The organism is Janthinobacterium sp. GL_088, assembly GCF_057837845.1.
Genome location: NZ_CM174453.1, coordinates 2,618,309 through 2,675,138, shown reverse-complemented (window position 1 = coordinate 2,675,138; position 56,830 = coordinate 2,618,309). Strand labels below are relative to the sequence as shown.

51 protein-coding genes (2 of these 51 cut by a window edge) are annotated in these 56,830 nt (G+C 62.4%); 23 read left to right on the top strand and 28 right to left on the bottom strand.

Going from position 1 to position 56,830, the window contains the following annotated elements; genetic code table 11:
* Together AC3IQ7_RS12210 and AC3IQ7_RS12205 are read left to right on the top strand one after the other, a co-directional pair.
* A protein-coding gene (locus AC3IQ7_RS12210) for a LysR family transcriptional regulator ArgP (protein ID WP_099379669.1) crosses the window boundary here: on the top strand, positions 1 to 262 show its 3' end. Its footprint begins 629 nt before the window's first position; only the last 262 of its 891 coding nucleotides appear in the window; the start codon falls outside the window, past its left edge; its stop codon occupies positions 260 to 262.
* A gap of 105 nt (positions 263 to 367) precedes the next feature.
* Positions 368 to 1,402, top strand: coding sequence for an alpha/beta hydrolase (locus AC3IQ7_RS12205; RefSeq protein ID WP_489209794.1), 1,035 nt, complete (start codon positions 368 to 370; stop codon positions 1,400 to 1,402).
* Between the two features lie 118 nt (positions 1,403 to 1,520).
* Here the strand turns inward: AC3IQ7_RS12205 and AC3IQ7_RS12200 are convergent, their stop codons facing one another.
* The 6 genes from AC3IQ7_RS12200 to AC3IQ7_RS12175 form a co-directional block, all read right to left on the bottom strand.
* Entirely contained in the window at positions 1,521 to 2,159 is a 639-nt protein-coding gene (locus AC3IQ7_RS12200; RefSeq protein ID WP_099379670.1) for a phasin family protein, read from the bottom strand.
* Positions 2,160 to 2,439: 280 nt separating this feature from the next.
* On the bottom strand, positions 2,440 to 2,775 hold the full coding sequence (locus tag AC3IQ7_RS12195) for a hypothetical protein (protein WP_099379671.1): 336 nt from the start codon (positions 2,773 to 2,775) through the stop codon (positions 2,440 to 2,442).
* 26 nt (positions 2,776 to 2,801) lie between these two features.
* Complete coding sequence (locus AC3IQ7_RS12190) at positions 2,802 to 3,173, bottom strand: VOC family protein (protein ID WP_099379672.1); 372 nt, start codon at positions 3,171 to 3,173, stop codon at positions 2,802 to 2,804.
* A gap of 114 nt (positions 3,174 to 3,287) precedes the next feature.
* Positions 3,288 to 4,559, bottom strand: coding sequence for a YncE family protein (locus AC3IQ7_RS12185; RefSeq protein WP_489209792.1), 1,272 nt, complete (start codon positions 4,557 to 4,559; stop codon positions 3,288 to 3,290).
* A gap of 54 nt (positions 4,560 to 4,613) precedes the next feature.
* Positions 4,614 to 5,384 (bottom strand): creatininase family protein, encoded by a 771-nt coding sequence (locus AC3IQ7_RS12180; protein WP_489209790.1) that lies wholly within the window; start codon positions 5,382 to 5,384, stop codon positions 4,614 to 4,616.
* 272 nt (positions 5,385 to 5,656) lie between these two features.
* Entirely contained in the window at positions 5,657 to 6,121 is a 465-nt protein-coding gene (locus AC3IQ7_RS12175; protein WP_099379675.1) for an SRPBCC family protein, read from the bottom strand.
* A gap of 74 nt (positions 6,122 to 6,195) precedes the next feature.
* Here AC3IQ7_RS12175 and AC3IQ7_RS12170 point away from each other — a divergent pair, with 74 nt between their 5' ends.
* The 8 genes from AC3IQ7_RS12170 to AC3IQ7_RS12135 all read left to right on the top strand — a co-directional run bounded on the left by AC3IQ7_RS12170 (position 6,196) and on the right by AC3IQ7_RS12135 (position 14,350).
* Positions 6,196 to 6,612, top strand: a complete 417-nt coding sequence (locus tag AC3IQ7_RS12170; protein WP_489209788.1) for a hypothetical protein — start codon at positions 6,196 to 6,198, stop codon at positions 6,610 to 6,612.
* Positions 6,613 to 6,805: 193 nt separating this feature from the next.
* On the top strand, positions 6,806 to 8,257 hold the full coding sequence (locus tag AC3IQ7_RS12165; protein WP_489209786.1) for a serine hydrolase: 1,452 nt from the start codon (positions 6,806 to 6,808) through the stop codon (positions 8,255 to 8,257).
* A 751-nt stretch (positions 8,258 to 9,008) separates the two neighbouring features.
* Positions 9,009 to 9,743 (top strand): TetR/AcrR family transcriptional regulator, encoded by a 735-nt coding sequence (locus tag AC3IQ7_RS12160; RefSeq protein ID WP_322428581.1) that lies wholly within the window; start codon positions 9,009 to 9,011, stop codon positions 9,741 to 9,743.
* A complete protein-coding gene (locus AC3IQ7_RS12155) occupies positions 9,740 to 11,083 on the top strand; it encodes an ABC1 kinase family protein (RefSeq protein ID WP_489209784.1) in 1,344 nt (447 codons plus the stop codon). Before AC3IQ7_RS12160 ends, AC3IQ7_RS12155 begins: the two co-directional genes overlap by 4 nt.
* Before the next feature lie 164 nt (positions 11,084 to 11,247).
* A complete protein-coding gene (locus AC3IQ7_RS12150) occupies positions 11,248 to 11,637 on the top strand; it encodes a hypothetical protein (protein WP_099379679.1) in 390 nt (129 codons plus the stop codon).
* Between the two features lie 130 nt (positions 11,638 to 11,767).
* Positions 11,768 to 12,418: a DJ-1/PfpI family protein gene (locus AC3IQ7_RS12145; protein WP_322428584.1), complete on the top strand. Its 651-nt coding sequence runs from the start codon at positions 11,768 to 11,770 to the stop codon at positions 12,416 to 12,418.
* Between the two features lie 114 nt (positions 12,419 to 12,532).
* Positions 12,533 to 13,060, top strand: a complete 528-nt coding sequence (locus AC3IQ7_RS12140) for a DUF2867 domain-containing protein (protein WP_322428585.1) — start codon at positions 12,533 to 12,535, stop codon at positions 13,058 to 13,060.
* A gap of 321 nt (positions 13,061 to 13,381) precedes the next feature.
* Positions 13,382 to 14,350, top strand: coding sequence for an IS1595 family transposase (locus AC3IQ7_RS12135; RefSeq protein WP_489209781.1), 969 nt, complete (start codon positions 13,382 to 13,384; stop codon positions 14,348 to 14,350).
* Positions 14,351 to 14,389: 39 nt separating this feature from the next.
* On the opposite strand, the gene AC3IQ7_RS12130 is transcribed toward AC3IQ7_RS12135, so the two are convergent.
* From AC3IQ7_RS12130 to AC3IQ7_RS12120, 3 genes are all read right to left on the bottom strand, one after another.
* Entirely contained in the window at positions 14,390 to 16,036 is a 1,647-nt protein-coding gene (locus AC3IQ7_RS12130) for a methyl-accepting chemotaxis protein (RefSeq protein ID WP_489209779.1), read from the bottom strand.
* A gap of 88 nt (positions 16,037 to 16,124) precedes the next feature.
* Positions 16,125 to 17,246 (bottom strand): patatin-like phospholipase family protein, encoded by a 1,122-nt coding sequence (locus AC3IQ7_RS12125; RefSeq protein ID WP_489209777.1) that lies wholly within the window; start codon positions 17,244 to 17,246, stop codon positions 16,125 to 16,127.
* A gap of 312 nt (positions 17,247 to 17,558) precedes the next feature.
* Complete coding sequence (locus AC3IQ7_RS12120; RefSeq protein ID WP_322428588.1) at positions 17,559 to 18,473, bottom strand: LysR family transcriptional regulator; 915 nt, start codon at positions 18,471 to 18,473, stop codon at positions 17,559 to 17,561.
* Positions 18,474 to 18,606: 133 nt separating this feature from the next.
* Here AC3IQ7_RS12120 and AC3IQ7_RS12115 point away from each other — a divergent pair, with 133 nt between their 5' ends.
* The 11 genes from AC3IQ7_RS12115 to AC3IQ7_RS12065 all read left to right on the top strand — a co-directional run bounded on the left by AC3IQ7_RS12115 (position 18,607) and on the right by AC3IQ7_RS12065 (position 33,804).
* Entirely contained in the window at positions 18,607 to 20,133 is a 1,527-nt protein-coding gene (locus tag AC3IQ7_RS12115; RefSeq protein WP_489209775.1) for an MFS transporter, read from the top strand.
* Positions 20,134 to 20,354: 221 nt separating this feature from the next.
* Positions 20,355 to 21,575 carry a maltoporin gene (locus tag AC3IQ7_RS12110; RefSeq protein ID WP_099380242.1) on the top strand — a complete coding sequence of 407 codons (1,221 nt, stop codon included), beginning with the start codon at positions 20,355 to 20,357 and terminating at the stop codon, positions 21,573 to 21,575.
* Between the two features lie 415 nt (positions 21,576 to 21,990).
* Positions 21,991 to 23,001 carry a substrate-binding domain-containing protein gene (locus AC3IQ7_RS12105; RefSeq protein WP_322428590.1) on the top strand — a complete coding sequence of 337 codons (1,011 nt, stop codon included), beginning with the start codon at positions 21,991 to 21,993 and terminating at the stop codon, positions 22,999 to 23,001.
* Between the two features lie 240 nt (positions 23,002 to 23,241).
* Positions 23,242 to 24,879, top strand: a complete 1,638-nt coding sequence (locus AC3IQ7_RS12100; protein WP_489209772.1) for an alpha-amylase family glycosyl hydrolase — start codon at positions 23,242 to 23,244, stop codon at positions 24,877 to 24,879.
* Positions 24,880 to 24,963: 84 nt separating this feature from the next.
* Positions 24,964 to 26,049: an ABC transporter ATP-binding protein gene (locus AC3IQ7_RS12095; RefSeq protein WP_489209770.1), complete on the top strand. Its 1,086-nt coding sequence runs from the start codon at positions 24,964 to 24,966 to the stop codon at positions 26,047 to 26,049.
* Between the two features lie 109 nt (positions 26,050 to 26,158).
* Positions 26,159 to 27,379: a maltose/maltodextrin ABC transporter substrate-binding protein MalE gene (gene malE / locus AC3IQ7_RS12090; RefSeq protein WP_199534497.1), complete on the top strand. Its 1,221-nt coding sequence runs from the start codon at positions 26,159 to 26,161 to the stop codon at positions 27,377 to 27,379.
* Between the two features lie 93 nt (positions 27,380 to 27,472).
* Positions 27,473 to 28,984: a maltose ABC transporter permease MalF gene (malF, locus tag AC3IQ7_RS12085; protein WP_099380246.1), complete on the top strand. Its 1,512-nt coding sequence runs from the start codon at positions 27,473 to 27,475 to the stop codon at positions 28,982 to 28,984.
* 10 nt (positions 28,985 to 28,994) lie between these two features.
* Positions 28,995 to 29,885: a maltose ABC transporter permease MalG gene (malG, locus tag AC3IQ7_RS12080; protein ID WP_034783032.1), complete on the top strand. Its 891-nt coding sequence runs from the start codon at positions 28,995 to 28,997 to the stop codon at positions 29,883 to 29,885.
* 2 nt (positions 29,886 to 29,887) lie between these two features.
* Positions 29,888 to 31,516, top strand: coding sequence for an alpha-amylase family glycosyl hydrolase (locus tag AC3IQ7_RS12075; RefSeq protein WP_489209767.1), 1,629 nt, complete (start codon positions 29,888 to 29,890; stop codon positions 31,514 to 31,516).
* Positions 31,513 to 32,424 (top strand): carbohydrate kinase family protein, encoded by a 912-nt coding sequence (locus tag AC3IQ7_RS12070; RefSeq protein ID WP_489209765.1) that lies wholly within the window; start codon positions 31,513 to 31,515, stop codon positions 32,422 to 32,424. Before AC3IQ7_RS12075 ends, AC3IQ7_RS12070 begins: the two co-directional genes overlap by 4 nt.
* A 93-nt stretch (positions 32,425 to 32,517) precedes the next feature.
* Positions 32,518 to 33,804, top strand: coding sequence for an O-acetylhomoserine aminocarboxypropyltransferase/cysteine synthase family protein (locus tag AC3IQ7_RS12065; RefSeq protein ID WP_322428596.1), 1,287 nt, complete (start codon positions 32,518 to 32,520; stop codon positions 33,802 to 33,804).
* Here the strand turns inward: AC3IQ7_RS12065 and AC3IQ7_RS12060 are convergent.
* Entirely contained in the window at positions 33,801 to 34,610 is an 810-nt protein-coding gene (locus tag AC3IQ7_RS12060; RefSeq protein ID WP_489209763.1) for an SDR family NAD(P)-dependent oxidoreductase, read from the bottom strand. The genes AC3IQ7_RS12065 and AC3IQ7_RS12060 overlap by 4 nt on opposite strands.
* A gap of 165 nt (positions 34,611 to 34,775) precedes the next feature.
* Here AC3IQ7_RS12060 and AC3IQ7_RS12055 point away from each other — a divergent pair, with 165 nt between their 5' ends.
* The gene (locus tag AC3IQ7_RS12055) at positions 34,776 to 35,339 is read left to right on the top strand and encodes a TetR/AcrR family transcriptional regulator (RefSeq protein WP_489209761.1); all 564 of its coding nucleotides are present in this window, start codon (positions 34,776 to 34,778) and stop codon (positions 35,337 to 35,339) included.
* Here the strand turns inward: AC3IQ7_RS12055 and AC3IQ7_RS12050 are convergent.
* The 15 genes from AC3IQ7_RS12050 to AC3IQ7_RS11980 all read right to left on the bottom strand — a co-directional run bounded on the left by AC3IQ7_RS12050 (position 35,311) and on the right by AC3IQ7_RS11980 (position 54,410).
* Positions 35,311 to 36,339, bottom strand: coding sequence for an AAA family ATPase (locus tag AC3IQ7_RS12050; RefSeq protein WP_489209759.1), 1,029 nt, complete (start codon positions 36,337 to 36,339; stop codon positions 35,311 to 35,313). The two genes, AC3IQ7_RS12055 and AC3IQ7_RS12050, sit on opposite strands and share 29 nt — an antisense overlap.
* A complete protein-coding gene (locus tag AC3IQ7_RS12045; protein ID WP_489209757.1) occupies positions 36,336 to 37,715 on the bottom strand; it encodes an acyl-CoA synthetase family protein in 1,380 nt (459 codons plus the stop codon). The genes AC3IQ7_RS12050 and AC3IQ7_RS12045 overlap by 4 nt, the downstream gene beginning before the upstream one ends.
* Positions 37,712 to 38,305 carry a hypothetical protein gene (locus AC3IQ7_RS12040; RefSeq protein WP_322428601.1) on the bottom strand — a complete coding sequence of 198 codons (594 nt, stop codon included), beginning with the start codon at positions 38,303 to 38,305 and terminating at the stop codon, positions 37,712 to 37,714. Before AC3IQ7_RS12040 ends, AC3IQ7_RS12045 begins: the two co-directional genes overlap by 4 nt.
* A gap of 1 nt (position 38,306) precedes the next feature.
* A complete protein-coding gene (locus AC3IQ7_RS12035; RefSeq protein WP_489209755.1) occupies positions 38,307 to 40,070 on the bottom strand; it encodes a VWA domain-containing protein in 1,764 nt (587 codons plus the stop codon).
* Positions 40,067 to 41,044, bottom strand: coding sequence for a hypothetical protein (locus tag AC3IQ7_RS12030; RefSeq protein ID WP_489209753.1), 978 nt, complete (start codon positions 41,042 to 41,044; stop codon positions 40,067 to 40,069). Before AC3IQ7_RS12030 ends, AC3IQ7_RS12035 begins: the two co-directional genes overlap by 4 nt.
* A 9-nt stretch (positions 41,045 to 41,053) precedes the next feature.
* Positions 41,054 to 41,521, bottom strand: a complete 468-nt coding sequence (locus tag AC3IQ7_RS12025) for a hypothetical protein (RefSeq protein ID WP_489209751.1) — start codon at positions 41,519 to 41,521, stop codon at positions 41,054 to 41,056.
* The gene (locus AC3IQ7_RS12020; RefSeq protein WP_489209750.1) at positions 41,518 to 43,098 is read right to left on the bottom strand and encodes an AAA family ATPase; all 1,581 of its coding nucleotides are present in this window, start codon (positions 43,096 to 43,098) and stop codon (positions 41,518 to 41,520) included. The genes AC3IQ7_RS12025 and AC3IQ7_RS12020 overlap by 4 nt, the downstream gene beginning before the upstream one ends.
* 169 nt (positions 43,099 to 43,267) lie before the next feature.
* Positions 43,268 to 44,419 carry an ABC transporter permease gene (locus tag AC3IQ7_RS12015; protein ID WP_489209748.1) on the bottom strand — a complete coding sequence of 384 codons (1,152 nt, stop codon included), beginning with the start codon at positions 44,417 to 44,419 and terminating at the stop codon, positions 43,268 to 43,270.
* Complete coding sequence (locus AC3IQ7_RS12010; protein ID WP_489209747.1) at positions 44,416 to 45,597, bottom strand: ABC transporter permease; 1,182 nt, start codon at positions 45,595 to 45,597, stop codon at positions 44,416 to 44,418. Before AC3IQ7_RS12010 ends, AC3IQ7_RS12015 begins: the two co-directional genes overlap by 4 nt.
* A 6-nt stretch (positions 45,598 to 45,603) precedes the next feature.
* The gene (locus tag AC3IQ7_RS12005) at positions 45,604 to 46,578 is read right to left on the bottom strand and encodes an HlyD family secretion protein (protein WP_489209745.1); all 975 of its coding nucleotides are present in this window, start codon (positions 46,576 to 46,578) and stop codon (positions 45,604 to 45,606) included.
* Positions 46,579 to 46,580: 2 nt separating this feature from the next.
* Positions 46,581 to 47,996: a TolC family protein gene (locus tag AC3IQ7_RS12000; protein WP_489209743.1), complete on the bottom strand. Its 1,416-nt coding sequence runs from the start codon at positions 47,994 to 47,996 to the stop codon at positions 46,581 to 46,583.
* 187 nt (positions 47,997 to 48,183) lie between these two features.
* A complete protein-coding gene (locus tag AC3IQ7_RS11995) occupies positions 48,184 to 49,794 on the bottom strand; it encodes a bifunctional aspartate transaminase/aspartate 4-decarboxylase (protein ID WP_489209741.1) in 1,611 nt (536 codons plus the stop codon).
* Positions 49,795 to 49,851: 57 nt separating this feature from the next.
* A complete protein-coding gene (aspT, locus tag AC3IQ7_RS11990; RefSeq protein WP_099380264.1) occupies positions 49,852 to 51,540 on the bottom strand; it encodes an aspartate-alanine antiporter in 1,689 nt (562 codons plus the stop codon).
* Positions 51,541 to 51,596: 56 nt separating this feature from the next.
* Positions 51,597 to 53,279, bottom strand: a complete 1,683-nt coding sequence (gene aspT / locus AC3IQ7_RS11985) for an aspartate-alanine antiporter (RefSeq protein ID WP_322428612.1) — start codon at positions 53,277 to 53,279, stop codon at positions 51,597 to 51,599.
* 261 nt (positions 53,280 to 53,540) lie between these two features.
* On the bottom strand, positions 53,541 to 54,410 hold the full coding sequence (locus tag AC3IQ7_RS11980; RefSeq protein WP_489209739.1) for a substrate-binding periplasmic protein: 870 nt from the start codon (positions 54,408 to 54,410) through the stop codon (positions 53,541 to 53,543).
* A 248-nt stretch (positions 54,411 to 54,658) separates the two neighbouring features.
* Between AC3IQ7_RS11980 and AC3IQ7_RS11975 the strand changes: the two genes are divergently transcribed.
* Entirely contained in the window at positions 54,659 to 54,922 is a 264-nt protein-coding gene (locus tag AC3IQ7_RS11975) for a heavy-metal-associated domain-containing protein (protein WP_489209737.1), read from the top strand.
* Between the two features lie 21 nt (positions 54,923 to 54,943).
* Here the strand turns inward: AC3IQ7_RS11975 and ubiT are convergent, their stop codons facing one another.
* The 3 genes from ubiT to ubiU all read right to left on the bottom strand — a co-directional run.
* Positions 54,944 to 55,471: a ubiquinone anaerobic biosynthesis accessory factor UbiT gene (ubiT, locus tag AC3IQ7_RS11970; protein WP_489209735.1), complete on the bottom strand. Its 528-nt coding sequence runs from the start codon at positions 55,469 to 55,471 to the stop codon at positions 54,944 to 54,946.
* 20 nt (positions 55,472 to 55,491) lie between these two features.
* The gene (ubiV, locus tag AC3IQ7_RS11965) at positions 55,492 to 56,388 is read right to left on the bottom strand and encodes a ubiquinone anaerobic biosynthesis protein UbiV (RefSeq protein WP_099380267.1); all 897 of its coding nucleotides are present in this window, start codon (positions 56,386 to 56,388) and stop codon (positions 55,492 to 55,494) included.
* Between the two features lie 124 nt (positions 56,389 to 56,512).
* Positions 56,513 to 56,830: the 3' portion of a ubiquinone anaerobic biosynthesis protein UbiU gene (gene ubiU / locus AC3IQ7_RS11960; protein ID WP_416208778.1), read on the bottom strand. The gene runs 720 nt beyond the window's last position; only the last 318 of its 1,038 coding nucleotides appear in the window; its start codon lies beyond the right edge, outside the window — the gene reads right to left on this strand; its stop codon occupies positions 56,513 to 56,515.

Genomic DNA, 56,830 nt, shown 5'->3' with positions numbered 1-56,830 from the left:
CTACACGGGACGCTATCCGCACCACGTGCTCGGTTCGGCGCGCGACTTTGTGCGCTTCATCGAAGCGGGCTATGCGTATGGCATGGTGCCTTTGCTGCAGGCGGAAACGGCGCTGGCCGCCGGCAGACTGGTCGACGTGGCGGCCGGACAGGCACTCGACGTGCCCCTGACCTGGCATGCCTGGGATATCCAGACGCCGCTCACGCGCACCCTGTCGGACGCCGTCATCGCCACGGCGCGTAAATGGCTGTTACAGGATTGATTGACGCATGCAACATTTATCTATGCTATACAGCAACTTACCCGTGTGCGCCCTGCCCTGCCGGGCCTACACTGCAAGCATCAGCCATCACCATCAGGAGCAAGCATGACGATCCTGCGCACCACCCTGCTCGGCGTGCTGGCGGCCATCCCGCTGGCTGCCGGCCTGGCCGCCTGCTCGCCCTTGATGGCCATCAATGCCTTGTCGTCCGGCAGCGCTTCGCAAGTGACGCGCGGCCTGGCCTACGGCCCTCTGCCACGGCAAAAACTCGATGTCTACGCCCCCAAGACCCGCACGGGGCCCGTGCCCGTGGTGGTGTTCTTTTATGGCGGCAACTGGACGACGGGCGAGCGCGCCGACTATGCCTTCGTTGGCCATGCGCTCGCGGCGCGCGGCTATCTGGCCGTGATCGCCGACTACCGCCTGTATCCGGACGTGCACTACCCCGAGATCTTGCAGGATGCGGCCCGCTCCGTGGCCTGGGCCGCGATGGAGTCCAGCCGCCATGGCGGCGACCCGACGCGCTTGTTCGTCATGGGCCATAGCGCCGGCGCCTACAATGCGGCGATGGTGGCGCTCGACGCCAGCCTGCTGGCGCGCCACGGCATGCGCCCACACGACTTGCGGGGCTGGATAGGCCTGGCCGGCCCCTATGATTTTTTGCCGATCGAAAATACCACCACCCGGCCCGTTTTCTTTTACCCTGACACGCCCGCCGCTTCGCAGCCCATCCATCACGTGACGGCCGAGGCTCCGCCCGCCCTGCTGATCGCCCCCTTGCCCGGACAGGATAAACTGGTCGATCCGCAACGCAACACGGGCGGCCTGGCCAATGCCTTGCGGACGCTTGCCAGGCCCGTGACGGAAACCTATTTCGACCACGTGGGCCACGCCACCCTGATCGCCACGCTGGCCGCGCCCTTGCGCAGGCTGGCGCCCACCCTGGACGCCGTCAGCGCCTTCATCGATGCCAACAGCGGCACCGGTGACGCGGTCCCGTCCGCGCTCTTGTCCGCAAACTTGTCTGCAGTCTTGCCAGATACTACCTTGCCAGCAAGCATAACCTTGCCGTCCCGCTCAGCTGGCGCGGCCACGCCAGCCCCTGGACTGCACGCATACGACAAAACGCCCACCCCATAAAGGGAGGGCGCTCTGTCCAAGCCAGGACGCACGATGCTGCGTGCCGGCTGGCCGCATAGCTAGCCGCACCGCAAGGCTCGGCCCTCGCGATGCGGCTCAGCCGCAAGCAGCTTCGTGCTTACTCTTTACGGCTGGCGCTGCTGCTCTTGCTTTGTGCGGAACCCGCTTGCGATACGCTGCCGCTGGCCGAGCCTTCGCTGCCGGCCGACTGCTGGCTGCCCTGGTGGCTGGCGCTTTGCAGGCTTTGACCGTCACGGCTTTGCGCGCCGCGTTGCTGGTCGCGGTTGGCGCCGTTCTGATGATAGGCCTGGAACGGTTCGGCGATGCGCTGCATGGCTTCCTGCTGCTTGCGCACGTTTTTCTCCGTTTCTTCCGACGCCGTGCGGGCCACTTCTTCGGCCAGTGCCTTGGCGGTACGGCTCGTTTCATTCACATGACGCTCTGCCACGTTGGCCAGTTCGACCTGCGTATCGGCTGCCAGGCGCGACAGCTGTTGCTGGTACTTGCGTAATTGCTCGGCGGCTGGCTGGCCGGAAGCAGCAGCCACCTGGAACACATCTTCAGCGCGCTCGACCGTCAGCAGGTTCTGGCTGGTGACGGTGGTTTCTTCCAGCAAGCCTTGCGCCAGTTGCATGTTCAAGTCGCTGAAGTGCTGCACCGACTGGAACAGCGACTTCGACAATCCATTGAAAAAAGCCAGTTGCGCTTCCAGGTGGTTTTTGGCGGCGGGGGTAACACTACGGGAATATGGATACATGGAGTTCCTCATTAAATAGCGGTTGGGTGGACATAAACAGATGGCGACACCACCGGCTGTCGAACGGTAAGGCAGACGGCCGGGCTACGCCACGAAACGCGAAAAAACATATCCGATTGGTGGGAAGATGCTTTGCAACGCGAGTCCCAAGGCTACGTGAGCACCGCAGGTGAGGGATGATCTGGATCAAAGGTGCGCTAGGCTGCGCAGAAAGTTTTGGCTGGACGGCTTGCCCTTGGCAAACGTCAGTGACGGGATGGGAAATCTGTGGCAGGCAGGCTCAACAAGCGGCGCCCGCGCCCGGCGCGACGGGCTTGTAGCCATGGCTGCGCAGCGAAGCTTCCAGCCAGCGGTTGCCATACCAGCCACGCGCCAGCAAGTAACTGAGTTCCGCGGCGGCCATCAGCAGCATCATCGGGCCAATGCGCAGTTCGGTGGCCAGATGGCTGCCAAACCACAGGCACGCATCCATCGCCAGCATGAGCAGCAACAGCCACCAGCGGCGCTTGGCGACGGCCCAGAACGAACCCAGGAACAGGGCCGGCCAGGAAAAACCCGCTTTCACGTAGGCATAGCGGCCGGCATCGTCGGCAAACAGGGTGGCGCTGTGCTTCATGCTGCTCTCTTCAGGAAATAACGGTGTCAGGATTCGGGATGGTGGCAGACGGCTTCGACATTGTGACCATCGGGCCCCAGCACGAACGCGCCATAGTAATTCGGGTGATAGATGGCACGGATGCCCGGGGCGCCGTTATCCTTGCCGCCCGCTGCCAGCGCGGCCTGGTAAAAGGCATCCACCTGGGCACGGTTGTCCGCCGCGAAGGCAAGGTGCATGCCGGCATGCGGCGCGCCGCCCACGCCGAACCAGAAATCGGGCTTGCCATCCTTGCCCAGGCCGACCCAGCCTTGCTCTTCCATCACCACCGACACGCCCAAGGGCGCCAGGGCGGCCGAAAAGAAGGCCTTGCTGGCCTGTGCATCGCTGACATTCAAACCGATGTGATCAAGAATCATGATAGCGCTCCCTGGCGGTAGTGAAATAGGAAATACAGTATGCTCTAATATTGCCTTTTAGGCAAGCATAACTGCAGATCCCGCTCCGTTGCTCCAGGAAGCGCCATGCGCCTGCTAGCGCAGGTTGCCCGTATGACCGAGCGAATAACGGCCCGGCTGCGGCCATACGGTCAGGCCATGCGGTTCCTGGCCTACTTTGACCTTGGCAACGTCGCCGCTGTTCGTATCGATGCGATAAACCACGTCGTCGAAACGGCCGGACAGCCACAGGTACTTGCCATCGGCGCTCACATTGCCCATGTCGGGGCTGCCGCCGCCGGGAATCGGCCAGTTCGCCACGACTTTTTCGGTGGCGAAATCGATCACGCTGACGCTGCCCTTGCCCTTCGGCTTGCCGTGGATACGGTGCGTGCCGCGGTTGGCCACGTACAATTTCTTGCCGTCACGGCTAGGATACAGGCCGTGCGCGCCCACGCCTGTCTGGATGAAGCCGATTTCCTTCAAGGTGGCGCCATCGACGATGTGCACGCCGTCGGCATCCATGTCGGCGATAAAGAATTTCTTGCCGTCCGGCGAAATGCGTATGTCTTGCGGCATGCCCTTCTTGACGCTGCAGATTTCGTTCGCCGGGCCGCCCACGGGGCCTGACTCGGCAAAACGCTTGGCCGGCATCTGCAATTTCAGGTAGCCATCGACCTTGCGGCCCACCAGGTCGATCTTGGCGATGGTGCCGTCGAACTCGCAGGTGAACATGGCGTAGCGGCCGTCATTCGAAAAATCCGCATGGTTGATGCCGCCGCACTGGGGCGTGTCGATCGAATACTGCACGGCCATGGTCTTCGGATCGCGGAAATCGAGGCGGTGGCGCGCTTCGGCCACGACGATGGCAGACTTGCCGTCCGGCGTGTAATACATATTGTAGGGATCGTCCACGGGCACTTCCTTGCCCGGCTTGCCCGTCAAGGGGTCGATCGGCGTCAAACTGCCCTTGTCCGTGCGCTCGGCATTGTTCGCCACCCACAGGGTACGCAGGTCCCATGACGGCACCACGTGCTGCGGGCCGCTGCCGACCTTGAACTTGTCGACCACTTTCAGGCTGTCCTGGTCGATCACGTAGACGTCGTTCGAGCGCAGATTGGGCACGTAGACCCGGCGTAAATGATCCTTGACGACAGGACTCATATTGCTGCTGGCGATGCTGCCGTACACGTTTTTCGGGTCCACCAGCGGCGGCATGCCCGGCAGCGGCGAATAGGCGGCGGCTGGCGCGATGACGGCTGGAGCCGCCGTGCTGGCGCCGATGACCTGGCTGGCCACGCCCAGGCCGGCCAGTGCGGCAGCCAGGGCGGACAAGGTGACGATGGTGCGTCGTTGAGATTTTTTCATGTGATTTCGCGTCGTTTCGTTGCAAAAGCCGGAAGTTCAACACTTCCAGCGGAATTATTTATGACCTTGCAGCAGCTGCCTGATGGCGGCCACCGAGGTGTCCACCTGCAACTTGATACCGATCTGGCCCAGTTCAGCCGTGGCACGCGTGGCGTCGCCGCGCACGCCATCCGCCACACCGGGCTTGAGCCCGTGGGCCATGGCCTCGCTGCGCACCAATGACGGGTCCGTCGCCAGCATCAGCGCCGCGTCCGCCAAGCCGGCATGCAAGCCGATCTCGGCGCTGCTGTGGCCGCGTTTCTGCAACTCGGCGATATAGGCCGATTGCGTGATGTCATAGTAGTCGAGCAAGGCGTAAGCGCGCGCATCCTTGCCTGTGGAAGCTTTGCCCCAGGCACGGTTCAGTTTATTCGCCACGTTCTGCTCGTTTTTTTGATAGCCGCCATGGTCGCCGAGGAAAATGATGTCGCGGAAACCATGCTGGCGCAGGCTGGCGGCCGCCCCTTCCAGCACGGCTTCGAAGGCGGCCGGTGGAATTGAAATCGTGCCGGCAAAGCGCATGTGGCCGGCCGGCGGAGCAATCGCGCCTTCCGGCACGTAGGAAACAACGGGCGCGACGATGGTATTGCCCAGCTTTTGCGCAATCTGCCGCGCCAGCAGCCCGGCACGCACATTGTGCTTGCCCAGCGCGATATACGGCCCGCTCTGCTCGACGCCGCCAATCGGCACCAGCACGGTGGTGGCGCCATGATCGATACGGCTGCGCAACTCCGTGCTGGTCAACTCTTCCAGCATGACGCTGCTGCTGGCAGCCGCAGCCGCCATGACGGGCGCCGTAAGCAGCAGGCACGAAAACGTCAGGACGAACAGGGAAACGAGGGGGGTGCGTGAAAGGTGGAACGTGGATGGCGCGCAAGGCGCCGTTCGCGGGGGGAACTGCAGAGTCATAAGCCAACATCTTTCCAAGGTCAAAGGCGCCGCGCCCGGCCTTGCCAGGCAAGCTGGCTGCCACGCAAGAATTGTATTCCATCATGACGGGAACGGCACGTTAATTTGACGCGGCAGTTTGCAAGGAATTGACGAGGAGAAACTATCTGTCAGGCTGTCGTCGCGCTAGCCCTGCCCGCCTCGCCATCATGAAGCGTTTCCTTGCGCTTCTCGGCGTAAGCCTTGAGCGAGCGCATCGTCTTGGGTAGCCCCTGCCGGACTTGTTTGGCAACGCCTGGCCCGAACAGAAAGGCAAGCGCTCCCGTGAACCACACGCGGTGAACAACTTGCGATCCGCCATCTGCGGCAACAACCGTGTGCTCGAAATGGATGCGGAACCAAGGGATGTAGCCTTCCACGGTGAAAGAGCGGCCTGCCGTGCGCTCAGTGAGCAGCATCGCAATACCCATCCCCTTGCTGGGAACGATCCTGCCCTGCGTTCCCACCGCGAATGGTCCGTTAAGCCGGGCTTGCTTTGTATCCGGATCCCACAAGTGCCATCGGTCGACCTCGCTCCAAATTTGATCGATGACAACTGGCGGGACTGCAACGTGAATGCTTTCTTCGATTTGCATCAGTGGGGTTCTCCGTATGAATATCAATATAATTGCATGCTGGCTGTACTTGATTACCTTGGATCTGAGAGTCTATGAACGTAACACATTGGCGGGTTGAGGAGCTAAAACATTATTCAGCCGATATCGTTTGGCTTGATGCCGAGGGTGCTCGCCGTGCCTATGATTTGGTGGGCCTTCATGACTCGAAGACGCATCTCGGCTTGAACATTAACACCGTTGACTCCGTCGAGCGGCTCGCATTCGGCAATGATGCGGCCATCGCAACCAAATGGTTACGTGCCCATATGCCGGGAACTCAGCAGGTCGTCGTGGTGTTTGGAGAAGACGAATGCTTCGTCTGCAGCAGTGTATTCCTGGTCGAGAATTGGTCGGATATCTTTATCCCTTCGCGTGACGACGCGATGATGTATTCGAAGGACACGCCGCTTATCCTATTTTATTGCCACGAGAATCAATTCGAGGCGGGACTGCGGATTGTCTTTGATTAAAAGCAGCGAGTGGACAGAAACTGCCCCAAGCAATGGCGTAATTGGCCCACTTTCCATCCATCTGGCCAGTTTGCGTTCTGTACCTCTTTTCAAGCGGCCCGTCGCATGTCTGTTAAGCGGTGAAAAATCACAGCGTATTGTTAATACCTTTACCATGCGCGGCGGGTACCACGCTGCCAAATAAGGGGAAACAATGCAGAAACCGATAGGTCTGATATGTGCGGTCGTATTCGCCTTGAGCGCCGCTGTGAATGCCCAGGCAACCACGCTTGAGCAACTCGTTCGCGCTTATGCTGAACAGCGCGACTTTAGCGGCGTAGTGCTGGTCGCGCGCGATGGCCAGCCCATCTACCAGGCCGCTTTTGGCATGGCACAGCCGGCCTGGAAGGTAGCGGTCACCGACGATAGCGTATTTCGTATCGGCTCACTCAGCAAGCCCCTGACTGCGACTTTGGTCATGCGACTCGCGGAGATTGGCCGTCTCAACCTCGATGAAACCGTTGCCACCTACCTGCCAGCTGCATATGCAGGTACTGACGCGGGGAAAATAACGGTGCGACAACTGCTGGCGCATACGTCCGGCTTGGCCGATCTGCCATCCCGCTACACCGATCCATTCTGGAGCAAAGACGCACGCCGTCATTACACGCCCAAGGAATTCGCCAGCGAATGGATTCCTGGTGCACTGGCAAGCGAACCCGGAATCTGGCGCTACAACAACAACGGCTATTACTTGCTCGGAATGATAGTTGAAGCGGCCACCGGAAAAAGCTATGCCGAGAATATGAAACAATATATCTTTGCACCGGCGGGCATGCAAGACAGCGGTGTATTCGATGGCCGCACAATTATCGCGAAACTTGCACAGGGAACCGTCCAGGCCGACGATGGCACGCGCCTAATGCCCCCCTATATCGATCCATCCGTGTCTTATTCTGCGGCTGGCCTATATTCGACGGCACTCGACCTGGTGCGCTTCGACGCTGCGCTGGCCGGTGGCCGCCTGCTCAACCAGACGTCCCAGCGCGACATGTTTACCAATCGAGGCAAGGGCTATGGCTACGGCTGGGAGGTCGAGGACTGGGCCGTACGCAAAGATGCGCCACTTCCCGTTGTTCTGCATACCGGAAGCGTCCCTGGCTACCAGAGTATCTTTGTGCGCTCCTTATCCGATCATGTGGCTATCGTCATTCTTGACAATGCCTGGCAAGGAGCGACGGTGGTGGCGATGGCAAGAGACATTGCCGACCTTGTGCACGGCAAAGCGGTGGCCTTGCCGCGACGCAGCCTGCAGGCCGCCCTCGGACCGATCCTGTTTCGTGAGGGCCTGGACGCAATGCGTGCCGCCTACATCCGCCTAGGTGTACGCGAGTCCACCATGTACGATGTGAGCGAATCTGCGCTCAACGCTTTTGGCTATAGCCTGTTACGCAAGGGCCAGCCGGAAGCGGCTATCCAGGTCTTTCGCTGGAATGCAGAAGCCTACCCCCTGAGCCATAACGTCCACGATAGTCTGGCTGAAGCCCTGCTTGCATCGGGAGACCGCGAAGGCGCTCGCGCCGGCTATGCCAGGGTATTGGCCTTAGATCCAGGCAATCGCCATGCGACTGAAGAACTGGAAAAGCTCCTGCACACAAATCCCTGAGCAATGGCCGCCTCGGAGCCCAAGCGGACGGAGCCGATTAGCGCTCTGAGACGCTGCCAGTAGCTTGCTCTCCTGATCCATCGTTCTTGAACGATGAAAACCGATGGTTCGTGTCAGAGGCCTGGATTTCCTGCCAGGCACCTGGTGGGCGATCTCGTAGCTGCCTGATGCAACGACGAGATCGGGTTTGACCTGCCTGTCCCCTGCTCTGCAGAGACTCCTGCCACGCTCAAGCAAACGCTGCTTGAGCGTCGGCAGGTTGCCGGCACTACCAGCCGCCGCAACCACCTGTTCGCCAGCGCCGCCGTTATTTACTCGCTGCCCGGTGCCTGCATCGCCACGCGTCTGCTCGCCGCACTACGATTGATCGCCGGCCGCCGCCTGCCAGCACCGCCCTGGCATCATCAAAATCGAAGCCTCGGATCCCACGTCCGAAATCGCACAAATCAATGAATCAGAAGCCGTGCTGAGGCGCGACGCTGCTAAGTTCGGTGGATTCGCACCGACACTTGGCATGAATCCTTGCTTGTAATTCATATATCTTTTTATCAAATAAAAGAAATTGACTATGCAATAGAAGTACATTATATTGAGTCAATAGATAGCGCGTATCAAATAGTGACATCGCAATGTAGGGCATGAGGCAATCCCAGGGGGTGGGTCGGCCTGCCCGCCGCCGCACTTCTTACATGGATGGGCCAGACTTAGTTATTTTGAACCCCGACATTCCACTCTTCTTCAAATTTCAATCATGCGTACTTCCAAAGCCCAACAAGCCAAAAACCATCGGCTGATCATTCAGACCGCAGTGGACCTGATGACCCAGCATGGGTTTGAAGGCACCACGATGAAGCAGATCGCGCGTGCCGCCGACGTGGGTGATGCCACCATCTACAAATACTTCCCTACCAAGGAGAAACTGGTAACCGCCTACTTTCAGCAAGCAATTGCAGACGCAGTGGCGCAGGCCGAGAAGACGGAGGGACAGAACGAATTTTCGTTGCAGGAGCGTCTGCAACTGGTGATCGAGAGTCTGCTGGAAGGTTTGCTGGCCGACCGCGAATTTGTGGGCCTGGCGCGCGGCATGGTGGAGCGCGCTCCCACGCTGCTGTTGGGCGAGCAACTACCCGGCAAGCCTTTGCTCCGGCAAACCTTCCTGCAGATGCTGGAGCAGGCCGAGACGACCGGTGAAATCGTGCCTTGCGGCTTCAAGCCCAGCCTGGCCGGACTGTTGGCCGACTATGTGTACGGCGTCATTGCATACTGGCTACGCGACACCTCCGAGCATTTTTCCAACACCACGCAAATGGTCGATTTAAGTTTGGGCGTGCTGGTGTTAGCCTTGCGCAGCGGCCTGGTGGACAAGCTGCTCGAGCTGGGCGGCTTCATGGTGCGCAGCCAGCTGGCGCGCCTGCTGCAAGACGGCAATGGCTTGCTGGATCTGCTGCAATTGGCCCGCCGCGGCTTGGGCGGGGTACGCTCATGATGCCCACGACTAAGACGAACAAAGTTTCGCAGTTGCCGCGTACCGGGCGTCTTTCGCGTGGCGCGATTGTCGGCATGGCAGTGGCGCGGGCCGGGCTGACCCACCTGGGACATAAGGCCAAGTCGATGACGCGCGACGATGCGAAAACGGAACAGGCCCGCGTGGCACATGGGGCGGAACTCGGGCGCATCCTGTTTGCCGCGTTGAACCAGCTCAAGGGCACGGCACTCAAAGCCTCGCAGCTGCTCAGCATGGAACTGGGCTTTCTACCCGAGGGCATGCGCCAGGAACTAGCTCGCGCCCACTACCAGGTCACGCCGCTGAACCGCGCGTTGGTGATCAAAGTGATGCGCCAGGAGTTTGGCCAGGATCCGCAAGCCCTGTTCCCGCAATTCGATCCGATCGCCTTTGCTGCCGCCAGTCTGGGTCAGGTCCACGCCGCCATCATGACCGACGGCCTGGCAGTGGCCGTCAAGCTACAATACCCCGGCATGGCGGACTCCATTGGCAGCGACATGCATATGCTGCGCAGCCTGCTACAAGCCTTTGCGGAACGCTCGGATATGATGCCCAAAGCCGATATCATCGCGCGCATGATGGATGACATCGAACAAAAACTGGCCGAGGAGCTGGACTATTTGCACGAGGCACAGACCATGCAATGGTTTGCACAGCATCTCACGCTGCCGGGCCTGGTGATCCCCCAGCCGGTCATGGGCCGCACCACACGTCGCGTGCTGACCATGCAACGCCTGCCGGGACTGCATCTCAACGAATGGTTGCTGACCGAACCCGATCAAGCCGCACGTAATCAGGCTGGTCAGTTGCTGTTTGACGCCTTCTTTCATTGCACCTTTGTGCTGCGCCGCTTGCAAGCCGACCCGCATCCGGGCAACTATCTGTTCATGCCGGATGGCCGAGTGGGCCTGCTGGACTTTGGCTGCACCCGCACGCTGGACGCTGACTTTTGCAAAGCGCTCAGCGCGCTTTGGTCGGCACAGTTGCGCGACCCGGCGGACCACAGGGCCATGCAGCAGGCCTATCGGGACCTGGGCCTGATTGAGCCGAATCTGAATGAGCAGGACTTTTGCCAGCAATTGCTGCCGGCAATGGCCGAGCGGCATGCCTGGCAGAAGTTGCCGTTTACCGTGGCGGTATATGACTTTGCGCAACACCCGCCATACCCACGTCCGTCAGCCGAGCATCAGCGCCAGGCACTTCGGCACCTGCAGTCCTTGCCGGAGGAACTGCCCTACGTAGACCGGGCCTATCTAGGTCTGATCCAGCTTCTCAAAACCCTCGGTGCACGTGTGCGCACCACCAACCCCTGGATTCGTTAAATGCATACCACGTTTCTGCTTCCGGGATGCGCAGTCTTCATCATGCCTGGCAGCAGCCATGCCGCGCTCGCGCAATATCTGAGCACCACAGCTCAATCACCCAGCGTTGCACTTGATCCTTGAAACCATCAAGCCTATCGGCAACTCGCTCGAAAAGAAAAAACATGTCCCAGTCTGCGTATAGCGCCAAAGTATTCGCCATCTACTTGTTCGTCGTTGGGCCCATGTTGGTCGTCGCGCCGAACTTCTTGCTGTCGATCTTTCAAATTCCGCCAACCTCCGAGGTCTGGATTCATTTGCTTGGCGTTATCGTATCCATGATTGGCGTCTATGCGTGGGTCGCAGCCAAGCACGAAAACAAGCCGTTTCTGGTAGCGTCGGTATACACGCGCCTCTTCGTATTCGCGGCCTTCACGACCTTCGCCGCCATTGGCCTTGCCAGCCCAATGATCGTTTTTTTCGGAGTAGCAGATCTTCTTGGAGGAGTGTGGACCTACTTCGCACTGAAAGCCGACGCGCGGTCGGCAAGAACTGTCCTGGCGGGCCAGCACTGAGGCCCGTCCAATCAGGAAAAAAGTTCTTCACGAACAGATATTGGGTGGACTTATTCACAACTTCGGACTCAAAAAATGTGGTGCTCGTCCGTGGTCTAATTTTGAATCGACGCAAACGGCGGAGCGCAACATGAAGAAAATAGTCATCGTGATTTTTGATCATTTCACCGATTTGGATTTGTTCTTGATGTGGGACATCCTCGGCAGGAACAAGACGGACTGGCAAGTGAAGATATTGGGAACAAAGGAAGCGCACCCATCCGCAAACGGTCTGCTTATCAAGACCCACGGGTCCATCAGCGAAGCGAATGACGCAGACCTTGTATTGTTTTCCAGCGGTAAAGTTGGCGTGAAAGGCGCTATCGCCAACCAGGATTTCATGCGTGCATTTTCCCTGAATCCAGATACGCAGCTCATCGGATCGATCTGTGCCGGCTCGTTCATTCTTGCCAAGTTGGGTCTGCTGGCATCGGGGCCGGCCACGACTCATCCCGATGCCAAAGAGGAACTGCAAGCCCTGGGAATTGACGTTCTCGATTTGCCCTTGGTATGCCAGGGGAATGTTGCGACCGCAGGTGGCTGTTTGTCTGCCGTGTATCTGATCGGTTGGGCCGTTGAGGCCTTGTTCGGCCGGGACAAACGTAAAGAAACACTCAGGGAACTTATTCCGGCCGGCCAAAGCGCAATCTATGAGCGACTAATTGATACGAGTATCCGCGACGCCATTGCCCCGAAAGCAGGAGTTGGCGCAATATTAGATGGAGCATGCCGGCCCATGTGACCACGATGCAAGCATTCCGTCCGCCAGAGCACGTTTGCAGACTTTGAATGCGCGCTAATCAAAACAACCGCAGTCCAACCGTCACTCACTCACTTTACAGAGAGCGTTTTATTCATGACAAACGAAGCAAACAAAGTCTTCTTCATTTCCGCACCGGCAGCAGCCATGTCGGCGTCAGGATTGACGCGCATTGATTTCTCCGACGGCTATTCCGGTCAGGCGGATCGAACCTACGTTGACGCCGAACAAGCGGGGCGCGCCGTGTTCGCTGAACCGCATCGCATGCTCACCTGGCTCATTATTGTGCGCAACGCAATCGTCGCACCGTTGGGACTAAAGAAAAGTATTAGCTTTAGCGATCGCGGGCTGGGAAAGATTGGCATGTTTCCGATTATTTCCAGTACGGGCACTGAAGTCGTCGTCGGTGGCGACGACAGGCATCTGGATTTTCGGATCTGGATAAGCATTCAACCGAGTCTGAAGGGATCGGAAGTGACGATTTCAACCTTGGTTAAAATAAACAATCTCTTTGGAAGAGTTTATTTGTTTATCATCATGCCGTTTCATAAGCTCCTGACTCGCTCGCTGTTGGAGCGCGCGGTCAAGCGGCGCGACAAGGTGCACCGTATGCCAGAAAGGTGACCTCATTGTTGCCGCTAAGCCAATATTGACCATCTAAAGGCAGCGTAGGAGTTTCCAGCGCCCGGCTTGCGGGACAGCCTCCGCAAGCCCGGTGACCAACCCACACATCGGTGAGCGACTGGAAGAATTCGAACCACGCGAAATCCGGCGCATCCTGGCGGCCGTTACGAAGTGGGCCACAGGCGCAGCACGTCATCGCTGGCGCATTGGATGGTTCCGCCGCATAAAAAAGGCTCTGTCATCGACAAATAGGGGAACTACCGGAATCTTCCCTTGGCATTGCTGTCTGACTCTGCATACTTACCACACAGGGAGCAGATCATGCAGCCAGCCGAATGGATCCGTTTTATCGCCCAGTTTGCTCACCTGAGCCGACGCCAGCGGCAGACAGGCATGGCTCTGCTGTGTGGCAACGCACCGCAAGACGCGACCGTCGCATTGCTGGAAAGCGTGGCGCAGCCGCGATTGGTCTGTCCCGCCTGCCGCTCGCCTCACCTGCACCGGCATGGCCATGCGCACAGCTTGCAGCGCTACCGCTGCGTGCCCTGCGGGCGCACTTTCAATGCCTTGACGGGCACGCCGCTGGCCCGCTTGCGTCACAAGGCGCTATGGATCGCGTATGCCGATTGCCTGCTCGACTCCGCCTCGGTGCGCCAGGCCGCTCAGCAGCTGGGATTACACCGCAACACCACGTTTCGCTGGCGCCACCGTTTTCTCAGCGTGGCGAAGACGGACCGGCCGCATGGCCTGCATGGCATCGCCGAGGCCGATGAATTCTACGTGCTGGAATCGGAAAAGGGATCGAGGCAGATGACGCGTCCGGCCCGCCGTCGTGGCGGCCATGCCTTTAAACGTGGTATCTCGAATGAGCAAGTCTGCATCCTGGTGGCGCGCGACCGCACGGGCCAGACCCTCGATTTCGTCACGGGCAAAGGCGCGTTGACGAAGGCGCAGCTGCACCGATGTTTGTTGCCTGTCATCGACAAGGATGTTCTGCTGGTAACGGATGGTCATGCGGCCTACCGGGCGTTTGCGAGGGAAGCGGGTATCAGCCACGAGGCCGTCAACTTGCGCGCCGGCATCCGTGTGCAGGGCGCCGCGCATGTGCAGAACGTCAATGCGTATCACAGCCGCTTGCGGCAATGGCTGCGTCCGTTTCACGGCGTGGCCACGCGCTACCTGCCAAATTACCTGGGCTGGCGCTGGATACTCGACGCCGGACGCATCCGTTCACCAGAAACGTTATTGAAAGCAACGCTGGGCGCATTCCCACATCTGACGGTGACATAGCCTAAAAAAAACCCCGGCGTATCGGGGCAGTCACAAGGTTTAAGCGCGGGCACTGCGGCCAGGCAGCGCCAGGCGCCGGCTGGCGGCGGCCGTTGCCGGGGCCGGCAAGCCGCCCGCCGCTTTCAACGATTTTGCCTGGGCATCGCCGCGCAGGCGGAACACGGCCACCACATCGACCAGCTCGACGGCTCGGTCTTGCAGCGAGGATGCGGCGGCGGCGGCCTCTTCCACCAGGGCCGCGTTCTGCTGGGTGACCTGGTCCATTTGCGAAATGGCCTGGTTCACCTGCTCGATGCCGGCGCTTTGCTCGTGGCTGGCGTTGGCGATGTCGCCCATGATGTCCGTCACGCGGCGAATGCTGGCGACGATTTCTTCCATCGTCGCGCCGGCCTGGTCGACCAGCACGCTGCCCGTGTTGACTTTATCGACGGAATCCTCGATCAATCCCTTGATTTCCTTGGCGGCCGCCGCCGAGCGCTGCGCCAGGTTGCGCACCTCGGTGGCCACCACGGCGAAGCCACGGCCCTGCTCGCCCGCTCGGGCCGCTTCGACGGCCGCGTTCAGCGCCAAAATGTTGGTTTGGAAGGCAATGCCGTCGATCACGCCGATAATGTCGGCGATCTTCTTCGCCGATTCGTTGATGGAACCCATCGTGCCCACCACTTGCGCCACCACGGCGCCGCCTTTGCGAGCCACGTCCGAGGCCGACACGGCCAGCGCGTTCGCCTGGCGCGCATTGTCCGTGTTCTGGCGCACGGCCGAGGTCAGCTCCTCCAGGCTCGATGCCGTTTCTTCCAGGGAAGACGCCTGCTGCTCCGTGCGCACGGACAAGTCCGCATTGCCAGCGGAAATCTGCGCGGCCGCCACGCTGACCGTATCGGCCGAGGTGCGCACGGTGGCGATCACGCCGACGATACGCTCAAGGAATTTGTTGAAGGCCGTCGCCGTACGGCCCACTTCATCCATGCGTTCGACGGGCATGGCGGCGGACAGGTCCAGCGAGGCGCTGACCCTTTCCAGCGTGTGTTCGATATTGCCCAGTCCGCCGCTGATGGTGCGGTAGATGTGCCAGGCCAGCGCACCCGTCAGCAGCACGGCCACGCCCAGCACGGCCAGCATGGTGTTGAACGCCGTGTCGTAGGCGGCCAAGCTTTCCGCTTTGACATCGTCGACCAGCTTGTTGTTGTAGGCGATGTGGTCATCCATGCTCTTTTTCGCGGCGGCGGCCGTGATGGCCAGTGGCGTGCCAGCCAACAAGGTAGCGCGCACGCCATCCATGTCGCCCGCGTAGGCGGCGGCAAAGAATGGCGCCAGCGCGCGGCGGTAGGCTTCCATGGCGGCCTGGTCGGCGTCGAGCATCTTGCTGTCCGTCGCGTCGTACAGGCGCTCGGCGCGGTAGGTGGCAATGACCTTGTCGAAATTCGTATTGGCGTCGGCCACGGCCTTGTCCAGCGCCGTCTTGTCGGCCAGGTTAGAGAACACAGACAGGCGGTAACCGGCCAGGCGCGAGTCGGCCAGGAAACCCTTGGCCGCATTCAAGCCCTGGATGCTGGGAATGATGCGGTTTTGCACGGTGTCAAAACGCTCCTGGGCGCGCTGCAGCTGGATGGCGCCGCCAGCGCCCAGCAATAGCAGGGCCAGCAAGGCGATGGTGAGGGTCAGAATTAATTGCTTGGTGATATTCATGGTGTTTCACAGTAAAAAGTGTGGCCTGGCAAGGCCAGGCGGGATAAATAGCTGCCGATCAGGTGGCCGGGATCGCTTGCCAGCGGTACTAGGCCGCCAGCGGTGCTGCGTCAGGCGTGCGGCGCAGCAAGTCGCCATGCTGGCGGCAAAACGCCAGGCCCGCCTTGTGGCCCACGTCGAACAGCAGCTGCATGTTCGAGCTGGACCAGTCCAGGGTGTCGGGCCAGTGCTGCTCCGGGATGCCGCCCATCAGGTCGAGCTTGAGCAAGCGCCGCCTGGGCTGGCCCGTGCGCGCATCCGTGTTGTGCTCGAGTTCGAACAGGCGCAGCTCGCTTTTGGAAATTTTCACCAGCGGCGTGATGATGGAGCGCACCCACGCGTCGTACAGGTTGCGCGGCTTGCGCAGCAAGCGCTCGTCACCTAGGATGTCGAGGATGACCAGGGTGTCGGCATCAGCATGTTCGCCCTTGCCTTCGATAAACGGGTCGAAATTGAGCGTGTCGAGCGCCGCGCCTTCGATGTAATCATCGCCGGCGATGGTCGTGGGCGCATACAGGAAGGGAAACGACAGGGCAGCGCGCACGTGGATCGGCTCGATCTCATGCTTGCCCCAGATTTGCATGCGGTGCTCGCTGAGGTTGTAGGCATTGATGTAGAAATCGGGGCGCATGCGCGCCACGCCCGAAAAATCCACGGCTTTTTCCAGGAACGGCAAGTGCGCGCACAGGCCCAGGCTTTTCGCCGACAAGTCCGATGGCGACAGCGACGACACCATCAATTTTCCCCAGTCCGACCAGGCCGTGGGCACGCCCGCAAACGTTTGCTGGAACGCCTGAAAAAAAGGATTGTTGGCTGGCGGCTGGAAGGCGTCGCGGAACGTGCTCGCATGCATGCCCGGCTTCTGGAATACCTTGTAGTTAATCGGAATCATCTTGTAGATGCTGTCAGCCACGCCCGTGTCGGCCCAGCTTTGCAAGGCCTGGCGCGGCGTGGCTTCATGCGGCGTCGTGTAAAGCAAACCCATCAACACACCGGCGCCCGAGGCGGAAATGACGTCGAACTCGATGCCTTCGTCGAGGAAAGCGGCCAGGGCACCAGCGATCAAGGTGGAATTTGGTGCGCCGCCACCCAGCAGCAGACCCGTTTTGCGGGCCGGTTTCGCTGGCGCGGCTGGCGCCGGATCCGGCGGTGTCGTCGTGACTGTCTTCATGCACACTCCCTGAACGGAACGGGGTGATTACCCCTAATTGTTGGTTACTACACGCGTATGGCGCCTCATCATGCACTTATTTCCGCAACCATGAAGTTGATGCAATGTTGTGGAAACAGATATTAAATTAACATAAATAAATTCCTTATGGCAATTTAGTTAACGCATGATGGGTATTCAGAAAGGGTATAAGGTGACGGCGCGCGGCGTAGCGTGGTGCATTGCAGCAAATAAATGTTCCGCGATGCTAGGAAAAATCTCTGTAGGGTAGGAATATTCCTCAACCAGCCGCCATGGCGGCTGTCAGGCCATTCAGGGGATGGAAGGGAGCGAGGAAAAATGCAGGTGGGTACACAAATGGTCAACAAAGACGCGAATTTTGGGCGACAGGTGGCGGCTTGACGGCCACAGCACCCAGAACTTGCTCGAATGCAGTAAATAGCCGGCCAGCACGGCTTGCAATTCGCCCCGAGCGATGGCATCGCGCACGATAAAGTCAGGCAGGTAAGCGAGGCCGACGCCCTGCGTGGCGGCGCCGATCAAGGCTTCGATATTGTTGCAGGTCAAGGCGGTCGGCAAGCGCAACTCGCCGCCGCTGTCGCCCCCGGCGCGCTGCAACGCCCATTCCTGCAGTTTCCCAGTGGTGGGGAATTTATAGCGCACGCAAGCGTGCCCTTCCAGCGCGCGCGGCGTGGCCGGCACACCATGGCGGGCGAAATACGCGGGCGAACCGACGATGGCAAAGGCAAACGGTCCCAGTTCGCGCGCCATCAGCCGCGAATCCGTCAAGGTGCCGCTGCGCACGGCCACGTCGACGCCTTCGGCCACCACATCGACCAGGCGGTCGTTGAAATCGAGGTCGAGCTCGATCTCCGGGTACAGCCGGGTAAACTCGGCCAGCAGGGGCAGGATGATGCGGTAGCCGATCACGGGCAGGCTGACCTTGAGCTTGCCGCGCGGCGCCTCGGCCAGGTGCGACAGTTCCGCCTCGGCATCACCGAGGTCGGCCAGGATGCGCTGACAGCGCTCGTAAAACAGCGCGCCCTCGTTGCTCAGGCTGATGCGCCGCGTGCTGCGGTTGAGCAGGCGCACGCCCAGCTTTTCTTCCAGCCGCGCCACGCTCTTGCCCACGGCCGAGGCCGACACCCCAAGCAGCCGCCCGGCCGCCACATAACTGGAAGTTTCCGCCGCGCGCACGAAGGCGGCAATGCCGTTCAGATTATCCATGCCATCTCGCTATCTTTATTAGAGAATATTTGTCCGTTATGAGTGGATTTTCAGCCACTTTTCCATGGATTACGTCCATATTATCATCGGATTCCCTCTTTCTGGAATCATTCCCATGGATACGAATCACCGTATGAAGCCGGCCTCCCCGGCCAGGCGCGCCTTCGTGCTGGCCGCCGTCTGCCTGGCCGCGCTATGCATGCCGCTCAGTTTTACGGGGCCGGCCATCGCCATTCCCGCCATCGCCGCCGACCTGCACGGCACGCCGCTGGCGCTGGCGTGGATCACGAATGCCTTCATGCTCAGCTTTGGCGGTTGCCTGATGGTGGCCGGCGCGCTGGCCGACCGCTATGGCCGCAAGCGCGTGTTCTTGCTGGGCATGGGCGTGTTTTCCGCCGCCGCGCTGGCGCTGTCGGCCGCGCCCGGCATTGTGTGGCTCGACGTGCTGCGCGCCGTCCAGGGCCTGGGCTGCGCCATGGCCCTGTCGAGCGGACTGGCGGCCCTGGCACAGGAATTCGACGGCCCTGCCCGCGCGCGCGCCTTCAGCCTGATCGGCACGGCCTTCGGCGTGGGCCTGGCCTTCGGCCCCTTCCTGGCAGGCACCTTAATCACCCGCACGGGCTGGCGCGCCATTTTTGTCGCCACGGCCGCGGCCGGCCTGGCTGCCCTGCTGGCCGCCGCGCGCGCCATGCGCGAATCGCGCGACCCGCAAGCGCAAGGCGTGGACTGGCCCGGCGCCCTGACGTTTACGGGCGCCTTGTCATTGTTTACCTATGGCTTGCTGCAGGCGCCCGACAGTGGCTGGGGCAGTGCCGCCAGCCTGGGGCTGCTCGGTGGCGCGGCCTTGCTGCTGGCTGCATTCATCCGCGTGGAGCGGCGCGCGGTGCGGCCCATGCTGGATTTGTCGCTGTTCCGCCTGCCCGCCTTTGCCGGCGTGCAACTGCTGGCGGCCGCGCCCGCGTTTTCCTTCGTCGTGCTGCTGGTGTTGCTGCCGGCCCGCTTCATCGGCATCGAAGGCTACAGCGCGCTGGAAGCGGGACGCATGATGATTGCCCTGTCGGCGCCCATGCTGGTGCTGCCGGTTCTCGCCGGCCTGGCGGCGCAACGCATTGCCCCCGCGCACATTTGCGCCAGCGGCCTGCTGCTTGCGGCGGGCGGCTTGCTGTGGCTGTCGACGTGCGCGCCGGGCCAGTCGCCCTACACTTTGCTGGGGCCGCTGCTGCTGATCGGCTGCGGCATCAGCCTGCCCTGGGGTTTGATGGATGGCCTGGCCATCAGCGTCGTGCCCGTCGAGCGGGCCGGCATGGCGGCCGGCATCTTCAATACGACGCGTGTGGCGGGCGAAGGCCTGGCGCTGGCCATCGTCAGCGCGCTGCTGGGCACGCTTACTGTCGCGGCGCTGGCCGGCATCGGCGCACAACAGGCGGCGCACGCGGGGGCCTTCCTGGCCCTCGGCGAGCTGCGCCATGCAGCTACCCTGTTGCCGCAGGCCGGCGTCGCCGAACTGGCGCAAGCGTACGGCACGGCCTTCCGTCACTTGCTGTATGTGCTGGCCAGCATTACGACGGCCTCGGCACTGCTGATCCTGGCATTCCTGCGTCATCCGGCCCCTGCCGCAACGGACACTGCCGCCCTGCCCGCCTGCAAGGCACAGCAATAATTCACGACCATCATTCCGTCTGCCGTACACGGCGGCGCCCACGCGCCGCCGCCCTCCCTGATGTTTCTCCGCAACACCTAAAAAGTTTCAAGGATTAAAACTAGTTTACTGATCAAAGCGCTTTGAACTATACTCAAAGCGCTTTGAAACATAACTAAAGCGCTTTGGTTGTGCGAAGTTATGCGCACCGATCCCACACCTATAAAAACACTGGAGACGCAATGAACAAACATTTCTTGAAAACTTTGCCTGCCGCCGTGGCGTTGGCCTTGAGCGCTTCGGCCGCCCAGGCCGCCCTGCCGATCGATTTCGGCGGCTATATCCGCTCGGGCTTCGGCACCAGCAGCGAAGGCGGCAAGGAAGCGTGTTTCGGCCTGGCCGGCGCCTCGTCCAAGTATCGTCTGGGCAATGAGTGCGAAACCTACGGCGAGCTGAAATTCGGCGGTGAAGCCTTCAAGGCAGCCAACGGCACCACTTTCCGCATCAATACCCTGGTGGCGTTCTCCGTCAACCAGAACCAGGACTGGGAACAATCGGACCCGTCGTGGCGCGAAATGAACGTCGTTGCCGACAAGATCGGCACGGGCGCCTTCGCCGAAGCGCGCGCCTGGGTCGGCAAGCGCTACTACGACCGCCAGGACGTGCACATCACCGATTACTACTTCTGGAATAACAGCGGCCCTGGCGCCGGCCTGGAAAACATCGACCTGGGCGCCGCCAAACTGGCCTACGCCATCGTGCGCACGGCCGATGACGGCGACAGCAAGCGCATGGGCCTGTCCCACGACTTGCGCTTCTCCGGCATCAAGGTCAATCCGGACGGCGAACTAACCCTGGGCTTGCAATTCAATCAGAAACGCAACGCGCAAGGCGCGGCCCCCATCGCCAGCGGCCACTTGCTGACCATCATGCATACGCAAGGCAATTTGCTGGGCGGCTTCAACAAGGTGGCATTGCAGTACGGCAAAGGCAGCGCCGCCAACACGGGCGGCTTCAGCCTGGGCGCAGACAAGGATGACAAGGTCGTGCGCCTGACGGAACAGATCATGATCCAGCCCAAAGGCGCCTGGTCGGGCATGGGCACTTTCGTCTACGAAGACAAGGAATCGGCAGGCGTGAGCAGCAAGTGGACGTCGATCGGCGCGCGTCCCGTCTACCACTTCACGGACAACTACAGCCTGGCCGTGGAACTGGGCCACGATATCGTCAAGCCGGAAGGTGGCGAAAGCCGCAACCTGACCAAGCTGACCTTCGCGCCGCAATTGTCGGCCGGCAACAGCTTCTGGTCGCGCCCCGTGCTGCGTGCCTTCTACACCTACGCCAAATGGAACAAGGCAGCCCAGTCGGCCGCCGCCGCGGAATCGGCGCTGTCGTCGACGGGCGTGTTTGGTGGCAAGACCAACGGCAGCTCGGTTGGTTTCCAGGTCGAGTCGTGGTGGTAAGAACATCTGAAAAACGTCCATGGCGGCGTTGCACGGTCTTGCCGTACTAGCGTACTGTCTGCGACCGTGCGCCTTGCCCTGAACGTTTTATCAGACGCTCTTTATTAATCAGAGACATCCAACACTGGCTGATGCCGCAAGGCGCCAGCCACTGGCAGCAGCACCGCCCGCTCATCCAGGGGCAGGTAGTAACCGGACCCACCATTTCGCCGCTGCACGCGATGGCCGGCAGCTTCAATGTAGTGATTCAGCAGTATCCTCTTTTAGCGCGGGCGCCCCTGGGTTTGCCCGCGTATTTTTTTGGGCGCCGCCGCTTGCCATACCCCTGATCAATCCGGCATTTATCAGATAAACTACCCTTTATCGCGCCGCAACGCTCCCGACCCACCCTGGATAGACCCCGACTGCAGCATCCATGAACCTCAAAAATCTCGCCAAAACGCTAGGAATATCCGAAACCACCGTCAGCCGCGCCTTGAATGGCTATCCTGAAGTAAGCGAACGCACGCGCGAGCGGGTACTGGCCGCCGCGCAGGCGGCCGGCTACCGCCCCAATCCCATGGCACGCAGCCTGGCCGTCGGGCGCACGAATATCGTCGGCATCATCTACCCGCTGATGCCGAACGACCTGGCCGATCCCATGTTCATCGAGATCGTCGGCGGCATGTCGGAAGCGCTGGAAGCGCAGCAGATGGACATGATGATCGCGCCCGCCTCCGCCACCAATGAATTCCATACGTATGAACGCATGGTCAAGGGCCGCCGCATCGATGGCCTGATCGTCGGCCGTACAAAGCCGTTCGACGAGCGCATCGCCTACCTGGCGCAGCAGGGCATGCCGTTTGTCGCGCATGGCCGCACGCAGCTGAACCAGCCGCACGCGTGGTTCGACTATGACAACGAGGCCGGCATGCGCCTGGCCGTCGAGCGCCTGGCGCAGCTGGGCCACCAGCGCATTGGCCTGATCAGCGCCACGCCGGACCTGAACTTCGTGCGCCAGCGTGTGGAAAGTTTCCAGCACGCCATGCAGGCGGGCGGCCTGGCCGTCGACCCGGACAACCTGGTCGACAACGCGCACGACCGCCGCGCCGGCTACCAGGCCATGCAGCGCCTGCTGGCCCGCTCGCCCCGCCCCACGGCCGTCATCGTCGACAATCACATGTCGGGCGTGGGCGCCGTACGCGCCCTGCTCGACGCGGGCATCGCCATCGGCCGCGACATGTCGCTGATCGTCTGGGGCGTGATGGAAGATTCCCTGGCCGGCCACAACGTCACCACCGTCGTCCAGCCCGACCCGCGCGGTGCCGGCGCGAAGATGATCCATATGCTGCTGGCCCTGATGGACGGCACGCCCGTCACCGACCTGCAGGAACTGTGGCCGTGCGAACTGTTGCCGGGCGAGTCGGCCGGCCCCGTGCCGCACTAGGCGTTTTTCGCTGTCCCTACGCCGCCGGCCGCCTGGCCGGCGCGGCCGCATTGTTGTCCTGAATTACCCTCATAAAAAAATCGTATGTCTGGCGCGTGTATCGCTTTACTTTTCAAAGCGCTTTGAACTATACTCATTTCATACCCAAAGCGCTTTGAATTTTAAAATAAGACGTTCGCCTACCAACCAGCAGCGCCGCCCTGATAGCCAAGGCTACAGGCAACTTTTAAGAAATCATTCATGCCGACCATCCAGAACAATCTCGCCCACCTGCCCGCCGACTGGTGGCGCAGCGCCGTCATCTACCAGGTTTATCCACGCAGCTTCCTCGACAGCAATGGCGACGGCATCGGCGACTTGCCCGGCATTACCTCCAAGCTCGATTACATCGCCGCCTTGGGCGCCGACATCGTCTGGATCTCGCCCTTCTTCACGTCGCCGATGAAAGACTTCGGCTACGACGTGGCTGACTTCTGCGACGTCGACCCCATGTTTGGCACCCTGGCCGATTTCGACCGTCTGGTGGCGCGCGCCCATGAACTGGGCTTGAAAGTGATGATCGACCAGGTGCTGTCGCACTCGTCCGACAACCACCCATGGTTCGTGGAAAGCCGCTCCAGCCGCGACAATGCCAAGGCCGACTGGTATGTATGGGCCGACCAGAAACCGGACGGCACGGCGCCGAATAACTGGCTGTCCGTGTTTGGCGGTTCCGCCTGGCAATGGGAGCCGCGCCGCGGCCAATACTTCCTGCACGATTTCCTCGCCAGCCAGCCTGACCTGAATTTCCACAACCCGGCCGTGCAGCAAGCGCAGCTGGACAACCTGCGCTTCTGGCTCGAGCGCGGCGTCGACGGTTTCCGCTTCGATTCCTGCAACTTCCCGTATCACGACCAATTGCTGCGCGACAATCCGCCAGCCGCGCAACGCGATGCGAGCAGTGTGTCGGCCATCAACCCGTACGGCATGCAGGCGCACGTGTACGACAAGACGCAGCCGGAAAACATCGCCTACCTGCAGCGCGTGCGCGCCGTACTTGACGAGTATCAAGCCATTTCCATCGGCGAAGTGGGCGACGACAATGCGCTGGCCACCATGGCTGCCTACACGGGCGCCGACAAACTGCACATGGCCTACAGCTTCAACTTGCTGACGGCGGAGTTTTCCGCCGCGCACATCCGCACCCAGGTGGAAGAGTTCGAGGCGCAAGTGGCCGACGGCTGGGCTTCCTGGTCCGTGGGCAACCACGACAGCGTGCGCGTCATGACGCGCTGGGGCGGCGAGAATCCATCGCCCTCGCTGGCCAAGGTGGTGCTGGCCGTGCAGGCCGCCCTGAAAGGCACGCCGTGCCTGTACCAGGGCGACGAGCTGGCCCTGACGGAAGCGGACATTCCTTTCGAGGCGCTGCAAGACCCGTACGGCATCCCGTTCTGGCCACAGTTCAAGGGCCGCGACGGCTGCCGCACGCCAATGCCGTGGGTGGCCGATGCGCCGCATGGCGGTTTCAGCAATGCCAAACCTTGGCTGCCCGTGCCGCCCGAGCATCTGGCGCGCGCCGTTGATGTCGAAGAAAACGATTCCGCTTCACCATTGCGGTTTGCGCAGAACATCCTCGCCTGGCGCCGCACCCTGCCGCAATTGCTGCGCGGCGACATCGTCTTCTTCGATGCGCCGGAACCCGTGCTGGCCCTGCGCCGCGACTTGCCAGGCCAACCGTCCATCCTGGCGGCCTTCAACCTGGGCACGCAAGCCGTCACCTTCGCCTGGCCAGACGCGGCGCCGGCGGCCGACCTGGCCGGTCACGGCTTGCCAGGTAATAAAGATGGCCAGCAGATCAGCCTGCCCGCGCATGGCGGCTGGTTCGGCACCCTGGCGTAAATCGCAGGCTTTGGCGGCCATGCCGCCAATTACAATAACGAGCCCTGCGCATCAGCGGGGCCAAATTGAGATGATGAGGACGACATGGCTGGACTGAAATTAGCAGGGCTGAAAAAGGCATATGGCGACGTGCAAACCCTGCACGGCATCGACCTGGAGATCGCCGACGGCGAATTCATGGTCTTCGTGGGCCCGTCGGGTTGCGGCAAATCCACCTTGCTGCGCAGCATCTGCGGCCTGGAAGAAATCAGCGGCGGCGACTTATATATCGGCAAGACACGCATGAACGATGTGCCGCCCGCCAAACGGGGCATCGCCATGGTATTCCAGAGCTACGCCCTGTACCCGCACATGAGCGTGGCACAAAACATGGCGTTTGGCCTGAAACTGGCTGGCATGAACAAGGTGCAGATCGCCGACGCCGTGCAGCGCGCCGCGCAAATCCTGCGCATCGAACCGTTGCTGGAACGCAAACCAAAAGACTTGTCGGGCGGCCAGCGCCAGCGCGTGGCCATCGGCCGCGCCATCGTGCGCAAACCCGACGTTTTCCTGTTCGACGAACCGCTGTCGAATCTCGACGCCTCGCTGCGCGTGCAGATGCGCATCGAACTGGCGAACTTGCACCGCGAATTGCGCTCGACCATGATTTACGTCACGCATGACCAGGTCGAAGCGATGACCCTGGCCGACCGCATCGTCGTGCTCAACGCGGGCCGCATCGAGCAAGTGGGCGCACCGCTGGAGCTGTACCACCACCCGGCCAACCTGTTCGTGGCAGGCTTCCTCGGCTCGCCCCGCATGAACTTCCTCAAAGGCAAGATCCACAGCTATGCGGACGGCGTGGCCACCATCGCCACCAATGCGGGCGGCATGCTGCAGGCCGTCCTGACACAGCCGCTTGCCAGCGGCACCCCCGTCACCGTCGGCGCGCGTCCCGAACACGTGCAGGCGTGCGCGCCCGGCGCCACTGCCGCCATCACGGCCACCGTGCAGGCGGTGGAAAAACTGGGTGACATCAGCTATCTGTATGTGCAGGTAGCGGGCGGCGACGAGCCGCTGGTGGTGCGCGCCGATGCGGAAACGGACTGGGCCATTGGCCAGTCCGTGGCGCTGCAGATGGCGCCGGCCCGCGTCCACGTGTTCGACGAGCATGGCCAGACCCGTACCTGATTCCAAATTTAAGGGGCCAGGCGCTACAGGCGCCGCCTGGCCTGGTTGCATCGTTTCAGCCTTGATACTCAACATAAACTTAGCATAAAAAAAGATACTGGAGATTGACATGTCCTTCACGCACCCGAAACGCAGCTTCATCAAAACCACCCTGATCGCCGCCGCCCTGGCCGGCATCGGCAACCTGGCCGCCGTCAGCATGGCGAACGCGGCAGAAGCAGGCACCCTGCTGATCTGGATCAATGGCGACAAAGGCTACAAGGGCCTGGCCAAGGTCGGCGAAGAATTCACCAAGAAGACGGGCATCAAGGTCGTCGTCGAGCATCCGGAAGATGCACCAAACAAATTCCAGCAAGCAGCGGCCGCCGGCAAGGGCCCGGACATCTGGATCTGGCCGCATGACCGCATCGGCACCTGGATCGACGCCGGCTTGCTGCAACCATTGACGCCTAGCAAGGAAGCGCGCGCCGCCATCCTGCCGCTGGCCTGGAACGCCTTTACTGTTGGCGGCAAGACCTGGGGCTACCCGATCTCCATCGAAGCCGTCGCCCTCGTCTACAACAAGGACCTGGTGCCGACCCCGCCAAAAACCTTCGAGGAAATCGCCGCGCTGGACAAAAAGTTGTCCGCGCAAGGCAAGAAAGCCATCCTGTGGGATTACACGAATACCTATTTCACGTGGCCTTTGCTGGGCGCGGGCGGCGGCTTCCCGTTTGAAGTCAAGTCCGACGGCCGCTACGATGCAGCGAAGACGGGCGTGAACAATGCCGGTTCGCAAGCGGGCGTGAATGCGCTGATGACCCTGATCAACAGCGGCGCCATGCCGAAGGGTGCCGGCTATGCCGAGATGGAAGCCGGCTTCAACCAGGGCAAGATCGCCATGATGATCAACGGCCCATGGTCGTGGGACAATGCGCGCAAGTCGAAGATCAACTTCGGCGTGGCAACGATCCCTACCGTGGCAGGCAAGACGGCCACGCCATTCGTGGGCGTGCTGGGCGCGATGATTTCCAAGGCTAGCCCGAACAAGGACCTGGCGACGGAATTCCTGGAAAACCAGATGCTGCAGCTCAATGGCTTGAAAACCATCAACGCCGACGTCCCGCTGGGCACGCCAGCTAACAAGGTGCTGTTCGCGGAATTGAAAGCCAATCCGAACATCCAGGCAACGATGGAAAGCGCGCAAGCGGGCCGTCCAATGCCAAACAACCCGGAAATGGGCCGCTTCTGGTCGTCGATGCAATCGGCGCTGGAAAACATCACGCAAGGCCGCCAGACGACCAAGGATGGCCTGGACGCGGCGGCGAAGCGGATCACGACGGCGAATTAAGTCACTCAAGGGGCTTGCCCCTGCGGGATCGGCATGCGCGCCACTGGCACGCATGCCCCCCAGGTCTCTCACCATCTTCACAGGTATCCCATCGTGCGCAAGTTTATCGGCCCTACGGTATTGACCATCAGCATGGCGCTGGGTCTGTATCTGCTCTTCATGTTGTACATTTCCGGCCAGACCATGCTGGCCGCCGTTTTCCTCGGCTTGCTGACCCTGACGACGTTTGTCTTCACGTCGCCGCGCGCCTATGCCTACCGCTATCTGTTTCCCGGCATCACAGCGGTGATCGTCTTCGTGCTGCTGCCCATGGTGTACACGGTGTCGATCGGCTTTACCAATTTCAGTTCGCGCAACCTGCTCACCTATGAACGGGCCACGCAATACCTGCTGGATGAGACGCAGCGCGTGGAAAGCACGGGCTACGCGCTGACCGTGCATCCTGACAACAAGGAATACCGCTTGCGCCTGGAAAGCCCGGATACGGGCGAAGTGCTCTTGACGCAGCCGCTGGCCCTCAAGCGCGCCGTGCCCCTGAACGTGGAAGTGGCGCCGCTCGATCCCGTGCAAGCGCCCGTGCTGGCCCCGCCGCTGCCCATCAAGGACATCATCGCCCTGCAAAAGGATTTGAAACTGCTCACCCTGATCCTGCCGAACAGGATCGAGTTGCGCATGGTGGGCTTGCGCGAATTCGGCCCCGTCGCGCATGTCTACAAGCAACTGCCCGACAAGACACTGAAGAAAATCGCCACGGGCGAACTCGTGACACCGAACTTCAAGACAGGCTTTTATGAAATGCCGGATGGCACCAAGCTGGAACCGGGCTTCAAGGTCAATGTCGGTTTCGCCAACTTCGTCAAGATTTTCTCCGACGAAGCGTTCCGCGGTCCCTTCCTGCGTATTTTCGTGTGGACCATCGTTTTCGCCCTGATCAGCGTGGCCACCACGACGGGCCTGGGCATGGTGCTGGCCGTGCTCTTGAACTGGGATGCGCTGCGCTTCCGCGGCCTGTACCGCACCCTGCTGTTCCTGCCATACGCCGTGCCGGGCTTCATTTCCATCCTGGTCTTCAAGGGCTTGTTCAATAACAACTTTGGCGAAATCAACCTCGTGCTCGACGCCTTGTTCGGCATCAAGCCCGCCTGGTTCTCGGACACCACCCTGGCCAAGGCCATGATCCTGATCGTCAACACCTGGCTCGGCTACCCCTACATGATGGTGGTGTGCATGGGCTTGATCAAGGCGATCCCGTCGGACCTGTACGAAGCCTCGGCCCTGGCCGGTGCGGGACCGCTGACGAATTTCTTCAAGATCACCCTGCCGTTGATCATCAAGCCGCTGACGCCGCTGATGGTGGCCAGCCTGGGTTTCAACTTCAACAATTTCGTACTGATCAGCTTGCTGACGGGCGGGCGTCCCGATTTCCTCGACACAACCTTGCCGGCCGGCACGACGGACTTGCTCGTCTCCTATACCTACCGCATCGCGTTCGAGGATTCCGGCCAGAACTTTGGCCTGGCCGCCGCCATCTCGACCCTGATCTTCTTCCTCGTGGCCGCGATTTCGCTGGTCAACATGCGCCTGACGCGCATGAACAAAGCATAAAGGACAGCATATGGCTATCGTTGTCGACCGTTCCAACCGCTGGCGCATCCTGGCGGCCCACGTCGCCGTGATCGCGCTGATCGCGCTGGTGATGTTCCCCTTCCTGATGATCTTGTCGATCTCGCTGCGGCCCGGCAACTTCGCCTCGGGCAGTTTGATCCCGCCCGAGATCAGCTTCGAGCACTGGCGATTGGCGCTGGGCATGTCCTACCAGGCGCCCAACGGCGCCCTGGTCGAACCGGATTTCCCCGTGCTGCTGTGGCTATGGAATTCCATCAAGGTGGCCAGCATGAGCGCCACCGTCACCGTACTGCTGTCGACCACCTGCGCATACGCATTCGCGCGCATGCAGTTCCGCTTCAAGTCGCAGACCCTGTCCGCGCTGATGCTGCTGCAGATGTTCCCCGCCGTGCTGGCCCTGGTGGCCATCTACGCCATCTTCGATGTGCTGGGCAGTTACGTGCCATGGCTGGGCATTGACCACCACGGCAGCCTGGTGCTGGCCTACACGGGCGGCATCGCCCTGCATATCTGGACCATCAAGGGCTACTATCAAACCATTCCCATCGAAATCGAAGAAGCGGCCAAGGTCGACGGCGCCACGCAATGGCAGGCGTTCATCTACGTGCTGCTGCCGATGACGGTGCCCATCCTGATGGTGGTATTCCTGCTGTCGTTCATCGGCGCCATCATCGAATACCCGATCGCTTCCGTGCTGCTGCATGAACAGAACAACCTGACCCTGGCCGTCGGCTCGAAACTGTTCCTGTACGAGCAAAAATACCTGTGGGGCGACTTCGCCGCGGCAGCCATTCTGTCCGGCCTGCCCATCACGGCCGTGTTCCTGCTGGCGCAAAAATGGATGATCTCCGGTCTGACGGCTGGCGGCGTGAAAGGCTGACCATGCGGCGCACCCTGACTACGCTGGCCGCCCTGCTTCTGTGCGCTTCGGCGCAGGCAGGGAGCTTCGCAGATAACCCCATCGTCTACTTCGCCGTGACGGACCGTTTCGCCAATGGCAATCCCGGCAACGACCACAGTTATGGCCGCGCCGCCGACCCGCAAGGCGGCGATGTGGGCAGCTTTCACGGCGGCGACATCGCCGGCATCACGCAGCAACTCAAAGCCGGCTACTTCCGCGACCTGGGCGTCAACGCCCTGTGGATCACGGCGCCGTACGAGCAGATACACGGCTGGGTAGTGGGCGGCAAGCAGCAATTCCAGCACTACGCCTACCACGGCTACTGGGCGCTCGACTACACCACCATGGATGCCAACATGGGCACGCCCGAAGAATTGCGCGAGATGATCGACATCGCACACGCGCAAGGCATCCGCGTCCTGTTCGACGTGGTGCTGAACCATCCCGGCTACGCGGACTTGCGCACCCTGTCCGAATACAAGGTGCCCGTGCTGTGGCCCGGCCATGAAAAGGCCGTGCTGCGCGACTATCACAGCTTCATCGACTACAACAACTTCGCATTCGCGCAGTGGTGGGGCCCGGACTGGGTGCGCGCGGGCTTGCCCGGCTACCCGGATGGCGGCAAGGATGATTTCACCATGCAGCTGGCCTACCTGCCCGACTTCCGCACGGAGAGCGGCAAGGCCGTGGGCTTGCCGCCCATCCTGCAACACAAAGCCGACACGCGCGCCGTGGCCCTGCCCGACACCACCGTGCGCGGCTACCTGGTGCAGTGGCTGGCCGACTGGGTGCGCGAATTCGGCGTCGACGGTTTCAGGGCCGACACCGTCAAGCACGTGGAGCCAGCCAGCTGGCTGGCCCTGCGCGCGGCGGCCACCGATGCCTTGAAAGATTGGAAAACGCGCCATCCGCAACAGAAAATCGACGATGCGCCGTTCTGGATGACGGGCGAAGCGTGGGGCCATGGCCCCGAGCGCAGCCGCTGGCATGACGCCGGCTTCGACTCGATGATCAATTTCGACTTTCAAAGCCGCGCGGGCGGCGACTGGACAAGCATCGATGGCGTGTACCGCCAGTACGCAGGCTTGCTGAATAAGAGTCCCCGCTACGACATCCTGTCGTATATCTCGTCGCACGACACCAGCCTGTTCCCGCGCGAGCAACTGAAGCATGGCTTGTCCGCCCTGCTGCTGGCGCCAGGCGGCGTGCAGCTGTTCTATGGCGATGAAAGCGCGCGCCAGCCTGGCGCGGCGCCCGTCGGCGACGAACAGCAGGCGACGCGTTCCGATATGAACTGGTCGTCGCTGGACCTTGCCGCCCTCGCGCATGCGCGCAAGCTGGGCCAGTTCCGGCTGCGCCACCCTGCCCTGGCGCGCGGCGAGCACCGGTTCATCAACGACAAGCCATATGCGTTCGCCCGCGTGATGGATGGCGACGCCGTCATCGCCGTGCCCGAGGCGCAAGGCACACTCGAACTGAAAGTTCACGGCGTTTTCGCCGACGGCACCCTGCTACGCGACGCCTATACCAATCAAACCTGTATCGTCAAAGATGGTGCCGTCGCGGTGAACGCGGCCGGCACCGTCCTGTTAGAAAAGGCTGCACCATGAGTACCTATGACATCTTAGTGGTCGGCGGCGCCGGCATCGACACGATCGTGCGCGTCCCCGACCTGCAATTGCCCGTCGCCGATTCGCTGCACGTGCCGCCCATCCACGACTACGTGGCACACACGGGCAATGGCGTGGCGCTGGGCTGCCACGCGCTGGGATTGCGCTGCAAGTTCATCGACTTCATCGGCGACGACGCGCAAGGCGCGGCCATCCTGCAGCGCTATAAAGATGCCAAGCTCGATTTCTCGCACATCGTCGAACCCTCGGGCACGCGGCGCAGCGTCAACCTGGTCGACCCGCAAGGGCGCCGGCTGTCGCTGTACGACGGCCGTCACCCGGAAGACGTGCGCATGCCGGCCGCCTTCTATCTACCCTACCTGGGTCCGGCGCGCCACGCGCACTTTTCCATCATGGGCTGGGTGGCCGAACTGTTCGACGATGCGCTGGTGTGCGGCACGACGGTGTCGACCGATTTGCACGACTGGGATGGCGTCAACCCGCACCACAAGGTCTTTGCGCTGCGCGCCGACCTGGTGTTTCTCAGCACGGCGGCACTGGGCGAGCGCCGGGACGAGGTCATGCGCGCCATCATCTCGCAAGGCCGTGCGCAGGCAGTCATCGCCATGGCGGGCGCGCACGGCGCCTACCTGCTGGAACGGGGCGGCGCGTCCGTGCGCCACACTCCGACGGCAGGCTTGACCCTGCCCGTGGTGGACACGAATGGCGCCGGCGATTCCTTCGTGGCGGCGTTTTTGCAGGCCTGGCTGGATGGCGCGGGCATCGACGCGGCCATGCGCCGTGGCGCCATCGGCGGCGCGTTTGCCTGCGCGCAAAACGGCACGCATGAACGCTTCATCGGGCTGGCAGAGCTGAATGACTTATATCAAGACCACACTAGCTTATGACTTAATATTCTATCAAGCGTAGCATCGAGCTAAGGTGCGCATGGCACAATGGCTGCGGATTTCACCACACAGACTATTGAAACCGGAGACCACATGAGAATCGAAACCCTGGCCGTGCACGCCGGCTACACCCCCGACCCGACCACCAAGGCCGCCGCCGTCCCCATTTACCAGACGGTGGCCTACGCCTTCGACAATGCCCAGCATGGCGCCGACCTGTTCGACCTGAAGGTGGCAGGCAATATCTACACGCGCATCATGAACCCCACGCAGGACGTGCTGGAAAAGCGCGTCGCAGCGCTGGAAGGCGGCGTGGCCGCGCTGGCCGTCGCTTCGGGCATGGCGGCCATCACCTATGCGATCCAGACGATTGCCGAAGCGGGCGACAATTTCATCTCCGCCAGCCAGCTGTATGGCGGCACCTACAACCTGTTTGCCCACACCCTGCCGCAGATCGGCATCGAAGTGCGCTTCGCCGACGCGCGCCAGCCGGAAACCTTCGCCGCCCTGATCGATGCGCGCACCAAGGCCATCTTCTGCGAATCGATCGGCAACCCGCTGGGCAATGTCACCGATGTAGCCAAACTGGCCGAGATCGCGCATGCGCACGGCATCCCGCTGATCGTCGATAACACGGTGCCCAGCCCCTATCTGTTCCGCCCCATCGAGCACGGCGCCGACATCGTCGTCCATTCGCTGACCAAATACCTGGGCGGCCACGGCACCACCGTGGGCGGTGCCATCGTCGACAGCGGCAAGTTTCCATGGGCCGAACACAAGGAACGCTTCAAGCGCCTGAACGAGCCGGACGTGTCGTATCACGGCGTCGTCTACACGGAAGCGTTCGGCCCCGCCGCCTTCATCGGCCGCGCGCGCGTCGTCCCGCTGCGTAACATGGGCGCGGCGATTTCGCCCCTCTCCGCCTTCCAGCTGATCCAGGGCATCGAGACCTTGGCCCTGCGCATGGACCGCATCTGCGACAACACGCTGGCCCTGGCCAGGCACCTGAAACAGCATCCGAAAGTTGCGTGGGTCAATTACGCAGGCCTGGAAGACCACCCGGACCACGCGCTGGTGAAAAAATACATGCACGGCCGCGCATCGGGCATCTTGTCCTTCGGCTTGAAGCTGGCAGATGGCGAAGACCCGCGCGCGGCCGGCGCCCGCGTGCTCGACGCGCTGCAGCTGTTTACGCGCCTCGTCAACATCGGCGACGCCAAGTCGCTGGCTACGCATCCAGCGTCCACCACGCACCGCCAGCTCAATCCCGAGGAACTGGCCAAGGCGGGCGTGTCAGAAGACATGCTGCGCCTGTCCGTCGGCATCGAGCATATCGACGACTTGCGCGAAGACCTGGAACAGGCACTGAACGCCGCTTAAACGCTGGCTTTGACCCCATAGCGCGATGCCGGCTTGCCGCGCATCGCGCCCGCGAACAGGGCCAGGCGGGCCGCATCAAACTGCTCCCACAAGGCCTGTTCTTCGACGGAAGGCAAGGTCACCAGCTCGCCCTGGTCCAGCCCTGCCAGCGCCGCATCGACGCAGTCTTCCGCGCGCATGATGGTGGCCTGGTCCAGCTGCGCCAGCGGCACGCCGCTCAATTCCCAGATTTCCGTCGCCGTCGACGCGGGCAGCACCAGCTGCACCGTGATGCCCGTGCCAGCCAGTTCCTGCTGCAAGCCCCGCGTGAAATTCATCACATAGCCCTTGGTGGCACTGTAGACCGTGCTGACAGGCAGGATGTGGAAGGACAGCACGGAACCGATATTGATGATGGTGCCGCTATTGCGTTGCTTGAACTGCGGCAGCACGGCGTAGGTCAGCTCGGCCAGCGCCGTCACGTTGACCTGGTCCATCGCGGAGATGCCCTCGGGGGCCGAGTCCAGCACGGGCGCCAGGGTCGAGACGCCTGCATTATTGACCAGCATGGTGATGGCGGCGTTCGATGACAGCTCGTTGGCCACGCGCCGCAAGTCGTCCACGTCGGCTAGGTCGGCCGCCATGGCGCGCACTGCCACGCCATATTTTTCTGCCATCGAGGCGGCCAGGGTGCCCAGGCGCTCGACCCGGCGCGCCACCAGGATCAAATCGAAGCCGCGCGCGGCCAGGCGGTCCGCATACACGGCGCCCAGGCCCGACGATGCACCGGTGATGAGGGCCGTGCCTTGGGTAGTAACTGCATTCATGATCATTCCTTCTTCAATATAGGGGTGGGTTGGCGCCATCAAACATGACAGCCATCATGCTTCAACACATTAAATATGACGATCATCATGTTTAATGTGTTGAAGCATGACGAATATCATGTATGATGTCAACCATTATTTTTACATCGCGATCAGGAGCCTGCCATGCGTTATCCCGCCGAAGAAACCGCCGAAAAGCACCAGCGCATCCTGACGCAAGCGGCGCGGCTGTTCCGTGAAAAGGGCTATGACGGCGTCAGCGTGGGACAGATCATGCAGGCGACGGGGCTGACCCACGGCCCCTTCTACAACCACTTCGCTTCGAAGGAAGCGCTGATGGCCGAAAGCACCCTGCATGGCTCGGAACATTCGCGCGTGGCGCTCGATGCTGCAACGGCAAGCCCGGAAGCGATGCGCCAGTACGTGCGCGATTACGTGAGCACGGCCCACCGCGATGCGCCGGGCGATGGCTGTCTGCTGGCTGCGCTGGCCGGCGACGCGCGCAAGCAGCCGGCCGTGCGCCCTGCCTTTACCGTCCACCTGAAAGCCATCATCGGCAAGCTGGCCACGCATTTCCCGTGGCGGAAAAAGCGCGACCCGCGGCAGGACGCCGTCGTCATGCTGTCAGCCATGGTGGGCGCCGTGGCGCTGGCGCGCGCCGTCGACGACGCCGCGTTTTCGGACGAGATACTGGCGGCGGTCAGCGCAACACTTGCGCCACCTGCCTGACCCTGTCGGCCACCGTGCCTGACACATCGATATAGGCAATCCCCCGCCGCGCCAGCTCGTCCCGGTACCACGCATGCTGGCGCGCGCGGAAATCCTCGTCGCGGCGCGTGCCATCCTGGATGAAGGGGAAGTCGGGGGCGCACAGCAGCACCAGGTCATAGCGGTGTTCGGCCAGCTGCGCCAGTTCCTGCTCGGCCTTGCCGAACATCTCGACGCAGTAGAAATACGTCGTCATGGGCGAGGTATCGCAAAACAGCCAGCGCCGCGCAGCCAATAGCGCCTGCGCTTCGCGGCGCAGCTGTTCCCGGCCGATCTTGAGCAGATCGTCATAGTTCAATATGCCATCCTGGCTTTCCCATAGCTCGCGGCCATATTCAGCCACCCAGGCCGTCCCGAAATGTACCGCCAGCGCTTGCGCCAAGGTTGTCTTGCCGCTCGATTCGCCACCGAGCACGCACACGCGCGTGACAAAATCGGCGCGCACGATGGGCGACAGAAAGGCGCCGTGCGCATGCGGGTCTTGCCGCGCCAGTGTGCCCGATACGGGCACCACGGTTCTCGCCTCGTCCACGCTCACGTGCGCCACCGTGCCCCGCGCATAATGCTGCTGCAGCACTTGCGCAAAGCCTGGACCATAGTCTTCGCTGGTGAAGACGGCGTCGACGGGCAATTCCAGCACCGTCCAGCATAGCCAGCCCATGAAGTGGCGATGCAGCTCGCCATCGTCATCGTTGTGCGGCAACGCGCGCGCTGGCACGCCGCGTGCGGCGCACAGGGCGGCCAGGCGCGCATCGTCCAGCACGACGATGTACGCCTGCGGAAATTGCGCGCGCAGCCAGCGCTCCCTGCGCGCCGGCTCGTAGCCCGAAAATTCAGGCTTGGTGTAGCTGACCACCAGCAGTTCTTCGCTGGCGTCTTGCGCACGGTTGATCAACAGTTCGTGGCCCTGGTGCAGTGGGCAAAATTTGCCGACCACGAGGCCGCGCTTGTAAAGGTTCATGCCACTGCTTCCTGCAAATCCGAGGTGTATTGAATGATCTTGTCTTCCGCCAGCAAAGTCTCGACCGTGATGGTGCCGAAAAAAGGCGCGAGCAAGGTGCGCGCCTGGTCGGCCTGCGGCATGGCGCCCGGCGCCAGGCGCAGCGCGATGGCGCCATCGCCATGCTGGTGCACGCCGAACAGGGCGATGGCCAGCGGTTTCAGGGCGTGCGTGATGTCGATATTGTTGATCCACTCGCCCTTGACCGTCCTGTAGCGCAGGGGACTGCGCCCGGCCAGCCCCACCAGCACGGGACCGTGCGGGCCATGCGCCAACGAAGCATAATCGCCCGTGCGGTAGCGCACGAGGGGCAGGCAGAAATTGAAGCCGCCCGTCACCGTGATTTCGCCGCGCGTGCCATCGGGCACGGGCTGGCCCGCACTATCGAAGATTTCCACGTACAGCCGGTGCTGCAGCAGCACGTGGCCACCCGCCCGTTCATCGTAGACGGCGACCGGTCCCACTTCATTGAGCGAATAGATGTCGAGCACGGGACAGCCGAAGCGCGCTTCCAGGCGCGCGCGCATGCCGGGCAACAGCATCATCGACACGGACATCAATGCAGCCGGCTTGTGCGTCATGGGTAGGGTCAGCAGCTCGGCAAACGAGATGGGGTCGCCCGCGATCAGCTCCGGCGCCATGGCGTCCAGGTAGCGCGCGCGGTCCTCCGGGTCGCGCCAGTCATCCGGGTGCAGGTTGATCTTCGCCAAGCCAGATTCGTTCATCGTCGGCGTGACGGAGACATAGGTGAAGCAGCGGCGCTGGTGCCCCAGCAGCATCACGCCCACGTGCCCCGCGCCATGGCGCAGAATCACGCCGAAGCGGTGCAGCGCGCGCTTGTGAAAGGCCAGGTAGCGGCCCGCCACCAGCGGGTGGGAAGCGATCAGCAGCGGATGGCCCGTGGTGCCCGTCGTCTGGAAATTGATCATGCGCGAAAGATCCGCATCATCGGGCACGAAGGCGGCGATGTCGTGCGCCAGCTCGGCGCGGCTGATGGGCGCCACGTCCGCAAGGCGGGAAGGCGGCGAACCGCAAGCGCGGTAATGCGGCACCGTGACATAGACTGTCCTGAGAAAATCCGCCAGCCAGGGCGGCGGCGCGGCATCGTTCCAAGCGACGACAGCCTGCATGACTTCCTGCTCGTAGGCGCGCAAGGCTTCCACCTCCGCAGCGAGAAGCTTGTTGCCGCTGCGGTTGCGGTAGACGGGCGCCGCGGGATGGCTGCGCAGTTTTTCCAGCATGCGCGCACCCGCTGGCGTCAGGGTGGGACAGTAGTCGTGGTCCGATTTCCAGGCGCCGCCCGGCAAATTGACATCAGGTTTGCCAGCGAGCGTCATTCGCGCGACCACTTGTCGGCCGATTCCTCGGCCGCCTTTTTCGCCAGCGCTTCGCGGATTTCCCGCGCGCGCTGCTCGGCCAGCCGGCTCGCCTCGAGCAGGCGGCGGCGCTCCGTACCGCTGATGGCGGACAATCGATCCGTGGCCTGCGCCACGCTTTCGTCGCAAGGTCGAAAGCCCAGGCGCGCAAGCACGATGCGCGCCAGTTCCTCGCGCCGCTCGGGGTCTTGCGTGAACTGGTGGGCCGGCGTGGCAGCGGCCAGTTCACGCGCCGCCTCGCCCAGCAACTGCAACAAATCGTGCTGCGGCAACTGCTGGCCGGTGAACCAGTCGTCGGCCAGCAGCCAGCACAGGATCATGGCCAGCGCCAGCCGGTTGCGGTCCGCCTTCACTTGCGCGCCGATAAAACCCTGCAGTGACGCGGCCGGCGCGCGGGCGCCATGCAGCAGCAAAATGTCGTTGACCAGCGCGGCCACGGCCACGGCCTGCGCATTGGCGACGCCGGCGATGCGCGGCTCGGCCAGGAATTCGACGGGCGTGTCGGCCAGGCGGTGGGTCAGGGTTTCGAGGTGGGGACCGTGAGTATGCATATCATTGTTGTATATAGTGGCGCCGGCTGAACGCCCGCGCAAAGTCCAGCAAGTCCTCGTAGCGCTCGACGGCGTGGATATCCCAGCCCTGTTCGCGGCGCGCGCGCTTCAAATCGTCGTAGGTTTTCTGCAGCCACGTGTGGCTGGCAGCGCCCTCCCAGTCGCGCTCCAGGTTCAGCGCCATGGTGCCGCCCGCGCCGCCCTGCGCCAGCGCCTTGGCGGAAATATCCCAGCCGCTGTTACCCAATTCATCCTTGTCGAACATGGTGGTGATGCCATCGTCGGAAATCATCAAAATGTGCGCGGGCCGTTCGCGCCTGGCCGCATAGGTCTGCCGCAGGCGGTGGATCGGAAAACAGGTGCCGCCGCCGAAAAATTCCGTCAGCACGCCGAGGATCATGTCTTCATCGCGCACGAAACCCGGCGTCTGCATCACCTCGTTCTTGCCGCTCCACAGGGTCACCTGCACTTTCGCGCCGGCGCGCAGAGCCGACAAGGCGATGACGGCGCCAGCCAGTGTCAAAAACGAGGTGTGCGCCTGCGGGTTCGGCATGGAGCCGGAACTGTCCACGTACATGTCCAGGTCGACGGGCACGGAATCGATGGCGCGCGCCGGTTCGCGGCCGTACACGCGGCGCACGGTGGTCACACCGGGCACGGGGCGCGGCGACTGCATCACGGATTGCAGCCAGTCGATGTCTTCCAGCGGGTCGCCGATTTCCCACGGCTCCAGCCCTTCCATTTTCGGCTCCTGCGATTCGGACGCGGGCCGGCTGGGGAAGGCCACCAGGTGCGGCAAGGCCCGCTCGCGGTAGTAGCGGATGGCGATTTCATGGTCGCTCAGGTTCACGCCCGACGCCTTTAAGATATCGCCCAGCTCGAACGGTTCGCGCAGTTGCCCGCCGCCCTGCCTGGCGGGCGCCTCGGTCACAGGTTCCTCGCCATCAAGGCCAGAGATGCGCTTGTCGTGCACGGGGTGGATGGCGCCGCCCGCCTCGTCATCCTCGATCTGCTGCGCGCCATACGTCTGGCAGCCACGGGCCGCATCGCGCGTGTCGAGCAGATAGCGGCTCGGGCTCAACGCATCCGTGTCTTCCACCAGATAGGGCAGCAGCAAGGTGGCGAAGCGGCCCGCCGCCAGCATCCAGTCGTTCGCGTAGACGCGGATCAGGCGCGCGCCCAGCCAGGCATCCGTGTCCAGCCGTTCGTCGGCCTGGCCGCCTCCCAATTCGCCCTTCTGCAGCTGCCACAGGTTTTCATAGATGCGCATGTACAGGGTCCACACGCCGCCGCTGGACTTGGCCTCCACAGAGCGCCCCTGCTCAAGCTTGCGATAGATATCGGCCATGCGCAGATTCGCCTGGCGCTGCAGGCGGTCGTTGATGAACAGGTCCGTGTACAGGTTGGCCACCATGGGCGCGTGCTGCTCCAGCGTGGGCAAGGCGCGGCGCATGCGCGCCAGCAGGCGAAACTGGTCGCTGGCGCTGCCCGGCGCGAGGATGTGGTGGCCAATTTCATGGGCGAGCACTTCCAGCGCATAGTCTTGCAAGCCCAGCTCCGTCACCAGCGGCAAGTCCACCACCACGCTCTGGTCCAGCAAACGGATCATGGCAAAGCTGCCGGACAAGCCCTGCTTGCTGGCCTCAACGCGGCTGGCGCACAGGTTCGGGTCGCGCAAGCGCGTAAACTTGCTCCACACGGCCAGGGCCTCGGGCCAGGCTGCGCGCCAGGCGTCGATCAGGGCGGTGTCGGCGGACGTCTTCATGCAAGCGCCAGCAGGCGGATCGCGTGCGTCCACGGCGACGTGATGGCCAAGGTGTGCGCATTCGCGGCAAGCGCGATGTCGCCGGCCGGCAGGTCGAGCGCGATGCTGCGCGCGCCGATATGCACGGTGGCCCCATCGAGCCGCACGGACGCTGGCGGGGCACTTGGCGCTTGCTCGAACTCCTGCGCCGTGGCGCTGTGCAGCACGGCGCCATAGGCGTCGGCCACCAGCAGGTAGTGGCGCTCGGCGCTGCGCACAGCAAAGCCGCAACCGTCCACCGTGGCGCGCACTTGCGGCGGCGTGCCGAAATCGCCACCGAGGCCGCTGAAGCTGCCGAACTCCCTGCCCTCTGCATTGCCGCGCCATGGATTCGCCATGAGCTGCGCATGCACCTGCGGCCACTGCGCGCCCGGTTCGCCAAAGGCGGCCAGCGCCAGCGCGGGCGGCAAGGTGTCGGCGGCGGCCAGCGCCCCCAGGCGGAAATGCGCGACGCCGGCGCGCCACGCCAGCACCTGGCCCACGGCGCGCAGCTGCGCGACGCTGGCGACTTGCGGCGCCACGGCAGCCATCCCGGCCTGCCACTGCGCGGGCCGTGCGCCGGCCACGGCGCCAAGATGGATGGCGGCGTTGCTGAGCATGCCCAATACATCCACGGGCGCCGTCGCCAGCAGCGGCGCAAACGATGGCGCCAATTCGCGCCACACGGTATTCAAGAACGGATTTTTCGCGGCAGGCCCGGCCAGGCCATGGCCCACCAGTTCCAGGGCCATGTCATAGGCGGCCAGGGTCACCCCGCCCACGCGCTCGGGCGCGGCGGCTACCACGGCCTGCACCAGCGGATCGACGCCGTCGTGCAAGAAGACGCCAAAGGCGGTCATATCGAGCGAGGGAAAGCGCCGGCGCGCTTCCACAGCGCGCGCATTGAACTGGGCACGGCCGCTGGCAAGTATCGATGCGAAGGCAGGAGAAATCATCGCAGCCTTTCAGTCGCTGTGCGAAAAGTGCAGCAGATAGCGTTCATCCCCCAGTTCGAACGCGATCTCGTCCCAGTGGATCGCGTACCACATTGGTGGCATCATCGTCACGGCGTGCAGGGAAAAATCACCGGGCACCTCGTCGAGCGATGACAGGAAGGCGGCCACCAGGTGCGCGCGGAAACGCCCGGCGGGTGCCGCCTGCATGTGCCGCGACGAGAAAAACCAGCGCTGGCACACCTGCTCCAGGTGCGCGCGCCCGCACGGCACCGCCGCGATGTGCCACAAGGCTGCCGGCAAGTCGCGTGCGGGTACGATGACGTTCAAGGCATGATCTTCGACGCGCAAGCCCAGCGCCGTGGTCAAATCGGGCGCATCGGGCAGGCGCTGCAACTCGTAGCTCGCGCACAGGTCGCTCGCTTCACTATTGAGTAGAGCCAGCGCTTCCAGGAAGCCTTGACAGCGAAGGACGCTCATTGCGAACGCAGCCAGCTGCGGTAATTCGTATAGCGCTGGTGCAGATACTTGAGTTTCAACAGGTCGTCGTACAGGGGACCATACAGCTTTCTCCCCTTGGTGCGTTCGCCGATCAGCTTTTCAATGCGGTTCAGGCGCGCCAGTGTCTCGCGCTCGCTGACGCCATCGAGGCCCAGGTCGAATTCGGCGGACAGCACGCCCACTGGATCATCGCGATCCAGATCCAGGCGGTTGAATTCATCGTTCGACAAATCGAACAGGCGGCGCAGCCAGCCCAGCCTGTCGCTGCGGTAGGCGGCGTTTTCCGGCAGCGCAAAAAATGGCGCGTCCGGGTCCGGCTGCAGCTTGTTATGCAGGACAAACGGCAGCACCTGGCGCAAGTCTTCCAGCTCCACGTCGCCATTGCCGCGGAAATACGCCATGGCCTTGGCGTAGATCATCAGTGCCATCAGGGTGCGCACGGAAATGCCATTGAGAGTCTGGCAGCCCAGGTCCTTCAGGCGGTCGCGCCCATTGTCAGCCGCCTGCGCGGCGCCACGGTCGGCGCCGGCCAGGCGGGCCGTATCCTTGGTCATGTATTCGAACTGGCCGCCGGCCGTCTCGAACAGCTCGAACTGGCTGGCAAAGAATTCCAGACGGCGGCGCACGGCGTCCGGTATGGCCACCTGGCGGATGGATGCGCCGATCTGATCCACCTCCCCTTCCGTGAAGATGATATCGGGCGGCACCAACTCTTCGGGCCGCACGTTTTCTTCCACGCGCAGCAGCAGTTCATTCAAAAAGCGCGGGTTGAAAGCCAGCGCCTGCACCGTCACATCGACCCGGTCGCGCAGCGCCTCGATCACCTGGTAGGTGCCGCCGCCCTGGTCATCGTTAGCCGTCAGATACCAGGCCGCTTCCGGGCATTCGTAAATGTGGTTCAGCACTTCCGCGTAATTGTCGCCCATGACGGTGAGCAGCGCGCTTTGCGTGCGCGTGGGGATGCGGTTGTATTCATCGACGATTTTCACGCGCATGCCCAGCCAGGCGCGCCAGGCGATGCGGATATCGTCCATGCTTTGCGCGTTGACCAAATCGGCCGGCAGCGGATTGCCGAGCAAGTCGGCCACCGTCATCTGCGGATGGCCGTGCTGCATGGCGCGCTTGACTTCCTTGACGGTGGAACCGGCCAGAACGCCCATCAGCAAGGCGCTGGCCGTCTTGCCCCTTCCCGGCCCGCCGACGAACAGGCATTTGCGGCGCGTGGCGAAGGTCAGCAGGGGTAGCAAAATGAAACTGGAATAGCTTTGCGCCGATGGCAAATTCAGGGTGCGCCGGCTGTCGCCCACGGAATACGTCTGCGATGGGCCGTCGTTGTACTCGATGTCGTAATGGGGACTGATGATGGCGTGGTTGACGATCCAAAAATAGGCCTGGCGCAGCTTTTCATCGAAAGGCCGCGCTTGCGCCTCGCCTTCTGCTCCCAGCGCGATGGGCCCCTGGTACAAATCCGCCACGTCGAACTGCCGCGCGGCAGGCGCCGCCTTGGGCTTGGTAGGGGCTTGGGACAGGCGCTGGAACAAATTAAAAGCAGACATGATTGGCTAACGCCTGTCAAAACCTACTGCGCGTCGGTATTCACGGCCTGCGATGCTCACTGTACATTCGTACAGTTGCGCTTCTCGGCCGCAACTCCCTTCCGCTCGCTACGATTTTGTCAGGCGTTGTTATTTAATGTGGAAACGAAATTATTGCATATCGGCCCAGTTACGCCTTGTTCAAATCAACACCGGTTTCCTCCATCCTGCGCCAACGCCACCAGCCCAGCACCACGCAGACCAGCAACAAGGCCAGCAAGCCCGCCACCTCATCGCGGATTTCATACAATGAGGCGCCCATCTGGTTGAGCGCGACAAAGCCCTGGATGCCGGCCGTCGATGGCAGCAGCCAGCGCAGCCATTGCAGCACGACGGGCATGGACGACACGGGCCAGGTCAGGCCCGCGAGGAACAGCACCGGCATCGAGGTGGCGATCATCAGCTGCGTGCCCCGTTCGCGCGTGCGGAACAGCATGCCCAGCAGCATGCCGAAGGCCGCTTCCGCCAGCGAAAACAGCACCAGCAGCAAGAGCATGCCGCCGAAGTTGCCGCCACGGGGGTAATCCTGGAACCAGAAGACGAAGCCGAAGAAATAGCAGCAGTTAAGGAAAGCCACGCAGGCAAACGTCAGCAGCATGCCGATATAACCACCCGCCGTGCGCTTGCCGGCCACGGGGAAACTCTTGCGCTGGTACCAGGTGCCGAACAGCATGGTCATGCCGATCAGCAAGGTCTGCTGCACGATCAGGGTGGCCACGCCGGGCACGACATACGCGCCATAGCCTTCCTTGACGTTAAACAGGGGCACGGCGTCAAAGGCAATGGGCGAGCGCTGCTGGTTGGCCTGGATGGTCGATGGCGTACCCGCACCCAAACGCTTGAGCTCAATACCGGCCGAGACCGTGCCCACCACCTCGGCCAGCCCGTTCAAGGCCACCTTGTTGAGCATCAAATACAAGCCGTTGCCCGCCACTTGGGCATGGGCGGCGCGCCCAGCCAGCACGTCCGTCTGCAAGCCGTCGGGAATGATCAGCACGCCCATGACCTTGTCTCGCCACAATAAATCTTGCGCGACGGGCAGGTTCGGCGTGACGGCGATCACCTGCAGCGAGGGATGGGCCATGGCAAAGCGCGTCAGCTGGCGCGACATGGCGCTTCGGTCCTGGTCGACGACCGCCACGGGCACGCGCTGGACGATTTCCGTCGAGTACGGCAGCGGATAAAAGAAGGAATAGATGATGCCGCCGATGAACAGCAAGGTCAGCGCACCCTTGTCCGTCAGCATGGCGCGCCATGTGGCGAGGAAGGATTGCCACATCATGTGCGCCCCCAGGCGGCAGGCGCATTCGCGCGGCGCGCCAGCAGGAACACACCCACGGCGCCGCAGCCGATGGCAAAGCCGGCCAGTATCAGCATTTCCTGCACGCCATAACGCCATGGCGCGCCAGCCAGCCAATATTTCGTTTGCAACTGCAGATAATGCGTGAGCGGCAAGGCTTCCGCCCAGGCGCGCGCTGGCGCCGGCATGGCCATCAAGGGAAATGCCTGGCCCGCAAACGCGAAGGCCGGCGCCGTGATGAAGGCGGCGCCGGACAGCGCCAGGCGCAGGGACACGGTGGCGGCGATCAGCAAAGTGGCCAGGCCACAATAGGCGAGCACCAGCAGCAGCATGCTCAGCAGCAAGGCCGGCAAGCTGCCCGCCACGGCCCAGCCCCGCGCCAGGCTGAAGAACAGCAGGTACAGCAGCGCCAGCGCAAAATAAGCAAGCAAGGGAAACAGCAGCTTGGCGCCGATGGCGCCGAGCCAGCTGCCCTTCGCCGAGGCCAGCCATTGCGGCACTGTGCCGTCGCGCAACTCGCGTCCGATGGAAGTGACGACGGCGACGACGATGAAAATCTGCAGCATGGCCGGCATCAGGGCCAGGGTCAGGAACGCTTCATAGCTGATGTTTTCGTTGTATAAACTGTTCAAGGTCGTGCGTATCGGTTCGAACTGGGCGGCAGCCTGCACGCCCGACATACCCTTTTTCACCCTTGCCGTCATCTCGATGCCGGCCGACAAGGTCGTGCTGACCGTGCGCACGTCGCGCAGCAAGGCGCCCGCGTGCGAGGAGAATTGCGCGTTGTACAGCCATTGCACGGTGGCTTGACGGCCGCCCAGCAGTTTCTGCTCGAAATCGTTGGGGATGACCAGATAGCCAAACGCCGTGCGTTCGCGCAAGCGATGCAAGGCTTCGTCGCTGGACGCCACTTTCGCCGCCACCTCGATGCCGGGCGAGGCGTCGAGCCAGCGCGTCAGCTGGCGCGACAAAGTGGAGTTATCGTTATCGATGACGACGATGGGCAAGTCGCGCGCAATGCCGGCGGAAAACACCAGCCACAACATGCCGCACAGCACGATCGGAATCCAGCTGAGCATGCCAAAGTCCCAGAAGTCGCCGCGCAAGCGCCGCCACTCGCGTGCCAGCGCCGCCGGCTGCTCTTTGTCAATCTCGCTCATCTAGTATCAGAGCGGTGGAAACACGACCGACATGCCCGGACGCAAGCCCTCGACCTTGATGGCGGGACGCAAGCGGATTTCAAACGTGCGCAAATCCGTGCCGCCCGGACGGGCCGCGCGCCACGTGGCGAAGTCCGGCAGCACGGCGACCGAACTGACCTTGAAGCTCAGTTGCTGTTTCAGCGCCGGCACATTCGCCGTATGCGTGCTGCCCATGGCAAACGCGGCCATTTCATCTTCGCGCACCTGCAGCACGGCCCAGGCGTCATCGAGGTTCACCAGGGTAATCACAGGAAAGCCCTGCGGCGCCAGTTCGCCGGGCTGTATCTGGATCTTGCTGACCTGGCCCGCCACGGGCGCGGCGATCTTCGTTTCGGCCAGGGCGATCTGCGCTTCCGTCAGCACGGCGCCCACCTGGCGCGCCTGGGCGGCGGCGGCCGTCTTGTCTTCCGGACGGGCGCCCTTTTGCGCCATGTCATATTGCGCGCGGGCAGCCTGCGCCAGCTGGTCGGCGGCGCGCCATTGCGCTTGCGCCTCGTCGCGTTTCTGTTGGGCGATGACGCCTTGCTCGTACATATTGTTGACGCGGGTATACGTGGTCTTGGCGATGGTGGCGCCCGTCTGGGCCCGCTCCCAGTTGGCTTTGGCGGCCGCGACTTCTTCCGGACGCGCACCGGCTTGCGCCTTTTGCGCCACGGCATCGGCCGCTTGCGTGGCGGCCGTCGCTTGCGCGATCTTCGCGTCCACTTCCGGGCTCGTCAGCTGGAACAGCAGCTCACCTTTCGGCACCGTCTGGCCCAGCTTGACGTACAGCTCGCCCACCCTGCCCGGCACTTTCGACGAGACATTGACTTCCTGCGCATCCATCTGTCCCTGCAAAGGCAGGCGCTGCGGCTGGAACGCCTGATACAGGCCCCAGCCGACGAACCCCAGGATAACGATGCCGGCGCCGATGGCCAATGGTTTTTTGGAAGTACTCATTATTATTTGTCCACAGGTAATTGGATATCGGCCGCGGCGGCCAGGCTGCCCAGGCGCTGCGTCTCGCCCGTCGCTTCCAGCAATTGCGCCAGCCCCATCACATAGTTATAGGCCGTCTGCGCGCGCTGGGTCTCGACCTTGGCCAGGTTCAGGCGCGCGTCGACCACTTCCAGCGACGTCACTTGTCCTTGCTGGAAAGCCACCGTTTGCAAGCGGATATTTTCGCGCGCCAGTTCCACCGACGAGGCCGTGGACAGGTACTGAATGCGGGCGTTTTCCAGCGCGCGCCAGTTCTTTTCGATCAGGGTGGGAATGTCGCGTTCGGCCTGGCGCGCCACCACTTCCACCCGCTCCTGGTCCAGCTTGGCGGCGGCGATCATCTTGCCCGTATTGATGCGGTGCACGAGCGGTACGGACACGACCAGGCCGATGGCCCAGTTCGAGCGCACGAGTTTCTCATTGCCGCGATTTAAATTGTAATTACCGATGGCAAAGACGGTGGGCGCGTATTCCTTGCCATGCAGCTTCAAGGCTTGCTCGGCCTGCACGCGCTTGCTGTCGATCTTTTTCCAGTTCGCGTTTTCGCGCATGCCCGTGCTGATGAACGATTGCAAGGTGCCGACCGGCAAGCTGTTGACGAACAGCGGCGTGCTGGGCAGCACTTGCGTGCTAACGGCAAGCAAACGGTCAAGCGCCACCTGGGCGATTTCCTCGTCGCTGCGCGCCTGCGCTTCGTCGCTGCGGGCGCTGTCCAGGGCCACGTCGGCGCGCAGGCGTTCCGCGCGCGAAATCAGGCCGCCCTTTTCCAGCTTGGCCGCGTCGCGCTGGTGCTGCGTCACGCCAGCCGTCACTTCGGCCCGCACGGCTACCACTCTTTTGGCCAGCAGCAACTGGAAATAGCGCTGCGCCACCAGGGTGGCCAGCTGCTCTTCCGCCTCCGTGCGCTCCGCCTGCGCGGCCAGGGTCAGGCTCGATGCGAGTCCCTTGACGGCGTCCAGGCGCCCGCCCGTGTAGATGGGCCACATGCCCAGCAAGCCGAACGAGGTCAGGTCCGTCACCACTTCGCGGTTCAGGGAATTGGGAATATGCGGCGTAGGCAAGCCGGGAATCGGCGGCAGCACGGATTCGATGCCGCCCACCACACCGGACAAGCCGCTCGTATCGATATTCAAGTCCGTCGACAAACGGCCGCGAAACGCCGTCAAGTCCACGGAAGGACCATCGATATTCGACAAGGCTTCCGCCTTCAATGTTTTTGCGCGCACGTCGAGCGCGGCGCCCTGCACGGCGCCCGAAGCCTTGGCCGCTTGCTGCAGCGCCTCGTTGAATGTCAGCGGTTCCGCCAGGGCGGGCACTGCCACGCCCAGCGCGCTCGCCAGCCATAATGATAATGATAAGTGTCCTTGCAATCTGCCCATGTAGCGTCCAGTCAATGAATGAGGGGAAAGCACGGGGTTGCCATGTTTATACTTTCACAATAGCAATTATATCCACGGATGTCTATTCCAGCCTGCACTATTGGTTACCAGACTGGCATATAAAAACGGGCGCCTCTTGCGGGGCGCCCGTTGAGCTCAAGCATCCAGCAGCTTATCTGCTTTTGGCTTACTTCTTGGCCTTTTTACTCCCCTTCTCTTTTTCCTTTTCAAACACGGCAAAGAACTCGGACGCCATGTTGCGGATGGCGCGGCCGATGTTGGCGTAATCGTATTCGTTCAGGTTGGCCAGCGACACGCGGCCGGACGGGTGCGTGGTGCCGAAGCCGCGGCCCGGCAGCAGGATGACGCCCGTTTCCTCGGCCAGGCGGAATAGCGCTTCGTTGGGTTTGAGTTTTTTCAGCAACCACTGCGAAAACTCCACGCCATGCATCTGCGCGGCCAGCGATTCCATGTCCAGCAGATGGTAGTAACGCACGGAATTGGCGTCGTGCACCATCGGCAAGCCCAGCTCGCGGTACAGCGCTTCCTTGCGGCGCAGCACGATGCGTTTCATCGACTGCTTGTACTTTTGCTCTTCATCCATCAGCGAGAACAGGGAGAACAAGGTCATCTGCGCCTGCACGGGCGTGGACAGGCCGGCCGTGTGGTTCAGCGCCACCGTGCGGCTGTCGGCGACCAGGCGGTCGATGAATTTCAGCTCGCGCGGCTCCGTGGTGATGGAGTGATAGCGCGCGTCGAGCTGCTTCTTGATGGTTTCCGGCAACTTGGCGATCTTGTCGTCGAGCACATTGTTCTCATGCGTGGCCACCACGCCCATGCGCCAGCCCGTCGCGCCGAAGTATTTCGAGAACGAATACACGAGGATGGTGTTGAACGGGCAAATGGCGAACAGCGAGACGAAATTGTCGGCAAAGGTGCCGTACACGTCATCGGTCAGGATGATCAGGTCCGGACGCTTCTTGATGATCTTTGCGATGTATTCCAGGGTTTCGTCATCGATCTTGACGGAGGGCGGATTGCTGGGATTGACGAGGAAGAAAGCTTTTACTTTCGGATCGAGCAGCTTGTCCAGCTCCTTCTTGGTGAATTGCCAGTTGTTCGATTGCGGCGCATCGATGTGCACGGTGTTCAGCTTGTAATCATTGAGCTGGGGAATTTCGATGTACGGCGTGAAGATCGGCATGCCCAGGGCGATCGTGTCGCCTTCCTGGATGATGTGGTTCGATTTCAGGCTGGCGAACAGATACGTCATGGCGGCCGTGCCGCCTTCGACGGCGTACATGTCGAAGTTGCCGACAAACGGATGGTCTCCCACCATTTCGCGGTGGATATACTGGCCGACAATTTTCTCGGACAGGCGCAGCATGCGGTCCGGCACGGGATAGTTGCAGCCCAGAATCGCTTCGCACATCTCATACAGGAAATCGCCTGCGCTCAAGCCCAGCTGGTCGCGCACGTACGACACTGCCGCCTCGATGAAATGCACGCCCGGATTGCCTTCATGCTTGCGCACGAAGATTTCAAAGCGCGCCTCGATGCCGTCGCGCGTGGGGAAGCCGCCCACGTCGTCCATATAGACATAGGAACGTTCCGCTTCCGTCATGGCGAACTGGCCGAATTGGAAGAAACCGTGGCGCGGCGTAGTCGCCAGGAAATTCGGGTTGCCGCGGCCCGCATTGAGCATCAGGCGGTTGCTTTGCTTGGCCGTCTGGATCAGCGCATCCTTCAGTTCGAAGGGGCTCAACAGGGCGAGTTTGCTTGGGTTACTGAAATCCATTTTTACTACTCCTTATCAGACTGATAATTTTGAGGGTTCTTGCCAACACATGCAGACTCAGACGAAGGCCACGATCAGCGGCCCCAGCAAGGTCAAGAAAACGTTGGCCAAGGCATACGTAATGGCAAACGGTACGGTGGGAATCGAGTTTTGCGCCGCGTTCAGCACTTCGCCGAACGCGGGATTGGCGCTGCGCGAGCCTGACAAGGCCCCAGCAAACACGGCCACGTTGTCATAACGCAAGATGTAGCGGCCGATCAGCATGGTCAAAATCATCGGCAGGATGGTGACCACCACGCCCACGCCAAACAGGGTCAGGCCGTGTTCGCGCACGGTTTGCACGGCTTGCAGTCCCGACGTGAGGCCGACGACGGCAACAAAGCCGGCCAGGCCCAGGTCCTTGAGGATTTGCACGGCGCCGCTGGGCATATAGCCGAACGTCTGGCGCTTGGCGCGGAACCAGCCAAATACCAGGCCCGACAGCAGCACGCCGCCACCGCTGCCCAGGGTCAGCGGAATCGAACCGATGCGCGCCACCAGCAAGCCCACGAGCAGCCCGACGACGAGGCCGGCGCCCATGTAGACGAAGTCCGTCTTGGCACTCGGCACGATCATGTAGCCCACTTCGGCCGCCACACGCTTGACGTCCTGCTCGGCGCCATAAATGGTCACCACGTCGCCCGTCTGCACGACGGTTTCCGCTTGCATGGGCAGGATCTTGCCCATACGGCTCAGCTGCACGACAAAGATGCCGTGGCGCACGCCCGGCGCCGTCGCGCTGCGGATCTCGCCCACCGTCTTGTTGTGGTAAGCCTTGTTGGTCAGCACCATGTCGCGGCGCTGCATCACCAGTTCCATGCCTTCGACGGCCAGCAATTCCTTGCCCAGCTGGGAAGAGACGCTGAGCATGGCTTCGCGCCGGCCCACCAGCAGCACGATATCGTCGGCCGCCAGCACCAGGTCAGGGCTGACGTCGATGATCTGGCCATTGCGTTTCACGCGCTCGATAGTGATGGCCGTGTTCGGATTGGCGCTTTCGATGTCCGCCACGGAGCGGCCGGCACCGGGGCCCACGTCGTAGATGCGGCCGATCAAATCAGGCGCGGCCGGCGTCTGGCCTGGCCCCAGCACCTGCACGCCCGCCTGCAGCGCCGTTTCCGCCTTGATCGCATCTTCGCGGATGGTGCGGCCCATGAGCTTTGGCAAGATATTGACGCAGACGATGATGGCGCCAAACGAGCCGAACACATACGTGACGGCATAGCCGACGGCCACGTTGCCCTGCAGGCGCGCCACCTCGTCGGCCGCCAGTCCCAGCTTGGTGATCGCGTCGCCAGCCGTGCCGATGATGGCCGACTGCGTCAAGCCGCCCGCCGCCACGCCGGCCGCCAGGCCCTTGTCCAGGCCAAAGACCCTGGCCAGGATGACCACCGTCAGCAACGCCGTCACGGCCAGCACGACGGCCAGGATGATTTCGCGCACGGACTGGCGCCCCAGCGAGTTGAAGAACTGCGGCCCGCTTTCATAGCCGACGGCATAAATGAACAGGGCAAACAGCACCGACTTGACGCCAGGATCGATGGCGACGCCTACCTGGCTGACGAGTACCGCCACCAGCAGTGAACCGGCGACCCCGCCCAGCTGAAACGAGCCGAACTTGATCTTGCCGATGTAATAACCCACTGCCAGGGAGAGAAACAAGGCAATTTCGGGCGACTTCTTGAATAACTCATGCAACCATTCCATGCGGACCGCCTTTCGTGTTGAAGGAATTCTTTACTGCGTGTGCCCTTGCTGATTACTTATGCGTGCACCGACCCCGCCAGGGCCACGATGAGCGGCCCCAGCAGGGGCAGCACCACGTTCGAGATCGCATACGTAATCGTGTAGCCCAGCAAGGGCGTGGAATTGCCGGCCGCGTTTTGCACGGCGGACAAGGCCGGCGTGCTGCACTGCTGGCCGGCGATGGCGCCCAGCAGCACGGGCGCTTCCAGCTTGAGAAAAAAGTGCCCCACCAGCAAGGACAGCGAGGCGGGGATGACGGCGATCAACACGCCCATCAGCGGCAGCGACAACCCGTACTGGCGGATCAGGTCGATCGCCTGCGGCCCCGACGCCAGGCCCACGCAAGCGATGAAGGTGGCCAGGCCGATATCCTTCATCATGTCGAGCGCGCTGGGATGGATGCCCGGCATGCCAGGCTTTCGCGCCTGGTACCAGCCGAACACGAGGCCCGTCAGCAAGGCGCCACCACCCGTGCCCAGCGAAAACGGGATGCCGCCCAGCTTGGCGCTGAAGCCGCCGATGACCACGCCCAGCACGATGCCGATGCTGGCGTAGACGATATTGCTGCGGTCGCCCGTGGGCACGCGCTTGCCGATGGCGGCCAGCGCCGTGTTCAGCTCGCGCCCTTCCGTCGTGCCGTACAGGCGCAGCACGTCATCGCGCTGCAGGGCCAGATCGGGCAAGGGCGGCATGCTGTGCTCGCCACGGACGACAGCCGCCACGTGCACGCCGGTTGGCAAGGCCAGCTGGCGCAGGGACTGGCCCACCAGTGCGGCTTGCTGCAGCACCACTTCGACGGCGGAGACGGCCATGTTCAAGCCCGTCGTGTCGGCAAATTCCTCGCCCAGGATGGCTTCGGCCGCCACCAGCGCGGGACGGTGGCCGATCACCAGCACTTCGTCGTTATTACGCAGGCGCAATTCCGGCTCCAAAGGCAATACCTTGCCATGCCGGCGCACGCGCGTGATGCTGGCGCGGCCCGCAAAAATATGCTGCAAGGCGTCGAGACGGCGTCCCGCGCCACGGCTGATGCGGTAGGCGCGGCCCACCATTTCCGGCGTGGCCTGCACGCCATCGCCATCGGTCTGCGCGCCGCCCATCTTTTCCCACAATTTATCGGCTTCCTCGCGCAGGTTGACGCGCAACAACAGCGGAAAAATCTGGCTGGTGGCGATGACGATGGCGATCAGGCCGAAAATATATGTGATGGAATACGCGGTCACCACGTTGGCCTGCAGCTCGGCGATGCGGGCGGCCGGCAGCGCCAGCTTCGAGATGGCGTCCGTGGCCGTGCCGACGACGGCCGATTCCGTCGCCGCGCCCGCCATCATGCCGGCTGCCGTGCCCTGGTCCAGGCCAAGGAAACGCGTGGCCAGCAGCACCAGTCCCAGCACCACCACCACTTCGATCAGGCACAGCAAGCCCAGGCGCAAGCCCTTGGCATTCAGGTTGGCAAAGAACTGGGGACCGCCCGCGTAGCCGAGGGCAAAGATGAACAGCATGAAAAAGACGTTCTTGACGCTGGCGTCCAGGGTGATGCCCAGCTGGCCGATCAGCAGCGCGGCGATCAAGGTGCCGCACACGCCGCCCAGCTGGATCGGGCCGAAACGTATCTGCCCTACCGCATAGCCCAGCGCCAGCGCCAGGAACAGGGCCAGTTCCGGCACCTGGTGCAATACGGACGTGATCGAATCGAGCATGGACAAACCTTCGAAAAGATAACGGATGGTTACAAGAGAACAGAGCGTTCGGCGGCTGACGGCAGCTGGCTGTTGAACGGGCGCACGGATCCTGCACGGCACCTGCGGTAAACGCTTGCGCCGGAGAAATGTTGTTACGAGGAATCATGTTCGGTGAAAAATTTACAAGTGTCAACAGGTGTTCTGTTGAACTCACCTTGCGTTTCATCAAACATCCTGCGCACGATTGAAGCGGTTGTTTGACACTGATCAATAAAACTACTAGTGATGTTTTGGACGATACCAGAGGGCCTTGCGCACCAAAGGCGTCTCCTCCGGCAAGTCGGGATTGGCCAGTTCCAGCACGTACCGGTGGGACAGTTGCAAAGCCTCCGCAAGGCGACCGAAATGGCGCTGGAACAGCTGTGCAAAACTGCCATCGGCGAGCATGGTTTCCAGTCCCCTTTCAATGTGGCGCGCCAGTTCCGGCCGGTGCCGGCCGACAAAAAAGTACAGCGCGGCCGGGTAGCGGATGACCAGGTGCGTGTCGAGCGCCAGCGGCAAGTGCGCATGGCTGGCCAGCTCGCTTTGCGCCTCGATCACGGAACGGGGAAAGTAATCGATGCGCCCCGCCGCCAGTTGCTGGAACAGGCCCTCATAGGTACTCGAGGTATCGAGGCGCAAGCCATTCGCCTGCAGGATGGCGGAATCGGGCCAGTCGCGCATCTGACCGGCCGATAGCCGCGCCAGGGCGCCAATGCTGCGCACGCCGCGCAGCAGCTGCGGCTGGCGGGCCTGGATCAGGGCCACGCGCCAGCCGATCAAACCGCGGTCGATGGGGATGCGCACCGGCAACAATTGCGTTTCGCGCGCGCGGCTCGTCATGGCCCAGACGACGTCGACGCCGCCCGAGGCCGTGGCGATTTCCTGCATCGCGCGTGTCTGCACCATGCGCAATTCGGAGCGGCGCAAGGCATAGGCCTGGCCCGAACGGGCCAGCGCCTGTTGCAGCAAGGCCGTCACATAACCTTGCTGCGGATCATCGAGCGCCTGGTGACGCGGATACACGAGCGGCAGCGGCGGCGGCACCGCGCCGATGGCCGCGCCCAATGGCCACAGGGCAGCAAGCTTGAGCAGGGGGCGGCGCTGCATGGCCCCTCCTTTCCAGCGCTTTCATAGCGTTCTTATCAGAATGACAGTATCGCGCAGCAGAGCACGCTTGTCGACTGGAATACGGCAACTGTGTATAAAACAACAGCACTTTCAAGCTGACCAGGAGGGGTGAGTATTAATCCAGATCAATAAAACCCCAAATAGAAAATAAATCTTGCGTGCTGCTCTGGACGGCATGCGCACCGCTCGCCTACGCTGTTTTTTTATTTGAAAAACAAGAGGACCCCATGCAGACAGCACGCTTGAATATTATCGGGATGGATCACGAAGGCTGCGCCGACAGGCTGACGGGCGCGCTCGAAGCCGTCACGGGCGTGGCCACCGTGTGCGTCTCGCTAGCGCGCCACGGTGCCACGGTGCAGTTCGACGAACGGCTGGCCACGCAGGAACGCCTGCTGGCGGCCGTCAATGACGCCGGCTTCATGTGTGAAGCGACGGATGAAGAACAGCTGGCCTCGTGCAGCGGCGCCTGCGGCCACTGCCGCCACTGAACGCTGCCGCCAACTCCCCGCTCAGCCTTCCCGCGCGCCCCGGTCGCGCAGATGCGCCAGCACGCGGCGCGGTCCCAGCGCCTGCAAGTCGAACGGCGGCAACTCGATGGCGTCGAGCGTATTCTTGAACAGCAGACCCAGTTCCGTGTCGCCTTCCAGGCTCAGGCGGCGGCTGAAGAACAGGGTGTCCGGATCTTCCTGGCGCCGCGCCAGCAGCATCAGATCATGCACGCTGGCGGCGATGCACAGGTCCGGCACGTCGACATAGCGCTCGGCCACGAACACCGTGCCCTGCCACTCGAAATCGAAGGCGATGCCCGCGTCCAGCAGCCGCAAGCGCAGGCTGCGCCCTTCCAGGCTACGCCGCACGTCGTCGGGCAATTGCGGCGCCAGCAGACGGTTCAAGCCTTGCACGAACAGCCAGGAGGCGGGATACGGCGGCAGCTTGGACAGCAATTCGGCCAGCGGTTCGGGCAGCCAGTACGACACGGCGGGCTTGCTCATACTCGGCTTGGCCGGGACGGGCAATCTTTCCAGTTGATCTTGCATGGTGCTTCCTTTCGAGGCGTTCAATGGGCGGCGTGCTGTTCCATGCCGGGCTGGCCGTGCCAGTAGCCGTCACAGGCGCCGGCCGGCTGGCAGGCCGCCAGCTGGGCCTGGGCGCCGATCCCGCTGACCTGGCCGCGGCGGGCGCGGTCAAAGATGGCGATCACCTGTTCCGTATGCATGGCCTGCGGGCTGATGCGCGCCACCGCCACGCCCATGTCGCGCATGGCGTCGAGTTCGCGCACCAGGTTGTAGACCAGCGCCGACTGCGTCTGCGTGCCGTTCAACACGAGGAACGGCACTTCATCGCGCGTGCGCAGCAGCAGGCCGTCCGGCTCTTCCAGGCAGCTGTAGCCACAATCGTCCTTCGGCAGATTGCGGTTGCGCGCCGTGAAGCAGCGCGCGGAAAACGCCAGCGGCATGCGGCCGTAGGCGAACACTTCCGTCTCCAGCCCTTCCGGTTTCTGGCGCTGCATCTCGGCCAGCGCCGTCTGCCCCATTTCCAACGGCATCACCCAGCGCCGCGCGCCCAGGCGCGCCAGCAATTGCAGGCTGGGGCCGTTGAACAGGTTCAAATGGGGACCGGCGACGAAGGACGCGCCCTTTTCCATGCAGTGCACGGCGCCCATGTCGTTGGCCTCGACGCCGTAGCGGCCATTGCCCGTGATGCGGCGCAGGGTCGCCAGTTCCGCGCCCGCCTCGATCAGCGCCTGCGTCGACAGCACCACTTCCTTGCCGGCGGCGGCCAGCATGTCGGCGATATCGAGCCAGTCGGCCAGGCGTACCTCATGCCGGCGCGAGCAGACGGTTTCGCCCAGGTACACGATATCGACGGCGGTGCCGGCGATCTGCTGGTAAAACTCGAAAACGGTGGCGCGCGGCCAGTAGTACAGCAAGGGGCCCAAAGAGAGTTTTAACATGTCTTTTCCATTTTTTTAGTTTACAAAACCGTAGCGAGCGGTTCGCGGCGAGGCCGAGAAGCGCAGCTGTGCTAGAGCACAGCGAGCATCGCAGGCCACGCCCCGGAACGCGCAGTAGGTTTTGCTATTTCCAAGAGCGGTGGTAGGCACCCAAGGTGTGCTGCTGACCCTCGGCCAGCTTGTCCATGGCCGCCATCCAGCCCGGCTTGACAGCGTAGCGCGCATTACCTTCGCGGCAGGCGTCGATCGCTTCGCGCCACACGCGCGTCACCTGCGCCACATAGGCGGGACTGCGCTGGCGTCCTTCGATTTTCACGGCGCGCACGCCCATGGCGATCAGCTGCGGCAGCAGCGCCAGCGTGTTCAGGCTGGCCGGTTCCTCGATGGCGTAATACTCTTCGTCATTGACTTCGAAACGCCCCTTGCACAGGGTGGGATAGCT

Bases quoted from the DNA above. Each gene is read 5' to 3' on its own strand.
- AC3IQ7_RS12205 (WP_489209794.1), top strand. From the start codon at position 368: ATGACGATCCTGCGCACCACCCTGCTCGGCGTGCTGGCGGCCATCCCG.
- AC3IQ7_RS12200 (WP_099379670.1), bottom strand. From the start codon at position 2,159: ATGTATCCATATTCCCGTAGTGTTACCCCCGCCGCCAAAAACCACCTG.
- AC3IQ7_RS12195 (WP_099379671.1), bottom strand. From the start codon at position 2,775: ATGAAGCACAGCGCCACCCTGTTTGCCGACGATGCCGGCCGCTATGCC.
- AC3IQ7_RS12190 (WP_099379672.1), bottom strand. From the start codon at position 3,173: ATGATTCTTGATCACATCGGTTTGAATGTCAGCGATGCACAGGCCAGC.
- AC3IQ7_RS12185 (WP_489209792.1), bottom strand. From the start codon at position 4,559: ATGAAAAAATCTCAACGACGCACCATCGTCACCTTGTCCGCCCTGGCT.
- AC3IQ7_RS12180 (WP_489209790.1), bottom strand. From the start codon at position 5,384: ATGGCGGCTGCGGCTGCCAGCAGCAGCGTCATGCTGGAAGAGTTGACC.
- AC3IQ7_RS12175 (WP_099379675.1), bottom strand. From the start codon at position 6,121: ATGCAAATCGAAGAAAGCATTCACGTTGCAGTCCCGCCAGTTGTCATC.
- AC3IQ7_RS12170 (WP_489209788.1), top strand. From the start codon at position 6,196: ATGAACGTAACACATTGGCGGGTTGAGGAGCTAAAACATTATTCAGCC.
- AC3IQ7_RS12165 (WP_489209786.1), top strand. From the start codon at position 6,806: ATGCAGAAACCGATAGGTCTGATATGTGCGGTCGTATTCGCCTTGAGC.
- AC3IQ7_RS12160 (WP_322428581.1), top strand. From the start codon at position 9,009: ATGCGTACTTCCAAAGCCCAACAAGCCAAAAACCATCGGCTGATCATT.
- AC3IQ7_RS12155 (WP_489209784.1), top strand. From the start codon at position 9,740: ATGATGCCCACGACTAAGACGAACAAAGTTTCGCAGTTGCCGCGTACC.
- AC3IQ7_RS12150 (WP_099379679.1), top strand. From the start codon at position 11,248: ATGTCCCAGTCTGCGTATAGCGCCAAAGTATTCGCCATCTACTTGTTC.
- AC3IQ7_RS12145 (WP_322428584.1), top strand. From the start codon at position 11,768: ATGAAGAAAATAGTCATCGTGATTTTTGATCATTTCACCGATTTGGAT.
- AC3IQ7_RS12140 (WP_322428585.1), top strand. From the start codon at position 12,533: ATGACAAACGAAGCAAACAAAGTCTTCTTCATTTCCGCACCGGCAGCA.
- AC3IQ7_RS12135 (WP_489209781.1), top strand. From the start codon at position 13,382: ATGCAGCCAGCCGAATGGATCCGTTTTATCGCCCAGTTTGCTCACCTG.
- AC3IQ7_RS12130 (WP_489209779.1), bottom strand. From the start codon at position 16,036: ATGAATATCACCAAGCAATTAATTCTGACCCTCACCATCGCCTTGCTG.
- AC3IQ7_RS12125 (WP_489209777.1), bottom strand. From the start codon at position 17,246: ATGAAGACAGTCACGACGACACCGCCGGATCCGGCGCCAGCCGCGCCA.
- AC3IQ7_RS12120 (WP_322428588.1), bottom strand. From the start codon at position 18,473: ATGGATAATCTGAACGGCATTGCCGCCTTCGTGCGCGCGGCGGAAACT.
- AC3IQ7_RS12115 (WP_489209775.1), top strand. From the start codon at position 18,607: ATGAAGCCGGCCTCCCCGGCCAGGCGCGCCTTCGTGCTGGCCGCCGTC.
- AC3IQ7_RS12110 (WP_099380242.1), top strand. From the start codon at position 20,355: ATGAACAAACATTTCTTGAAAACTTTGCCTGCCGCCGTGGCGTTGGCC.
- AC3IQ7_RS12105 (WP_322428590.1), top strand. From the start codon at position 21,991: ATGAACCTCAAAAATCTCGCCAAAACGCTAGGAATATCCGAAACCACC.
- AC3IQ7_RS12100 (WP_489209772.1), top strand. From the start codon at position 23,242: ATGCCGACCATCCAGAACAATCTCGCCCACCTGCCCGCCGACTGGTGG.
- AC3IQ7_RS12095 (WP_489209770.1), top strand. From the start codon at position 24,964: ATGGCTGGACTGAAATTAGCAGGGCTGAAAAAGGCATATGGCGACGTG.
- malE (WP_199534497.1), top strand. From the start codon at position 26,159: ATGTCCTTCACGCACCCGAAACGCAGCTTCATCAAAACCACCCTGATC.
- malG (WP_034783032.1), top strand. From the start codon at position 28,995: ATGGCTATCGTTGTCGACCGTTCCAACCGCTGGCGCATCCTGGCGGCC.
- AC3IQ7_RS12075 (WP_489209767.1), top strand. From the start codon at position 29,888: ATGCGGCGCACCCTGACTACGCTGGCCGCCCTGCTTCTGTGCGCTTCG.
- AC3IQ7_RS12070 (WP_489209765.1), top strand. From the start codon at position 31,513: ATGAGTACCTATGACATCTTAGTGGTCGGCGGCGCCGGCATCGACACG.
- AC3IQ7_RS12065 (WP_322428596.1), top strand. From the start codon at position 32,518: ATGAGAATCGAAACCCTGGCCGTGCACGCCGGCTACACCCCCGACCCG.
- AC3IQ7_RS12060 (WP_489209763.1), bottom strand. From the start codon at position 34,610: ATGAATGCAGTTACTACCCAAGGCACGGCCCTCATCACCGGTGCATCG.
- AC3IQ7_RS12055 (WP_489209761.1), top strand. From the start codon at position 34,776: ATGCGTTATCCCGCCGAAGAAACCGCCGAAAAGCACCAGCGCATCCTG.
- AC3IQ7_RS12050 (WP_489209759.1), bottom strand. From the start codon at position 36,339: ATGAACCTTTACAAGCGCGGCCTCGTGGTCGGCAAATTTTGCCCACTG.
- AC3IQ7_RS12045 (WP_489209757.1), bottom strand. From the start codon at position 37,715: ATGACGCTCGCTGGCAAACCTGATGTCAATTTGCCGGGCGGCGCCTGG.
- AC3IQ7_RS12040 (WP_322428601.1), bottom strand. From the start codon at position 38,305: ATGCATACTCACGGTCCCCACCTCGAAACCCTGACCCACCGCCTGGCC.
- AC3IQ7_RS12035 (WP_489209755.1), bottom strand. From the start codon at position 40,070: ATGAAGACGTCCGCCGACACCGCCCTGATCGACGCCTGGCGCGCAGCC.
- AC3IQ7_RS12030 (WP_489209753.1), bottom strand. From the start codon at position 41,044: ATGATTTCTCCTGCCTTCGCATCGATACTTGCCAGCGGCCGTGCCCAG.
- AC3IQ7_RS12025 (WP_489209751.1), bottom strand. From the start codon at position 41,521: ATGAGCGTCCTTCGCTGTCAAGGCTTCCTGGAAGCGCTGGCTCTACTC.
- AC3IQ7_RS12020 (WP_489209750.1), bottom strand. From the start codon at position 43,098: ATGTCTGCTTTTAATTTGTTCCAGCGCCTGTCCCAAGCCCCTACCAAG.
- AC3IQ7_RS12015 (WP_489209748.1), bottom strand. From the start codon at position 44,419: ATGATGTGGCAATCCTTCCTCGCCACATGGCGCGCCATGCTGACGGAC.
- AC3IQ7_RS12010 (WP_489209747.1), bottom strand. From the start codon at position 45,597: ATGAGCGAGATTGACAAAGAGCAGCCGGCGGCGCTGGCACGCGAGTGG.
- AC3IQ7_RS12005 (WP_489209745.1), bottom strand. From the start codon at position 46,578: ATGAGTACTTCCAAAAAACCATTGGCCATCGGCGCCGGCATCGTTATC.
- AC3IQ7_RS12000 (WP_489209743.1), bottom strand. From the start codon at position 47,996: ATGGGCAGATTGCAAGGACACTTATCATTATCATTATGGCTGGCGAGC.
- AC3IQ7_RS11995 (WP_489209741.1), bottom strand. From the start codon at position 49,794: ATGGATTTCAGTAACCCAAGCAAACTCGCCCTGTTGAGCCCCTTCGAA.
- aspT (WP_099380264.1), bottom strand. From the start codon at position 51,540: ATGGAATGGTTGCATGAGTTATTCAAGAAGTCGCCCGAAATTGCCTTG.
- aspT (WP_322428612.1), bottom strand. From the start codon at position 53,279: ATGCTCGATTCGATCACGTCCGTATTGCACCAGGTGCCGGAACTGGCC.
- AC3IQ7_RS11980 (WP_489209739.1), bottom strand. From the start codon at position 54,410: ATGCAGCGCCGCCCCCTGCTCAAGCTTGCTGCCCTGTGGCCATTGGGC.
- AC3IQ7_RS11975 (WP_489209737.1), top strand. From the start codon at position 54,659: ATGCAGACAGCACGCTTGAATATTATCGGGATGGATCACGAAGGCTGC.
- ubiT (WP_489209735.1), bottom strand. From the start codon at position 55,471: ATGCAAGATCAACTGGAAAGATTGCCCGTCCCGGCCAAGCCGAGTATG.
- ubiV (WP_099380267.1), bottom strand. From the start codon at position 56,388: ATGTTAAAACTCTCTTTGGGCCCCTTGCTGTACTACTGGCCGCGCGCC.